The sequence below is a fragment of the Neorhizobium sp. T7_12 genome, from assembly GCF_002968535.1.
Lineage (GTDB): Bacteria > Pseudomonadota > Alphaproteobacteria > Rhizobiales > Rhizobiaceae > Neorhizobium > Neorhizobium tomejilense.
Map to the genome: position 1 here is coordinate 169139 of NZ_PVBK01000005.1, position 55667 is coordinate 224805.

The window sequence follows — 55667 nt, forward strand, 5'->3', positions numbered from 1 at the left end:
ACGACGTCGTCCATGTCGAGCAGGCCCTTGGAGACCATCTGGTGCAGGTTGCCTGAGGTGTAGCCTTGGGCCCAATCACCCTGAGCCGAACCGAAGGTGGTGCCGACGTCGAACTTCTTGTCGAGAATGCCGAGAACGAGGTTCTCATGGCCGCCGCCGAAGCCGGTTTCGGAGAAGTACTGCTTGACCGGCATGCCGATATCCTTCGGCAGGGCGACGTTCGGCACGAGGTAACCGGAGGTCGAGTCCGGATCGGCGAAGCCGATCTTCTTGCCCTTGGCGTCGGCGAGCGTCTTGATGCCCGAATCCTTGCGGGCAACCATGATCGAGTAGTAGCCGGTCGAACCGTCGGCCTGCTTGGTGGTCAGGACCGGGCTAACGGCGTTCGGGTCCTTGATGTAGATCGCTGCATAGGAAGCAGCGCCCATGACGGCGAGGTCGATCGTGCCGCCGAGCAGGCCCTGGATGACGCCGTTGTAGTTAGGCGACGGGAAGAGCTTGACGTCCGAAGCGCCGGTCGCGGCGATCAGGCCCGGCTTGACGCATTCGGTGCGGCGGATCTGGTCGGCTTCGTTTTCGCCGCCGTCGAGGCCGATACGCAGAACCGGTGCGCTCTGAGCGTGGGCCTGGCCGGCAACGGCGGCGACGGCGATCGTCGCCATCAGGATCTTGCGGAATGCAGACATGGAAGTCTCCTTTGGTGATTGGGTTGGTCAACCCGGAAAGGGCGTCAGTCTTCCGGCCGCGGGTCGCAGCCGGAAACGGGTCAGCGCATGGCGGCGGCGTCGGCCACCATGCCGGATGTATCGATCGCGACCGGAGCCTCGCCGCGGCGGGCGGGGGCCAGGCTGGTCGATGTCATCGTCTCGTCGATCCCGGCGCCATCCTTGTCGGAGCCGTAGATCTCGCGCACCGCATTGGCGTTGAGCTGCTGCGGCGGGCCGTCGAAGACGACGCGGCCGCCCGCCATGCCGATGATCCGCTCGCAATAGCTGCGGGCCGTATCCAGCGTGTGCAGATTGGTGATGACCGTGATGCCTTCGCGCTCGTTGATGTCGCGCAGCGCATCCATGACGATCTTGGCGTTGAGCGGATCGAGCGAGGCGATCGGCTCGTCGGCGAGCATCATTTTCGGTGCCTGCACCAGCGCCCGGGCGATCGCCACGCGCTGCTGCTGGCCGCCCGACAGCGTTCCGGCCGCCTGCAGTGCCGTCTGCTCGATGCCGAGCCGCTCCAGCGCCGCCATCGCCATGACGCGCTCGTCGCGGCTGAAGATCTTCAGGAGACTCATCGTCGTCGAACGGTGATTGAGACGGCCGAGCAGCACGTTGGTCATAACGTCGAGGCGCGGGACCAGGTTGAACTGCTGGAAGATCATCGCGCAGTCGCGTTGCCAGTTGCGCAGTGCCCGGCCCTTGAGGGAGGAGACTTCGGCGCCGTTAAAGTAGATGGAGCCGGAGCTCGGCTCCTGCAGGCGGTTGATCATGCGCAGCAGGGTAGACTTGCCGGCGCCGGAGCGGCCGATGATGCCGACCATCTGGCCCTGGGGAATCTCGACGTTCACGGCGCTCACCGCGATACGATCGCCGAAACGGCGGGTGATGTCCCTCAATTCGAACTTCATGCTCTCTCGCCAATTCAGCTTTTTTTCTGAGAGCTCGATAGCGATGGTTGATGAAGTCTGAATGTCGGATTTATGTCGGTTTTATTATATTCCGGAAGCGCCCGCCGCGCTTCCGCTACCTGGCATGACGGGACACAAATTCCTCTGCCGAAAGTGACCGGAAATCGTCCAGAGCAGCCCTCAGTTTCAGGTGGTCCCAGTCCCACCAGGCAAGCCGGTCCATCGCTTCGCCGACCGCTTTCGTGAAACGCTCGCGGATGAGTTTTGCCGGCACGCCGCCGACGATCGTATAGGGCGCGACGTCCTTCGATACGACCGCACCGGCACCGATCACGGCGCCGTTGCCGACGGTGACGCCCGGCAGCACGGTGGCGCCATGACCGATCCACACGTCATGGCCGATCGTGACGCGATGGTCGCGCCGCCATTCGAAGAAGCTCTTCTCGTCTTCGGCATCGTCCCAGTAGCTGGCGGCGCGATAGGTGAAGTGGTGCAGCGTCGCCCGCCACGTCGGATGGTTGGTGGCGTTGATGCGCACGGAAGCCGCCATGTTGACGAACTTGCCGATCGTCGCACACCAGATGGAGCCGTCCTGCATGATGTAGGAATAGGCGCCGATCTCGGCCTCGCTGATGCGGCAGCGCTCGGCAACTTCGGTATACGGGCCGAGCGTGGAATTGCTGACGTTTGCCGTCTCGTGGATCGCGGGCTCGAGCCCCACCTTGACGCTCATGCAGCGACTGCCTTTCGCGGAGAAAATTGGGAGACGTCGAGAACACGGTCGGCCACCGCCTCGCGCACTTCTTCGTCGTGGAAAATGCCGAGAAGGGCGACGCCCTCGCGTTTCTTGTCCGCAATCATGTCCACGACGACGCGCCGGTTGACCGCGTCGAGTGAAGCGGTCGGCTCGTCGAGGAGCAGGATGCGGTGGCTGGTGATGAAGCCGCGGGCGATGTTGACCCGCTGCTGCTCGCCGCCCGAAAATGTCGCGGGCGGCAGGGTCCAGAGTTCCTGCGGCAGGTTGAGCTTGGCCAGAAGCTCGGTCGCCCTGTCACGCGCTTCCGGGGCTGCGATGCCGCGGGCGACGAGCGGTTCGGCGACCACGTCGAGCGCGGAGACGCGCGGAACGGTGCGCAGGAACTGGCTGACATACCCGAGCGTATGGCGCCGCACGTCGAGTACCGTGCGCGGGTCGGCGCGGGCGATATCGACGATCCGGTCCTTGTGATCGACGAGGATCTGCCCGGCATCGACGGCGTAGTTGCCGTAGAGCATCTTCAGGATTGAGCTCTTGCCGATGCCTGACGGGCCGCCGAGCACGACGCATTCGCCGCTCGCAACGGAAAAGTTCACATCCTTGACGACCGGCAGCTTGATGCCGTCGCGCAGATGCATGGTGAAGCTCTTGAAGACTTCAGAAACGACGAGAGGGGTGGCCATCGGTATTCTCCTCAGACCTGAAGAATGGAAGAGACGAGAAGCTGGGTATAAGGCTCGCGGGGGTCGTCGAGCACCCGGTCGGTCAGCCCGTGTTCGATCACATGGCCGTCCTTCATTACCATCATCCGATGGGACAGGAGACGGGCGACCGCGAGATCGTGGGTGACGACGATCGCCGAAAGGCCGAGATCGTTGACGAGGCCGCGCACCAGGTCGAGCAGGCGGGCCTGGACCGAGACGTCTAGACCGCCGGTCGGCTCGTCCATGAACACCAGGCGCGGGCCGGTCACCAGGTTGCGGGCGATCTGCAGGCGCTGGCGCATGCCGCCGGAAAAGGCGCGCGGCTGGTCGTCGATACGGTCGGTGCCGATTTCGACACGGGTCAACCAGTCGCTCGCCGTCTCGCGGATCTTGCCGTAATGCCGGTCGCCGACGGCCATCAGCCGCTCGCCGACATTGGCGCCGGCCGAGACCGTCATGCGCAGGCCGTCGGCCGGGTTCTGGTGCACGAAGCCCCAGTCGGTGCGCATCAGGAAACGCCGTTCAGCCTCGCTCATGTGGTAGAGGTCGCGGAAATTGCCGTCGCGCATCCGGTATTCGACACTACCGGTCGTCGGCATCAGCCGGGTCGACAGGCAGTTGAGCAGCGTCGTCTTGCCGGAGCCCGACTCTCCGACGATGGCGAGCACTTCGCCCGGCCATAGGTCGAAGGAAACGTCCTTGCAGCCGATCCGGCTGCCGTAGAATTTCGAGACGCCGCTGACTTTGAGAAGAGGGGTGTCGGTCATTCCGCTGCCTCCTTGGCTGGCGCCAGCATGGCGCCGACATGGCCGTGTTCGCGGCGGTCCTCGCAATTGTCGGTGTCCGAACAGACGAACATGCGGCCGCCCTTGTCGTCCAGCACCACTTCGTCGAGATAGACGTTCTCGGCGCCGCAGAGCGCGCAGGGCTTGTCGAAGGTCTGGATTTCGAACGGATGATCCTCGAAGTCGAGACTGACGACATCCGTATAAGGCGGCACGGCATAGATGCGCTTCTCGCGGCCAGCGCCGAACAGCTGCAACGCCTCCGACCGGTGCATCTTCGGATTGTCGAACTTCGGCGTCGGCGACGGATCCATCACGTAGCGGCCCGCGACCTTGACCGGGTAGGCGTAGGTCTTCGAAATCCGGCCGTTATGGGCGATATCCTCGTAGAGCTTCACATGCATGAGCCCGTATTCTTCGAGCGCATGCATCTTGCGGGTCTCGGTCTCGCGCGGCTCGAGGAAGCGCAAGGGCTCCGGGATCGGCACCTGGTAGACCAGAATCTGACCCTCGGCGAGCTTGTGCTCGGGAATGCGGTGGCGCGTCTGGATGATCGTCGCGTCCTTGGTGTGGGTGGTAACGGCGACATTGGCGACCTTCTGGAAGAAGGCGCGGATCGAGACCGCATTGGTCGTGTCGTCGGCGCCCTGGTCGATCACCTTCAGCACGTCTTCGGGGCCGATGATCGCTGCCGTCACCTGCACGCCGCCGGTGCCCCAGCCGTAGGGCATCGGCATCTCGCGGGAGGCGAAGGGCACCTGGTAACCGGGGATGGCGATCGCTTTGAGGATCGCGCGGCGGATCATCCGCTTCGTCTGCTCGTCGAGATAGGCGAAGTTGTAAGTGGCGAGGTCCGTCATCTTGGAGTATCCTGTGACTGCGTGAACCAACTAGAAGGAAAGGCTGTCATGGACGCCATCACTTCGAACGGATTGCTGGGCGTGGCCGTCTTCGCGGCCTTCGTCGCCTGCGGGATCATCATTCCCTTTTATGTCATCAAGCCGCCGAAAAACCGCGGCAGGGCCAACGCGGGCAGCGAGGGCGGTGGGGTCGGCGCCTACGGGAGCGGCTGCGACGGCGCCAACGCGGGCAGCGCCTGCGATGGCGGCGGAGGTGGTGACGGTGGAGGCGGCGGAGGCGACTGATCCGCCCCTGAACTGCGGCCGAACCGGCATCATTCGGCGGCCTCCTGAAGGCCATTGCCGCTATTGCGCGCCGTCTCGATGTCCGATCGCATCTTGCGCACAAGCGCAAGCTCGGCCTGGAAGTCGACGTAGTGCGGCAGCTTCAGATGCTCGACGAAACCGGTCGCCTGCACGTTGTCCGAATGGGAGATCACGAATTCCTCGTCCTGCGCCGGCGCGGTGATGTCCTCACCGAGCTCTTCGGCACGCAGCGCCCGGTCGACCAGCGACATCGACATCGCCTTGCGCTCGCTCTGGCCGAACACCAGGCCGTAACCGCGGGTGAACTGCGGCGGCGCCTTCGACGAACCCTTGAACTGGTTGACCATCTGGCATTCGGTGATCCGGATGCGGCCGAGCGAGACGGCAAAACCGAGTTCTGCAACTTCGATCTCGACTTCCACTTCCCCGATGCGGACTTCGCCGACGAACGGATGGTTGCGGCCGTACCCCCGCTGGGTGGAGTAGCCGAGCGCCAGCAGGAAACCCTCGTCGCCGCGGGCGAGCGCCTGCAGGCGCAGATCCCGGCTCATCGGAAACTCCATCGGCTCGCGGGTGAGGTCGCCGGCCTGATGGTCCTCGGAAAACTCGCCATCCGCCTCGATCAGGCCTTCATGGGCGAGAATGTCGGAGACCCGCATGATGTGCTCCGCCGGCGTGTCGCGGCGTTCCGGCTCGTCGACCGGTTCGTCGGTGAGCAGAGAAGGATCGAGCAGCCGGTGGGTATAGTCGAACGTGGCCCCGAGAAGCTGGCCGCCCGGCAGGTCCTTGTAGGTCGCCGAAACGCGCCGCTCGACCTTCATGGCGGCCGTATCGACCGGAACGGACGAGCCGAAGCGCGGCAGCGTGGTGCGATAGGCCCGCAGCAAGAAGATCGCCTCGATCATGTCGCCGCGCGACTGGCGGATGGCAAGCGCTGCGAGCGCCCGGTCATAAAGCGAGGCCTCGGCCATCACCCGGTCGACGGCGAGGCCCAGCTGCTCGACGATCTGCTCGATGGTGACGGAAGGAAGCGAGCGATCGCCCCGACGCCGGTCGGCCAGCAGCCTGTGAGCATTGTTGATGGCGGCCTCGCCACCCTTGACGGCAACATACATGGTTCATTCTCCTGGCCATTACCGGCATCCCATCAAGATGCGGGAAGGTTTGGTCGTTTGGCCCCAAGCGGCGGCCCCAAGTTTAAAAAGTCGGTCGACCGTTCATTGGGTGGCGATGCGGACAGTCCGCGGCAGGCACAACAGGTTTTTGCCGGCCGTCAGGATGACATCGACGCCACGCGGGAAGAGCGCCCGGTTGTCGGCCCAAAGCCGCAGAAAAACTTCCGGAAGGCCCTTCACCATGACGGTGGTAGCGTGCGGAATGCCAGGACCCGTCAGCGTCAGCGGCAGGCCTTCGCCAAGTGCTGCGACCTCGATCACCAGCGTCGTTGAACGGTCGGGGTATTCCTGCGTGCCGGCCGAGAAGAGGCCGAACGAGGCAAGCGCTGCCCCGGCCTCCACGAAGGCAAAGCGGGCCTCGGCCTTCTCGCGGGTGATCGGCGCACCGGTGTGGAAGCCGATCCACTCGCCGACGGCCGATTTGAAAAGCCCGGCACTCAGCCACACGGGCGTTTCATGGTCGCAGAGCGTCACGGCAATCGCCCCGGCCGCTCCTCCAAGCGGTTCCGGCTGGCCGACATCCGGTCCGACGGTACGGATCGTTCCCGGACGGGCCATGCTGTCCATCAGCATGCGGAACACGTCCTGGGATTCGAAGACCGGTTCTCTAAATCCGCCGGAAAGCGCTTGCGTCTTGATGTTCATCAGTCGTCCCCCCGTACCATGGTGAAGAAATCGACGCGGGTCGCGGCCGTCTCTTCCGCCTTCTGTTTATCTTCCGTTGCGATGCGGGCCTCGATCGGACCGAGCAACGTGGCCTCCACAAAATCGCGCGTGGCGTCCTCCTGCCAGAGCGCGTCGAAAATGGCCGAAAGCCGGACATTCGCCTTCGCTGTGCCGAGCGCCTGCGCATGGCCGGCGGTGCCGGATGCCAGAAGCACGGTCGCACGCGTCACCGTCGCCTCGCCGAGATTGAAGGGTGCGCCGCCGCCGCCGATGCGACCGCGAACCATCACCAGTCCGGTCTCAGGCCCACGCACCGGCTTCACCTCCGGTTTGGCCGGAAGCTTTTCCCAGGCGGCATGCAGTTCGTTCGTCGTCGCGCGCGCAAGAAGCCCAGCGGCGCGGCGGCGCGCGGCGATTTCTGTATTCGGCTCGATTTGTTTCGCCAGGTCCATTACCAAGCTCCTAAATGTCTATTGATATAGACAACCATACAAGTTATATGTACTACTAACTTTCTGATATAACAAGCGTGTGACATGGATACCGGGCAGACAAACGTTCACCGACAAAACGGCGTAGCGCTATGGCGGCAGATCGCCGACCGCATTCGTGCCTCGATCGCCAATGGCGACTACGACGCGACCGGCAAGGTGCCGCCGGAATTCACGCTGGCCGCGCAGTTCGGCGTCAATCGCCATACGGTCAGGAGCGCGCTTGCCGCCCTCGCTCAGGAGGGCATCGTTCGTTCGGTACAGGGGCGCGGTACGCTGATCGAGCGCAAGGAACGGCTGAACTTCCCGATCACGCGGCGCACCCGGTTCAACGAGGGCATCGGCGATCAGGCGCGGGAAAAGGAAGGCCTGCTGCTGCATTCGGCCCAGGAACCGGCCTCAGTCGACCTGTCGGCCCGGCTGCGCATTCCTGAAGGTGCGCAGGTGATACGGCTGGAAACGCTGAGGAAAGCGGATCGCCGCCCGGTTTCCCGCTCGACGACCTGGTTTCCGGCCGACCGTTTCGGCGGCATCGGGGAGGCCTACAGCAAAAGCGGTTCGATCACGGTTGCATTCCGGATGCTCGGCCTCTCAGATTATCTGCGTGTCTCGACGGAAGTGACGGCTACTCATGCGGACGGCGCGGATCTCGTCGACCTGCAGCTGTCGCCGGGAGCCATCATCCTCGTGGCCCGCGCGCTCAACACCGATACGGAAGGCGTACCGATCCAATACGCCGTCAGCCGCTTCCCGGCCGACATGGTGCAATTCACGATCGAGAATTGAGCTGTAGTCAGACGTCAACAATCATGTGGAGCAAAATCCGAGATTTCTCGCTGGCACTCGTTTCAGTGGTACGATCCCAAAGCTCGAAACTGGTGATTCCCGATGTCGACCTCTGATTGGATGATTATCCTCGCAACGCTTGCAGGCCCGATTTTAGCAATACAGGTCCAAAAGTTTTTGGAGCGTGGCCGTGAAAATCGCAATCGGCGTCTTCAGATATTTCGGACGTTAATGGCCACTAGAGCGGCGTCCGTCTCTCCAGCCCATGTAGAAGCTCTTAATTCAATAGCTTTGGAATTTTACGGCAGAAAGAGATCTTCTAAAGCAGTAGTCGAGGCCTGGAAGCATTACCTTGATCACCTGTCTCAAGACAATGCTAATTTGGCAATCTGGAGCCAAAAGCGTGTTGATCTATTTATAGATCTTCTTCATAAAATGGCACCAACTGTAGGCTACGAGTTTTCAAAAGTTGAAATTAGTAGGGAAATATATTCTCCCAAAGCTCACGAAGAACTTGAGGCACACCAGCACATTATCCGCGAAGGAATTGTTCGCATACTCAGCGGAGGCGCCGCACTCCCCGTGGAAATCCACAATGGGCCGCAAGGAGGCGGTGAGATTTTACTGAGCCCACCCCATCCCTAGGAAGGGGTGGGCTCGGCAGAAGCAATTGCCTCAATGCGCGCCGGACATGTCGCCGAGAACGTCCTTGGAAGCGACGGTCGAGTCGGCTTTGAGTGTGTAGACCATCGGCACGCCGGTCGCGAGGTTGAGCTTGAGGATCTCTTCCTTGCTGAGCCGGTCGAGAACCATCACCAGCGAGCGAAGCGAATTGCCGTGGGCGGCGACGAGGACCTTTTCGCCGCGCAGCACCCGCGGCAGGATTTCCGTCATGTAATAGGGCCAGACGCGGGCGCCGGTATCGCGCAGGCTTTCGCCGCCGGGCGGCGGAATGTCGTAGGAACGGCGCCAGATATGCACCTGCTCCTCACCCCACTTGGCGCGCGCATCATCCTTGTTGAGGCCGGAAAGATCGCCGTAGTCGCGCTCGTTGAGCGCCTGGTCGCGGATCGTCTCGAGATCCGGCTGGCCGACCTTGTCGAGGACGATCTTCAACGTGTCCTGGGCGCGCTTCAGCACCGAGGTGAAGGCAATGTCGAACTTGATGCCCGTTGCCGCCAGCGCTTCGCCGCCGGCTTCGGCTTCCTGAATGCCGAGCGGCGTCAGATCCGGATCGCGCCAGCCTGTGAAAAGGTTCTTGAGATTCCAGTCGCTCTGGCCGTGGCGAACGAGGACGAGAGTTCCGCTCATGGGATGAATTCCTCCGGGAAGATTTTCAGGAAAGCCCGAGCACGTCGAGCATGGAATAGTGGCCGGGCTTCTTGTCGCGCGCCCAGAGCGCCGCGGCAACCGCGCCACGGGCGAAGATCGAGCGGTCGCGCGCGCTGTGCGACAGCGTCACCAGTTCGCCTTCGCCGGCAAGGACGACGGAATGGTCGCCCACGACCGAGCCGCCGCGCAGCGTCGCAAACCCGATCGTGCCGGTCGGGCGGGCGCCCGTATGGCCGTCGCGCACCTTGACGGATTGGCTTGCGAGATCGATGCCTCGGCCTTGCGCTGCCGCTTCGCCGAGCAGCAGTGCCGTGCCGGATGGCGCGTCGACCTTGTGCTTGTGATGCATTTCGACAATCTCGATATCCCACCCCGCGGCAGGCAAAGCCTTCGCCGCCTGCGCGACGAGCACACCGAGCAGGTTGACGCCGAGGCTCATATTGCCGGACTTGACCACGCGCGCGTGACGGCCGGCCGCCTTGAATTTTTCCTCGTCCTCGACCGAGCAGCCGGTCGTACCGATCACATGGACGATCCGTGCCTGCGCGGCGAGGACCGAGAAGGCGACGCTGGTCGCCGGCGTGGTGAAATCGAGCACACCGTCGGCATCGAGGAAAGCCTTCAAGGGATCGGAGGTTACGGGAACGTCAAGAGTTCCGACACCCGCAAGCTCGCCGGCGTCCTTGCCGATGAACGGCGAACCTTCGCGGCTAACGGCCGCGTGCAGCGTCACGCCTGCTGTTTCATGGATGACCCGGATCATGGCCTGGCCCATCCGGCCTGCAGCACCAACCACCACGAGTTTCATGTCATTTGCGGTCATGCGCGGCGCAATCCTTGCTTCGTCGGTCAGTCTTTTCGAGCGGTTACAGCTTGTCGGGGCGAGCGTAAAGGCCGCTTCCGCACTGCGCAAGCATCTCTTGCAGGTCGTATCCAGGAAACCGAGCCTCGCCCGCGACGATCATCTCGGGCCGTACCTAACGTTGCCAGCGGCGGCCATCCATGGAAAGGCCGTAGGCGGAAGGCGTGCGGGCAAAGCTTGCAAGGCCGGCCAGCGCCGCCTGCGGATGGGTCACCACGAAGGTCGGGATCGTGCCCATCAGCTCCGTATGCGGCGCTTTATCCTCGAAGGCGGCGCGGAACTCTGGACCTTTCAGCGCCGGAACGATCTTCTGCGAAATGCCGCCGGCGAGATAGACCCCGCCCCGCGCCATGAAGATCAGCGCCATATCGCCGGCGACCCGGCCGAGATAGGTGGCAAACAGCGAAAGCGTTTCGACGGCCTGGGAATTCGAGCGGTTCAGACCGTGGGCCGTGACATCCGCCGGATCGGAAAACGCCGGCTGCAGACCGTCGGCCGCACAGACGGCCTGGTAGATGTTGACGACGCCGCGCCCGCTCAGGATTTCTTCCGCGGAAACGCGACCCTCGATGCGCTTGAGGTGCGGAAAGATCTCGAAATCCCGTTCCGAGCGGGGGCCGACATCCACATGTCCGCCTTCGCCGGGAACCGGAAACCACATGTTCCGCGCATGGACGAGGCCTGCGACGCCGAGGCCGGTACCCGGGCCGAGCACCACGCGCGACGCCATATGCGGCTCGTTGTTGGGCCCAAGCGTCTCGCGGTATTCGTCGGGCATGGCCGCGACGGCAAGCGCCTGGGCTTCGAAATCGTTGACGACCAGCACGTCCTCGAAGCCGAGATCGGCAATCATGCCTTTCGGCCTCACCACCCAGTCGCAATTGGTCAGATCGATCTCGTCGCCATCGATCGGCCCCGCGATGGCAAGGATCGCCGAACGGGGCTTTACCGAACTCCTGTCGAGCACGATTTTCTGGATCGCGTCATCGATCGTCGCGTAGTCGGCGGTGCGCACGTTCGGGAATGGCTTAGGTTCCGCATCGGCGTCGAGGAGGATGGAGAAGCGGGCATTGGTGCCGCCGATATCGCCGATCAGGATCGGAAAGGGCAGCTTGTCGGTCTTCATGTTATCGGCCATCGGGAAGCTTAGTCCTTCTGAAAGTCGATGAGTTTTTCGGCGGTGGCGCGGTTGAGCGCCATCGGTATGTCATAGACCGTTGCAAGCCGTGTCAGCGCCTTGACGTCGACATCGTGGGGAAGCGCGCTCAAGGGGTCGATGAAGAAGATCAGCATGTGGACCTCGCCGGTGGCGATCATCGCGCCGATCTGCTGGTCGCCGCCGAGTGGGCCGCTCTTCAGTCGCGTCACTTCGAGGCCGGGGCAGGCATCCTGAACCCGGCCGCCCGTCGTGCCGGTAGCGACGATGCGGAACCGCGAAAGCGCCACCTGGTGATGGCGGGCAAAATCCGCCATGTCGTCCTTCTTCTGGTCGTGCGCGATCAGCGCGATGCAGGGCTTGGCCGACATGATTGGGTATCCTCACCAGAACGATATTCAATCGATTTGTGACGCGTTCTAGCGTGCCGCTTCGCTCTTGGAAAGGTGGCGTCGAGGACCGGCGTTTTCGATTGCCGGCCTCATCCGGAACTATTGCAGCGGACGTGGCGTCGGGATGGGCATGTCGTCGGAAGCAGCCGGCGGATCGTTGACGATCGCCTCGATGGTCTTTGCCGGTGCCGACACTGCAGGCTGAGCGGTGTAGGCTACGGCGCTGCCGCCGAAGGTGGCGTCGTCTTCGGAGCGCGCCGGAGCTGCAAGCACGGCTGCACAGGCTTTCGGCAGATCCGAGAGCATGACTTGGCGGGGCTTGACCGGCTTCTTGTTCGGGTCCGGCTTCGGCGGCGGCGCCCACGGCTCCTTGCTGAACCACCAGGCAAGGGAATTGTCGCAGCCGTCGCCCTTGGCGACCGGTGCCTGGCTCTGGCAGGCCGTAGCGCCGGCCGGGCAGTGGATGCGGATATGGAAATGTTCGTCATGGCCGTAGATCGGCCGGACCTTGCCGAGCAGGCTTCGATCGCCGGTCCAGGTTTCGCAAAGCTTCTTCTTGATGGCCGGGTTGACGAAGACCCGCTCCACCTGCGGATAGCTCGCCGCCTGCATGACGACCTTGGCGTGGGTGCTGGTCCAGCGGCTGGGATCGACGGTCAGGAACTTGCTCTTGTCGAGCATGGAGGTGAACGGCAGGCTTTCGCGTTGCTGTGGGCTCAGAGGCTGGGCGGGCTTCGGCGTGAACCAGATATCGGCGTCGAGGCCGATCTGGTGTGAGGCGTGGCCTGTGAGCATCGGACCGCCGCGCGGCTGGGAAATGTCGCCGACCAGAATGCCGGAACCCCAGCCGAGCCTTGCGGCATCGCCGGAGAACCGCTCGAGCAATGAAATCATTGCCGGATTGCCCCAGCGGCGGTTGCGCGAGAGGCGCATCGCCTGCCAGGTTGGTCCGTCGGTGGGCAGCGCCACGGCGCCGGACATGCAGCCCTTCGCATAGAAACCGAGCGGCTCCGCCTCCGCCATGCTCGGGAGCTTTACGGTGCCAAAAAGCTGTTTTGCCGGCGTGCCTTCCTGCGCTGCCACCGGCCCTGTGAAGGTGCCGCAAAGGAAAGCGGTCACCGTCAGCCGCAAAATAGTACCCGAAATCGATCTCATGCCCATCCGCCGCAAATCACCTGATCCCCTCGAATCTACCGTGAAACAGGATTTTGGTGAAATGGAGATGGTGGAAGCCTTGCCGATTTCCGGAAGATAAACGCCGGATAAAACGGATGTGAGCGCCGAACTCCTGTTTTTCGCCGCCTTTTGTCCTATGCTTCACCGCAACAGAGAAACTCGGAAGAGGTAACGAATGGTTCTGGCTCGGCTGAAGGTAGGTTTCGCGATCGTCCTGGCGACGGTTCTCGCAGCGTCGAACGTGCCGGCCCAGGAACCGAAATGGCGGCATGGCATGGCCGTTGTCGGTGACCTCAAGCTGCCGGAAGGCTTCAAGCAGCTCTCTTATGTCGATGTAAACGCGCCGAAGGCCGGCGAACTGCGCCTCGGTGACGAAGGCACGTTCGACAACCTCAACCTGGTGATCGACCGGGGTGCCGTGGCTTCAGGTGTCAGCCTGATCTACGATACGCTCATGAAGCGCTCGGAGGACGAGGTTTTCGGCACCTATGGCCTTCTGGCCGAGGCGGTGTCCTATCCGGACGACGTGTCTTCGGTGACGTTCCGGTTGAGGCCGGAGGCGAAATGGTCGGACGGGCAGCCGGTCACTCCGGAGGACGTGATCTTCAGCCTGGGGAAGCTGAAGGAGCACAGCGCCCTCTATTCCGGCTACTATCGGCACGTCACCGGTGCTGAAAAGACCGGCGATCGCGAAGTCACCTTCCGCTTCGACGAAAAGAACAACCGCGAACTGCCTTCGATCGTCGGCGACTTCCCGGTCCTGCCGAAGCACTGGTGGGAAGGCAAGGACGCACAGGGCAACCAGCGCGATATTTCCCGCACTACCCTGGAGCCGCCGATCGGGTCCGGCCCCTACAAGATCGGCGCCGTTCAGCCGGGCTCCACCATTCGCTACGAGCTGCGCGACGACTACTGGGGCAAAAATCTGCCGATCAATCTCGGCCAGTATAATTTCCGGACGATCAGCTATACCTATTTTTCGGATGCCGACGTGGAATTCGAGGCCTTCCGGGCCGGTACGATCGACTACCGCCAGGAAAACAGTTCGAGCCGCTGGGTCACCCGTTACGATTTCGATGCGGTGAAGGACGGGCGGGTCATCAAGGAAGCACTGACCAATCCCTTCAAGGCCGTCGGCGTCATGCAGGCTTTCGTGCCGAACATGCGGCGTGACATCTTCAAGGACGCACGGGTCCGCGAAGCGCTGAACTACGCCTACGACTTCGAGGATCTCAACAAAAACCTTGCCTATGGCGGCCTGAAGCGGGTCGATAGCTTCTTCTGGGGCACCGAACTTGCTTCATCCGGCCTGCCCCAGGGAAAGGAACTGGAGATCCTCAACGGGTTGAAGGACAAGGTTCCGGCGCGGGTATTCACAACCCCGTACACCAACCCCGTCGGTGGCGACCCCAACAAGGTGCGCGACAACCTGCGCACGGCCGTCAGCCTGCTGAAAGGGGCCGGCTGGGAGCTGAAGGGCAACCGGATGGTCAATGCCAAGACCGGACAGCCCTTGGGTTTCGAAATTCTCCTGAACAGCCAGTCGCAGGAGCGCACCGTGATGCCTTATGTGACAAGTCTCAAGAAAATCGGCATCGATGTCCGGCTCCGGATCGTCGACGCCTCGCAATATATCAATCGAATCCGCAGCTTCGACTACGACATGATGTACGGGGTTTGGGCTCAGACCATGAACCCCGGCAACGAACAGGCGGACTACTGGGGATCGGCGTCCGTCAGCCGGCCGGGATCGCGCAACTATGCAGGCATCGCCGATCCTGCTGTGGATCAGCTGATCAACATGATCACCTTTGCCGAGAAGCGGGAGGACCAGGTGGCCGCCGTGAAGGCGATGGACCGGGTGCTGCTCGCCAACCACTATGTGGTCCCGATGTTCTATTCCGGCGAAGCGAGGATCGCCTACTGGAACCGCATCACGCATCCGCAGAGACTGCCGGAATACAGCACAGGTTTCCCCGACACCTGGTCGGCCAGAAGCGCCGCGAAGTGAAGAACCGGGCGCGGACTTGCGCCGCCGTCCGGCACCTGTTCCAAATGAACCCGTATGATTCGCACCGGAAAAGAGGAAAGAGCCATTTGATCGGCATTGGGATATGCGGTGAGACAAGCCCTGTAGCCACGGGCAGGGAGCTCTGATGGGCGCCTATATTCTCCGCCGTCTTCTGCTGATGATACCGACGATCGTCGGCATCATGGCAATTTCCTTCCTCGTCGTGCAGTTCGCGCCGGGCGGCCCCGTTGAGCAGGTAATCGCCCAGATCCAGGGCCAGGATACCGGCGACCGGCTTTCCGGCGGCGGCGGCGACCTGCTCCAGCAACAGGGCGGAGGCGAGGAGAGCCGTTATCGCGGCGCCCAGGGCCTCGATCCGGAATTCATCGCCAAGCTCGAGAAGCAGTTCGGTTTCGACAAGCCGCCGGCGACGCGGTTCCTCGAAATGATGTGGAACTACATCCGCTTCGACTTCGGCGAGAGCTTCTTCCGCAATACCTCGGTGCTCGATCTGATCATCGACAAGATGCCGGTATCGATCTCGCTCGGCTTCTGGATCCTGATCGTCTCCTATCTGATCTCGATCCCGTTGGGCATCCGCAAGGCGGTCAAGGACGGCTCGACTTTTGACGTCTGGACCTCCGGCGTCATCATCATCGGATATGCGGTGCCGAGCTTCCTGTTCGGCATCCTGCTGATCGTGCTCTTTGCAGGCGGTTCCTTCTTCGACTGGTTCCCGCTGCGCGGCCTGGTTTCGGACAATTTTTCAGAACTTTCCTGGTGGGAAAAGGTCATCGACTATTTCTGGCACCTGACATTGCCGTTGATCGCCATGTCGCTTTCGGCCTTCGCCACCACCACCCTGCTGACCAAGAACTCGTTCATCGACGAGATCAAGAAACAGTATGTGACGACGGCGCGTGCCAAGGGCCTCAACGAGCGGCAGGTGCTCTACGGCCACGTCTTCCGCAACGCCATGCTGATCGTCATCGCAGGGTTTCCGGGCGCCTTCATCTCGGCCTTCTTCACCGGTTCGCTGCTGATCGAGAACATCTTCTCGCTGGATGGATTGGGGCGTCTCGGTTATCTCGCGATCGTCAACCGCGATTACCCGATCGTTTTCGGCACACTCTACATCTTCTCGCTGATGGGCCTGTTCGTCAGCCTGATTTCGGACCTGATCTATACCTGGATCGATCCGCGCATCGATTTCGAGCGGAGGGATGTCTGATGGAGGCGACCGCCGCAAAGACGACCGTGCAGACGGCACCGCCGCAAAAGCGGCCTTGGATCTCGCCGACCAACCGGCGGCGGCTCGCCAATTTCCGCGCCAACAAGCGGGGTTACTGGTCCTTCTGGCTGTTCATGGTCCTTTTCGTGCTCAGCCTGTTTGCGGAATTCATCGCCAATGACCGGCCGATCGTCGCCTCCTACAAGGGCGAGATCCTCTACCCGGTCCTGGTGGATTATCCGGAAGAGAAGTTCGGCGGCTTCCTGGCAACGACCGATTACCGCTCCGACTATATCCAGCAGGAAATCGAGACAAACGGCTGGATGGTCTGGCCACCGATCCGATATTCCTACCAGACGGTCAATTCCAACATCCCCCATTCGGCGCCGACAGAACCCTTCTGGCTGATGGAGAAGGCGGATCGCTGCGCCGCCTATCCGCAGAAGGATCAGGACTCGAACTGCATCCTCGGCAACCTGAACTGGCTCGGCACCGACGACCAGGCACGTGACGTGACCGCCCGCATGATCTACGGCTTTCGCATCTCCGTCCTGTTCGGCCTGGTGCTGACGATCTGCTCTGCAGTAATCGGCGTGACGGCCGGCGCGGTCCAGGGTTATTTCGGCGGCTGGACGGACCTGCTGATGCAGCGGTTCATCGAGATCTGGTCGTCCATGCCGGTTCTCTACATCCTGCTGATCATCGCCTCGATCCTGCCGCCGGGCTTCTTCGTCCTGCTCGGCATCCTCTTGCTTTTCTCCTGGGTCGGTTTCGTCGGCGTGGTGCGCGCCGAGTTTCTGCGGGCCCGCAATTTCGAATATGTCCGCGCCGCCCGCGCACTCGGCGTCGGCAACTGGACGATCATGTCCCGGCACCTGCTGCCGAACGCCATGGTCGCGACGCTGACCTTCCTGCCCTTCATCCTGTCGGGTTCGATCGCGACGCTGACCTCGCTCGATTTCCTGGGCTTCGGTCTGCCGGCAGGCTCTCCGTCCCTGGGCGAGATGATTTCGCAGGGAAAGAACAACCTTCAGGCGCCATGGCTCGGCTTCACCGCCTTCTTCACCATGTCCCTCATGCTTTCGCTGCTGATCTTCATCGGCGAGGCCGTGCGCGATGCCTTCGATCCCAGAAAGACGTTCGGGTGAGCCGATGACAGAGCCGCTTCTTTCCGTCCGCGATCTCTCCGTCGCCTTCCATCAGGGCAGCGATACCTCGATTGCCGTCGACGGGGTCTCGTTCGACATCATGCCCGGCGAGGTGATGGCGCTGGTCGGGGAATCCGGCTCCGGCAAGTCGGTGACGGCGAATTCCATCCTCAAGCTGCTGCCTTATCCTTCGGCAAGCCATCCGTCCGGGGAGATCCTGTTCGACGGCAAGGACATGTTGAAGGCGTCCGAGCCGGAACTGCGCCGCGTGCGCGGCAACGATGTCACGATGATCTTTCAGGAGCCGATGACCTCGCTCAATCCGCTTCATTCGATCGAGAAGCAGATCGGCGAGATCCTTGAGCTTCATCACGGAATTGCGGGTCAGGCAGTGCGTATCCGCACGCTCGAACTGCTGAACCAGGTCGGCATACGCGAGCCGGAAAAGCGGCTGAGAGCTTATCCGCACGAGCTGTCCGGCGGGCAGCGCCAGCGCGTCATGATCGCCATGGCGCTCGCCAACCGCCCGAAACTGCTGATCGCCGACGAGCCGACCACGGCGCTCGACGTCACCGTGCAGGCGCAGATCCTCGATCTTCTGCGCGGGCTGAAGGGCGAGCACGGCATGTCCATGCTGTTCATCACCCACGACCTCGGCATCGTCCGGAAATTCGCCGATCGCGTCTGCGTCATGACCAAGGGCAAGATCGTCGAGACCGGCACGGTGGAGGAGGTCTTCACCAATCCGCAACACGCCTATACGCGCCATCTGCTCGCCTCCGAGCCGCGCGGCGAGCCGCCACCGACCGATCCCTCGAAGCCGGTGGTGATGGAAGGCAAGGACATCCGTGTCTGGTTTCCGATCAAGGCGGGTTTCCTGCGCAAGGTGGTCGATCATGTGAAGGCGGTCGATGGCGTCGATCTCGAACTGCGGGCCGGCGAGACGCTCGGCGTCGTCGGCGAATCCGGTTCCGGCAAGACCACGCTCGGTCTGGCGCTCGCAAGGCTCATCTCATCCAAAGGCTGCATCGCCTTCGTCGGAACGGATATCGACAAGTTCTCCTTCAAGGAAATGCGTCCGTTCCGCGACCGTCTTCAGGTCGTCTTCCAGGATCCCTATGGGTCGCTGAGCCCCCGCATGTCGGTCGGCGATATCGTTGCCGAGGGGCTGAAGGTGCATGAACGGTCGCTTTCCGCAGATGGCCGTGACGAGCGTGTCGCCTGGGCCCTGAACGAAGTCGGCCTCGATCCGGCGACCCGCTGGCGTTATCCGCACGAATTTTCCGGTGGCCAGCGGCAGCGCATCGCAATCGCCCGCGCCATGGTGCTGAAACCGCGTTTCGTGATGCTCGACGAGCCGACATCGGCGCTCGACATGACCGTGCAGGCGCAGGTCGTCGATCTCCTGCGCGACCTGCAGAAGAAGCACGATCTCGCCTATCTCTTCATCAGCCACGATCTGAAGGTGGTGAAGGCGCTCGCCAACCACGTTATCGTCATGCGGCTCGGCAAGGTGGTGGAAGAAGGTCCGGCGGACCAGATTTTCCAGGCGCCGAGAGAAGATTATACCCGCGCCCTGATGGCCGCCGCCTTCAATCTGGAAGCCGTCGAAATTGAAGCCATCAACCAGTAATCACAGCAATCAAGGTCAATCAGTCCATGCCTGCCAAACATCCGGTTGTCGTCGATCTTAAATTCGAGCGCCGCGAGATCGATGCCGCACTCGCCAGCGCCTTCACCGGCCGCACCGTGCTGCACGCCTCCGATCCTGGAGTGGACATGTCCGAGGCGCGCTATGCGGTGATCTGGAAGCCGGACCCGGACCTATTCCAGCGGGCACCGAAGCTGGAGGTGCTGTTTTCCGGCGGCGCCGGGGTTGACTATATCCTCACCATGCCCGGCCTGCCGGATATCCCGATCGTTCGTTTCGTGGACGAAAGCCTGACGACGCGGATGAGCGAATGGGTCGTGCTGCAGGCCTTGAGCCACCTGCGGCAGGTGCCGGCCTATCTCGGGCAGCAGCGCGAACGCCAGTGGCGCGAACTCTCCCAGCCGGAAGCGAAGGATCTGACCGTCGGCGTGATGGGCCTTGGCGTGCTCGGCCAGGACGCGGTCCGCAAACTGAAGATCATGGGTTTTGACGTGATCGGCTGGTCGCGCGGCAAAAAGGCCATCGAAGGCGTCGAGACCTTCGACGGGGGCGAACTCGATGCTTTCCTTGCCCGCACCGACATTCTGGTCGGCCTCCTGCCGCTGACGCCCGAGACGCGCGGTATCTTCAATGCTTCGCTGTTTGCAAAGCTTCGCCAGGGCGGCGCCTTGGGCAAACCGGTCTTCATCAATGCCGGACGCGGCGGCAGCCAGGTGGAGAGCGATCTTGTTGCCGCGCTCGGCAACGGCATTCTCGGCGGCGCATCGCTGGATGTCTTCGAGAAGGAGCCGCTCGGTGCGGATAGCCCGCTCTGGACGAAGGACAACGTCATTATTACCCCCCACGCGGCTTCCGCGTCCGATGTAAGGGCGCTGTTTCGCAATGCGGAGACCCAGATGGAACGCTACGAGGCGGGCGACCCCTTGCAGCACGTCGTGGATCGCCGGGCGGGCTACTGAGCCCTCCTGCCGGAACATTCGTTTCCGCCGACCGTTTCTTGTGCATGAGCCGGGCATTCCGGCCGAACAAGGAGCGAAATCATGAACACTCGTTTCGATCCCCAGGAAGCCGAGCCCCGTCATCCGAACCCGATCGGTTCGCCGCCGGTTGTTGAGACCGCTACGGAAGCGCGGCAGGGAAGCTGGGGTGCACCGGTCCTGAAGGTGCTGATTGCCGGCCTAATTCTGGCAATGGTCGCCTGGGCCGGCGCCGAGTGGTACGGTCGGAGCACTGCACCGCCGGACGAACAGACCGCGACGCCGCCAGCCGGAAGCACGACGCCCGCAAACCCGAATGCGCCGCCGACCGCCAATCCTTCTGCGCCGCCGGCCGCCGCGCCACCGGCAACCAACTCGCAATCCGGCAACTGACTGCATCATTTCTGATTTTTTCGGCCGTGACCCCTCGCGGCCGAATTGCGTCTGGACTTGTTCTGCATTTTTTTCGATAAAAATGCCCGGAGGTTGATCAGCCGCTGCCTCCATACGCATCGAAATCGGCGGAGCCGGCCCGGAAGGGCCGGGGCAGGGGCAGGCATGACCAAGACCGATATCGCGAGCAGGGTTTATAACCACACCTGGAAGCTCGACCCGATCATCCGCAGTCTGATCGATACGGATTTCTACAAGCTCCTGATGCTGCAGATGATCTGGAAGCTCTATCCGGACGTGGACGCCACGTTCTCGCTGATCAACCGTACGACCAGCGTCAAGCTGGCGGAGGAGATCGATGAGGGCGCGCTGCGCGAGCAGCTCGACCATGCCCGCACGGTCGGCCTGTCCAAGAAGGAGATGATCTGGCTCGCGGGTAACACGTTTTATGGTCGAAAGCAGATATTCGAGCCGGAATTTTTGAACTGGCTGTCCACCTACAAGCTGCCGGAATACGAACTCTCGAAGCGCGACGGCCAGTACGAACTGACCTTTCACGGCAAGTGGATGGAAACGACGCTGTGGGAAATTCCCGCACTCGCGATCATCAACGAGTTGCGCTCGCGTTCCGCGATGCGCTCGCTCGGTTTCTTCACGCTCGACGTTCTCTACGCGCGAGCCAAGGCCAAGATGTGGGAAAAGGTCGAGCGGCTGCAGGCATTGCCGGGCCTGCGCATCTCCGATTTCGGTACGCGCCGCCGTCACAGCTTCCTGTGGCAGCGCTGGTGCGTCGAGGCGCTCAAGGAAGGCATCGGCCCGGCGTTTACCGGCACCAGCAACGTCCTGCTTGCGATGGACTCCGATCTCGAAGCCGTGGGGACCAATGCGCACGAGCTGCCCATGGTGGCTGCGGCACTCGCAGAGACCGACGAACAGCTGCGCGCCTCCCCTTACCAGGTCCTGAAGGACTGGAACCGGCTTTATGGCGGCAACTTGCTGATCGTGTTGCCGGATTCCTTCGGCACGGCGGCGTTCCTGCGCGATGCGCCGGACTGGGTGGCCGACTGGACCGGGTTCCGCCCCGACAGCGCTCCGCCGATCGAGGGCGGCGAAAAGATCATTGCCTGGTGGAAGAAGATGGGCCGCAACCCTAAGGAAAAGCTGCTGATCTTCTCCGACGGGCTGGACGTCGATGCGATCATCGACACCTACCGGCATTTCGAAGGCCGCGTGCGCATGAGCTTCGGCTGGGGCACCAACCTGACCAACGATTTCGCCGGCTGCGCACCCCACGAGATTGCCGGCTTGATGCCGATCTCCATCGTCTGCAAGGTAAGCGAGGCGAACGGCCGTCCGGCGGTGAAACTTTCCGACAATCCGCGCAAGGCGACCGGAGATCCGGCCGAGGTGGAACGTTATCTGAAGTTCTTCGGCCAGGAAGATCGCGTCGATCAGGTCGTCCTGGTCTAGCCGACTGCTCGAACGGGAACAGGCCCCGCCGGAAGTGGCGGAGCCTGTCTGGGTTGGCTGGCTTAAGGGGAATTGGGAGCCTTGCTTACCGGATGACCTGCACGACGGTGTGGGTCTGCGGATCGACGATCACGCGCTGATTGTTGACCACCGTATAGGCATATCTCGGATTGCTGGGCACCGGTGTGACCACGACACTCTGCGGGAGCGGCTTACCGACAACGATAGGCTGCTCGACGACTACGGAAGCGGTCGGGGCGGGCTGTTCCTCGACGTAGGTAACGACTTCGCGCGGCGGCGGATCGATCGCGGTACCGGCTACGGCGCCGACGACCCCACCCACTGCGGCGCCGACTGGACCGCCGACGATGGCGCCGGTAACCGCTCCGCCAGCTGCACCATTGACGGTGCCCTGCTGGGCTCCGGCCTGTGTGGCGAAGGAAGCGGCGAGAATGGCGCAGGACGCGAGAATGATCTTCTTCATGGGTCTTCTCCTTTTCTTCTAACTTCCGAAGGGCTAACCCACCAGTTTTTGAGTGGTTCCTGTCTGCCGGTCACCTTTCGTAAGTGTCTGAAATCTTGAGCGAGGAGGTATTCGGGAGGTGTAGCCATGTTCCGCTCGCCAAAGCTGAGTCGGCAACGTAGCCCTCATAACCTCCGGGGCAAATCTATTGGCCTAGCGGCCGGCGCTGCGGCTTGATCCCAGGGATCTAGATCAAAAAATCGATATCGGGCCCTGCTCCTATTGCCAAGCGACGATCGGAGTCTATTTGCCTCCTTCAGTCCGGGAGGATCTGCCGTTGGAATATCGTTTCCTGATCGTCGAAGACAGTTTGCTGGTCGCGATGGATATCGAAGACGCCGTCCATCGAAGCGGCCATGACGTCGTCGGAATAGCACCCGACATGACGGTGGCGCTGAACTATACCCGTGACACGGATATAGCCTTCGTGGACGTGCGCCTTGCCGACGGCGAGACCGGACCGGAGATCGCCAAGGCGCTGGCGGAATACGGCATCGTGGTAATCATGATCACCGGCAATCCGGGCCTTGTGGCGGCGGGCGTCTCCGGGGTCCTCGGCGTGATGGCAAAACCGCTGACCGACCAGGCTTCGATGGACCTCATCCAGTTCGCCGTCGATCGCAAGAATGGCCGGCCCGGCGTGCCGCCGGCGCGGCTGCGGCTCTTTCACTGAAAGCGGCCTGATTGTCCGGCGGTTCAAATAACTTCTGTCCCTGAGATGACAGGGCCGGATATCCGCGCTATGGGATCGCCCCAGAGCGACAGCGGGTCATACATGCGTTACTTCATCACCGGGACGGCAGGCTTCATTGGTTTCCACTTGGCGCGACGCCTGCTGGAGGATGGCCACGAGGTTCTAGGCTTCGACGGGATGACGCCCTATTACAGCCTGCGCCTCAAGGAAGCTCGCAATGCCGGGCTCGCACAATTCCCTGCCTTCCGCCCGGTCATCGGCATGCTGGAAGACAAGTCGCTGATCGACAAGTCCGTCGAGGATTTCAAGCCGGATGTGATGATCCATCTCGCCGCCCAGGCCGGCGTGCGCTACAGCCTTGAAAACCCCAAGGCCTATCTCGATTCCAATCTCATCGGCTCCTGGAATATCCTGGAGATTGCCCGAAACTACGGCGTCGGCCATCTGATGCTCGCTTCGACCTCGTCGGTCTACGGTGCCAACCCGGATATTCCCTTCCGCGAAAGCGACCGCGCCGACGAACCCCTGACCTTTTATGCAGCGACCAAGAGGGCCACGGAGCTGATGGCGCACAGCTACGCCCATCTCTACAAGGTGCCGATTACCGCCTTCCGCTTCTTCACGGTCTACGGGCCCTGGGGCCGGCCGGACATGGCGCTCTTCAAGTTCGTCAAGGCGATCATCGAGAATCGCGAGATCGAGATCTACGGCGAAGGCAAGATGAGCCGGGACTTCACCTATATCGACGACCTGGTGAATTCGATCATCGACCTATCCAAGGTCTATCCCGGTGAAGACAATCGTGTCGCGGACATCGATACGCTCTCCCGTCAGGCACCGTTCCGCGTCGTCAATATCGGCGGCGGCCAGCCCTCGGGCCTCATCGACTTCGTCGAAACCATCGAACGGATCATGGGAAAGCCGGCCAAGCGCAAGATGCTGCCGATGCAGAAGGGCGACGTGCCGAGAACCTTCGCCAGCCCCGATCTTCTCGTGGCGCTGACCGGCCGCAAGCCGGAGATCGGCCTGGAGGAAGGGGTCAAGGCCTTCGTGCAATGGTATCTCGACCATCGCCACGAGATCGACTGAGCCGATATTCGCCCAGGCGCCTCAGCCGCGTCCGAACTCGTCGACGATGCGGATGATGTCGTCCTCGCCGAGATAAGATCCGGTCTGCACCTCGATCATCTCGAGCATGATCTTGCCGGGATTCGCGAGTCGATGCACCTCGCCCTGCGGGATATAGACGGACTCGTTTTCCCTGACGGTCCGGGTTTCCTCGCCGATCGTCACTTCCGCGGTTCCCTTGACGCAGATCCAGTGCTCCGAGCGGTGGTGATGTTTCTGCAGCGATAGCTTCTTGCCGGGTGTCACGAACAGCCGCTTCACCTGGAAACGATCGCCGTTGAGAACCGACGTATAGCCGCCCCAGGGACGATAGGAGGTCGGGTGGGTTTCGGTCAGCGCCGCGGTCGCCTTGGCCGCGGCGAGCTGCTTGACGATCTTGCCGACGTCCTGGCTGTCTTCCAGTCGGCCGATATAGACGGCGTCCTCGCTGGCGATGACCGCGACGCCATCCAGTCCCTGGACCGCGAGATGGCTGGTGCGCGACATCACCAGCGAATTCCGGGTGTTGATCAGCGTCGTCTTGCCGGAGGTGACGTTACCGGCCTCGTCGCGGGCGCCGAGCTTCCAGACGGCGTCCCAGCTTCCGAGATCGGACCAGGTGAACGACGAGGGCACGACCGCCGCGTTGGAGGTCTTCTCCATCAGGGCGTAGTCGACGGAGATATCCGGGCTTGCAGCAAATTCCTGCGCGTCGAGGCGGGTGAAATCGAGGTCGCTCGAAGCCTTGGCAAGTGCGGTGCGGGCGGCGGCCTCGACCTCGGGCGCGAAGGTGGAAAGTTCGCTCAGCACCTGACCGGCCTTGAACATGAAGATGCCGGAGTTCCAGATAAAACCGCCGGTCGACAGCATCTTCTCGGCCTCGGCCAGCACCGGCTTCTCGACGAAGCGTTTGACCTTGCAGGCGCCGGCCGGCAGCGCCTCGCCGATCTCGATGTAACCATACCCGGTGGCGGGCTCCGTCGGAGCAATGCCGAAGGTGACGAGCTTGCCGGCAAGGGCCGTCTGCCTGGCAATGCCGATCGCGTCGAAATAGCCGGCATCCGCGGTGATCTCGTGGTCCGAGGCAAGCACCTGCAGGATCGCATCCTCGCCGAAGCGGCCTTCGACAAAGGCGGCAGCGGCGGCGACTGCCGGGGCGGTGTTGCGGGCGACGGGCTCGAGCAGGATGCCGGAAAGCTTGATACCGAGCTCGCGGGCCTGTTCTGCCACCAGGAACCGGAAATCCTCGTTGGTAATGACGACCGGCGCCTCATAGAGCTTCGGGTCCGAAACGCGCGACAGCGTCGCCTGGAATAGCGTCTTGTCGCCGATGAACTGGATGAACTGTTTTGGCGCGCTTGCGCGAGACAGCGGCCAGAGCCGCGTTCCCTTGCCGCCTGCCATGATGACGGGGATGATCTTGCTATTCATTCCAATATCTCCGGCAGTTATCGTCCGATTATCGCTCAAATTTTTGCAGCCCAGGCGCGGATGAGGTTCAGCCCCTCGTGCAACAGGGCGCTCGCCTCGCCTACCGTCCCGGCTTCCACATAACAGCGCATTTCCGGTGCGTTGCCCGATGGCCGCAAATGCACGATCCGGCCATCCTCAAGCGTCACCCGCAGGCCATCGATATCGCTTTTGGCAGCGACTGTCGAAATCGGCGCGAGGAACGCCGCAAGATTGTCGTCGGATTGCCTGAGATGCGCCATCAGCGCGGCGCTCGTTTCCACGGGAAAATTCTCCAGCCGGTCGGCCGCCGCAAACGGCAGGCGGAAACCGGCGGCGATTTGGGACAGGGGCTTCTTCTCGCGCGCAGCGAGCACAAGCGTCGCCAACACCGGCAGAAAACTGTCTCGGGTGGGAAGTGGTGAGAGCGTGCCGGTACCGGTTTCGAAAGGCGAGGCGGTCAGAAGCCCGCCATTCGCCTCGAAACCCATGACGCCCGTCTTGCCGGCTTCGAGTGCTGCGAGCATGCCGGAGATGACGAACGGCGATCCGACCTTGGTGCGGACGGTCTCGAAATCCCCGGCCACCTCGATGCCCGAATTGGAGGTGACCGGCGTTACGACGACCTGCGCCTTCAGGAACTTTGCCGCGATCAGGCCCAGAAGGTCGCCGCGCAGCGGTTCTCCCGTCTCGTCGGAAACCAGCGGCCGGTCGCCGTCGCCGTCGGCCGAGATGATCGCGTCGAGCCCATGTTCGCGCGCCCAGCCCTTGAGGAGGCCGATCGTCTCGACGGAGACCGCTTCCGTATCGACCGGAATGAATTCTTCGGACCGGCCGAGCGGCACGGCGTCTGCGCCGTAGCCTTCAAGGACCCGCACCATGAGATCTCGGGCGACCGTCGAATGCTGATAGACCCCGACCTTGAGGCCGGCGAGCGCACCCGCGGGTAACATTGCCATATTGCGGGCGAAGAACAGCGCCTCGGCTTCGGCCGAATGATCCGGCGCTTCGCCGGGCGTCTTGTCGATTTCGCTTCTGTCCAGTTCGGCAGCGATCGCGGTGATCCGCATCTCGTCCTGTTTGTCGATCTCCCCATCCGGCCGGTAGAACTTGATGCCGTTGCGGTCCGCGGGGATATGCGAGCCGGTGATCATCAGCGATGCGGCCTTGAGCTGAAGCCCGTAGAGCGCGAGCGCAGGCGTCGGCACCGCGCCGCAATCGATCGGCGAAAGTCCGGCGCGCTTCAGCGCCCCGATGCAGGTGGCGGCAATGTCGGGGCTAGACGGGCGGAAATCGCGGCCGACCAGCACGGCATCACCAGGTTTTGCCGCGCCCGTTTCCAGGAGATGCCGGGCGAAGGCCTGGGTGTAGAGCGATGAAGCCCGCCCCTCCAGGTCAGTCACAAGGCCCCGAAGACCGCTCGTTCCGAATTTCATGCGCTACCCATCAAAGGAGACTCCAAGGATGACCGTCCTAGTTCATTTCCTATGAAGATAAAGTTGAAATTGGCAATACCCCAAATCGGCGGTGTGCCGCCATAAGCTCTTTCCGCAAAGCTTGGCGAGCCAGTCCAAATGATGTTATCCTTTACGGCATGATCAGGCCTTGTTCCGGATATTTAGGCCCTGTTCGTGAGTTCGGCTGCTTCGGGTTCGAAGCTTGGGAGAGCCGTGATGCAAGCGAATATCGCAAAAAGCGTTGCCTTCGTGGTGCCGATTGCCGGCCTCGCGTTTCTCATGGCCGTGGGCGAGCCGGCCGACGAGGCGTGCCCGGGAAACCTCGCGTTTGAGAAATCCCGCCAGCTCGTTGAACAACGCCCCGATATCATCGATGTCGCCTGGGGCAATCTTCGCTGGATCGCCAATTGCCGGTTCTCCATTGGCGGCCATGCCGACATCAACACCGACAAGGGCCTGGACCGTAGGGATTTCGAGCTCGTGATCGCTTTCGATCCGCAGCTGCGCCGTTGGCAGCAGGTCAGCTTTTCGATCTCCCAATAATGCAGAGCGCGCCGCAAACCAGCCGACCCCGCAAGCCATGTCGGGGTCTAGCGGGTCGGGATCGATTTATCTGCCTCGACAGACGCGTGTGGTCTTGGTGACCCACCGCCCATGATGGCGGTACTCGACGCTCCGGACCCTGCAGTGCGGTCGGTAATGGTGCCTGGAATACTGCCGGTAGTAGGGGCGATGGTAGCGATGGTACGGCCGATAGTGGTGTCCGGGCCGATATCCTCGATCGCCAATCGTTATGCTGAAGCTATCGGCGAGGGTCGGGGCTGCGGTCGTGGTGAGACATCCAAGCCCGATGATGCAGGCGGCAATGAACTTTTTCATTCTCTCCTCCTTCGGATTGGCCGCTGGATTGGCGGTTTCCGTGAAGGTAGGCCGCGGAAAATGAACGAAGGCTGACGGCTGTGTTCATGTTCCGTGAGAGTTGCCAGCCGCAGCAGAGCTTTCCGATGAAAACTCCGCCCGTATCGACAGCGAAACGCCCTGCGGCGGCGCCTGTCTCAGGCAGCCCGGCCCGATCTGGTGCGGGATTGCCCCCGATTGTCGATGCGGAACAGATTGACGATCTCGGCCAGGGCCTCCATTTCCCGGCTTGTCCTTTCGGTGGAGGCCGAAAGATCACCGACGAGCCGGTTGCTATGGGCATTGAGCTCGTCGAGATCTTTCATCGCGCTCGACAATTGCCGAAGATTGGCACTTTGGTTGTTGCTCTCGCTGGTTATCTGGCTGGAAAGCGAAGAGACGAATGCGATGGACGAGACGATCTGGGAAAACTGCTCGCTCGCCTGGCGGACCAGTTCGGCACCTGCCTTCACCTCCGCCTGACTTTTCTGAATGAGCGCTTTGACTTCGTTGGAAGCATTGGCAGTCGACTGGGCGAGGGAGCGCACCTCGGTTGCGACGACCGCGAACCCTCTCCCGCTTTCGCCTGCACGCGCGGCTTCGACCCCTGCGTTGAGCGCCAGCAGGTTCGTTTGGAATGCGACATCCTCGATGACGCCGATGATTTCGGAAATCTTGCCGGAGGAGACGGTGATCTGGGCCATGGCGCTTTCCGCGCCGTTCATGACATGGCTGCCGTTTTCAGCCATCTGGCTGGTATCCGAAATCACGCTGGTGGCCTCGCCAGCCCGCTTGGAGTTCTGGCCGACGGTTTCGGCAACAGCGTTCGTTGTCACAGCCGTTGTCTGAAGCATCGACGACTGGCGCGTAGACCGCCCGTTCAATTCCGTGGTTCCGCGCAGAATCTCGTCGCTGGATGCCGAGACGGACGCGCAAGCATCGGCCAGTCGTGACACGACCGCCGAGAGGCGGCTCGTTACAGCGTTCGCATTGTCCTGAAGCTCGGCAAATGCGCCTTTGTGGACACCTTCGAACCGGATCGTCAGGTCGGCATTGGCAAGTGCATCCAGGACGCGGCTGGTTTCGTTGAGCCCGCCTTCGAAGCTCGATATCAGCATATTGAGGCTCTGAGCCAGCTCGTGATGTTCGGGACGGTCGAACGGGCCGTTGACCCGACCGGAGAAATCGCCCTCGGTGGCCTTGTTGACGACGCCGCGCACCTGGCTCTGCAGCAGCCGGGCTTCCGCCGAGACATTTGCGAGGCTGGCGGTCTGGGATTGCGCTTCCTTCTCCAACGTATCACGCATCTGGGCATTTTCCCGGAACACGGCCAGGGCATCGATCATGGCGCGAATTTCCTTGGCACCCCGCCGTTTTGGCACGACGACCTCGATGTTGCCGCCCGCAAGCAGCTTCATCGACGCGGTGATCCGCACGATCGGACCGGCAATCCGCTGGGCGACGAACAGCAGGATGACGACGCCCACCACCGCGAGAGCGGCGGCGGTCGTCAGTTCGTTGCGTATCTCGGTCTCAAGCGTGTCGCCGGCTGACACAACCCTGTCGGACGCCGCCTTGTCCACTATCGTGTTGATGTCGAGAATCCTTGCCAATATGGCCGTGCGCGAGCGGGTAAGCTGCTCGGTCGTCGGAATAGCGTTCGCCCGATCGAGCCCGAGCATGATGCGCACATTGCTGCGCCATGCAGCATGCAGTTCGGTGAGATTTTTGACGTCGTCGGAAACGGCGGGCGATAGCGAATTACGGCTGAACTCGGCAAGCGTCGTCTCCAAAGCGCCATTCGTGGTGTCAAACCGCTTCTTGACCTCTTCGACCGAAACAAACGTCGTCATCGCCAGGAGATTTGCGACCACGCCCGACACGTTCTCGAACTGTGCTCCGGTCCTTGCAGCCAGCGTCTTGGCGGCAATCGCGTCTTGCACGACGCGTTCCACATGCGCCTGGCCGTCGATCGCCTGCGATCCGACGAGAGCGGCAGCTCCCAGGCCCGCGAGAATGGAGAGAATGAGGGGAAGAAGGATCTGGAATCGGACTGAAAGTGCCATGGCGTGCTACTCAGTTTGGTAATGTCGGCAGGAGCAAATCCTGCTGCTCGGGAGTGAGGGTCTTCAGGAAAGCGATCAGGTCTTCCCGCTCGTGATCGGTCACGAAAAATGGAGATATGTGATCCGAGCGTGACGGGCTTTCGGTACCGCCGCTTTCGTAGTGAGCAATCACGTCCTCCATGGTCGCCAGGCTGCCGTTATGCATATACGGGCCTCGATAGAGGGTGTTGCGAAGGCTGGGAGTCTTGAAAGCATACAAGGCTTTGGGATTGTTCGGCTCCACCTTGGCCCGCCCTATGTCGCCTGTGGGCAGCCCGGTATTGTGAAACTTGTGGTCGGTGAAATTCCAACCCGTGTGACAGACGGAGCAATTTGCCTTTCCGGTAAACAGTTCAAACCCCCGCTTGGCACTGTCTGGGACTGCGGCCTGGTCGCCGTCCACCCAGCGATCGAACGGCGACCACGCGGAAACAACGGTTCGTTCATAGGTCGCGAGCGCCGCCAACAGCGTCTCCTGGGTCGCACCCTTGTCCGGGAATACCTGCTTGAACCAGCTGTCGTAGTCGGAAATGGAGCGCAGATCGGCCACGATCTGGTCGAGCTTGCCGTTCATCTCCGCCGGTGCCGTGATCGGTCCTGCGGCTTGCGCCTCGAGCGTCGGCGAACGACCATCCCAGAACAGGGAAGTGGTCCACGCAACGTTCAGAATTGTCGGTGCCTGCCGGGACAGATGCGTGTTGGCTGCACCCACCGGCGTCTTGACCGGCACTTCGAAGCCGAACGACGGATTGTGACAGCTGGCGCAGTTCATGTTTTTCGCGCCCGACAGCCGCGGATCGAAAAACAACATCTTTCCGAGCGTCGCCAACTGCAACGAATAGGGCGTCACCTTGTCGAAGGGGATAGCGAGAGGCCGCTTGAAATCGGCAAGATTTCCAGCTGTCGCGCCTTGGAATGACACGGCTGAGAAAAGGGCTATGCAGAGAACCGAACGGCGCATGGCTGAATTATCCAGAAGGTGAACTTAGCGCTCGATGACCGGATTAGCCTGGTTGGAGCCATCTGGTTGTCGTCTGAAAGGAAAGTAACCAAAAAGAGTAAAATCTTTGCATAACGAATTTCTAACTCAACCTATTATTGAAAAATTGGCAATTGATAAGAAACGGCTTCAACCCGGCGTTCGTATCGGGCGGGGCGTATATCCAGTTGAAGGGCCTGACATGCCTCGGTTCGACAGCACGCGTGATGCGCATCCTTGCGTCTTTTGTCTTCCATCCCCGCATCTCAATACGGCTGCAGGCACACAACCGATGCCGGCCGAATCGAAAACTCTTTGAATGACGGCTCGAATAATTCTTGGAGATCTCGCGATGGTTCCGCGGAATAAGCCAGTGGCGGGCTCGAACACTATCCGAGCGGGACGCGAGGCGATCGAGGGCATCAGCGCCCGGCCAGCAGGTACGCAGAAGAAAAAGTTATTTAGAAAGCCAATGGCGGACAAGGTGGGATTCGAACCCACGGTACGCTTTCACGCACACACGCGTTCCAGGCGTGCGCCTTAAACCACTCGGCCACCTGTCCTTGGTTGCTTTGCGTCGTCTGAGAAGCAAAACGTTGGAACGGCCGCGATATATACCGATCAATTCCCCGGGATCAACCCGAATCTGAACGTTTTTTGACAGTGGGCGGGAAAACCTTCCTGGCCGCGTTGCCAAGCCTCGGCGCGCGGACTATTTCTTCTGCCATAAATGCCGTCGTGCTGCAGGCGGCGCGACCGTGATCAACGACGCGGGCTTGTTCGGAATGGCAGTCATACGGTTCGTCTTCCATCTGCTCAGCGGGCTTGCGCTGGCTGCCGCGATCGTTGCCGGCACGCTGGATTCGATCCAGTCCGTCTCATCCTCCTCGGTGGTGCTGACCAGCCTTGGCAACGCGTGGCTCAATCTCGATCCGGAAAGCCTGACGCTCGCGGAATTCGTCGTGAGCACATATCTCAGTCAGGATATCTGGCGGCCCTTTGTGACGCCGGTGCTGGCGCAGCCGGCATTCGTCGTGTTCCTGGCAATCGCCCTGATCTTCTGGATGGCCGGATACAGCAGGCCGCATTTCGCAGGGCGGTTTTCCGCCTGAAGGGCTGGCCGTGCCAGCTCCCTTGGCGTCACGGCTAAAGCCGCGTGTTTGTGCAGTTTTTCCACAGCATTGTCGAAGTTTTCAGCAGGTTCGTTGTTTTTTACCAGTTGAAAAAAATCTCGTGAATTTTTCCGAAACCCGTGCAAGAGTGACCGAAGCCAGACCCTTGAAGAAAAAGGGCCGGTGGCCGCAGACATGCCCGGAGAACGGGATTGCGGGGGGACCTAACAGCTAAAAAACAGGGCTGCACGATGAAGAAAACCCTTTTGAGCCTCATTGCCATGGCTGCCATGTCGGCAACCGCGCTTGCCGCGGATATCAAGCCGGCGCTGGTCTACGGCACGGGCGGCAAGTTCGATAAATCCTTCAATGAAGCCGCTTCGGTCGGCGCCGAAAGGTTCAAGAAGGAAACGGGGATCGACTTCCGGGATTTCGAACCGACCAGCGACACCCAGGGCGAGCAGGCTATCCGTAACTTCGCAAGCCGCGGCTTCAACCCGGTGGTCGCCGTATCGTTCGCCTGGACCTCGGCCATGGAAAAGGTAGCGGCCGAGTTCCCGGACACCAAGTTCGCGATTGTCGACTCGGTCGTCAACCTGAAGAACGTCCGCTCTATCCTCTATAAGGAGGAAGAAGGTTCCTACCTCGTTGGCCTTCTCGCCGGCATGGCGTCGAAGACCGGGAAGGTCGGTTTCGTCGGCGGCATGGATATCCCGCTGATCCGCAAGTTCGGCTGCGGTTATGTCCAGGGCGTCAAGGCGGCCAAGCCCGATGCGCAGGTCTTCCAGAACATGACCGGCACGACCGGTGCTGCTTGGAACGACCCGGTCCGGGGCGGCGAGCTCACCAAGAACCAGATCGATCAGGGCGCCGACGTCGTTTACGCGGCTGCCGGCGCAACTGGCCTCGGCGTGCTGCAGACCGCTGCCGACAACAAGAAGCTGTCGATCGGCGTCGACTCCAACCAGAACCACCTGCATCCGGGTTCGGTTCTGACTTCGATGGTCAAGCGCGTCGATCTCGCCGTCTACAATGCCTTCAAGGACACCAAGGAAGACAAGTTCACGGCCGGCATCCAGGCTCTCGGCGTCAAGGAAGACGGCGTTGCCTACGCGCTCGACGACAACAACAAGGCACTGATCACGCCTGAAATGAAGACCGCTGTTGAAAAGGCCAAGGCCGACATCATTGCCGGCACCATCAAGGTGCACGACTACATGTCGAACAAAGCCTGCAACAAGTAAGGTCGGGTTTCGAGGGGCGCAGGGCGATGATGATCGCCATGCGCCCTTTTTGCATATCAGGCGGAAGGGCGAACCATTGAGCCTCGATTCTCCTAAGGAGCACGCGATCGAGCTTGTCGGCATCGACAAGAAATTCGGTACGGTACACGCGAACAAGAACATCAATCTGACGGTCGCCAAAGGCTCGATCCACGGTATCATCGGGGAGAACGGCGCCGGCAAATCGACCCTGATGTCGATCCTCTACGGCTTCTACCAGGCCGACCATGGGGAGATACGCATTTCCGGAAAGCCGGTGACGATCCGGGATAGCCAGGCAGCGATCGCGGCGGGCATCGGCATGGTGCATCAGCACTTCATGCTGGTCGAGAATTTCACCGTGCTGGAAAACGTCATGCTCGGCGCCGAAGGTGGCCAGCTCCTCGCCAAGGGCGTCGCGAGCGCCCGCAAGGAACTGAAGCGGCTGGAGGACGACTACGGCCTCGAGGTCGATCCGGATGCGGTCATCGAGGAACTGCCGGTCGGCAGCCAGCAGCGCGTCGAAATTTTGAAGGCGCTCTATCGCGGCGCCGACATCCTCATTCTTGACGAGCCGACCGGGGTGCTGACCCCGCCGGAGGCAGACCACCTTTTCAAGGTCCTGCGCGTGCTGCGCGATCAGGGCAAGACGATCATCCTCATCACCCACAAGCTGCGCGAGATCATGGCGATCACCGACACGGTGTCCGTCATGCGCCGCGGCGAAATGGTCGCGACCCGCAAGACCGCCGAAACGACCGTCGAAGAGCTCGCCGAACTGATGGTCGGCCGCCGCGTCCTGCTGCGCGTCGAAAAGGGAGCCGCCCATCCGGGTGGGGTCCTGATGTCGGTCAGGAACCTGACGGTCAAGGACAGCCGCGGCGTCACCATGGTCGACGACGTCTCCTTCGACGTGCGGGCCGGCGAAATCGTCGGCATCGCCGGCGTCGCCGGCAACGGCCAGTCCGAGCTCCTCGAAGCGATCGCCGGCATCCGTAAGCCGTCGTCCGGCGAGATCTTCATCGATGGCAAGCCCGTCGCCGGGGTCGATCCGGCGGGCCTGCGCGATCTCGGGCTTGCGCATATCCCGGAAGACCGCCACCACATGGGCCTGGTCCTGAAGTTCGAGGAATACGAAAACTCGATCCTCGGTTATCACCGCGATCCCAGATACGGCCGCGGGCCGCTCCTGGACCTTGAGGCGATGCGGAAGGATGCCGAGGAGAAGATCGGCAAATACGACATCCGCCCGCCGAACCCGCGGCTGCGGACCGCCAATTTTTCCGGCGGCAACCAACAGAAGATCGTCGTGGCGCGCGAGATCGAGCGCGACCCCAAAATGCTGATCATCGGTCAGCCGACCCGCGGTGTCGATATCGGCGCCATCGAATTCATCCACAAGCGGATCATCGAGATGCGCGATGCCGGCAAGGCGGTGCTGCTGGTCTCGGTGGAGCTGGACGAGATCCGCTCGCTCTCCGACCGTATCCTGGTGATGTTCGCGGGCAAGATCGTCGGCGAAAAGTCGGGCGAGGCAGGCGAACAGACGCTGGGCCTGATGATGGCCGGGATCGCCGCATGATGTCCGGAGTAATGACGCTTTCAGCAATGACCTATCCGGAGCATGGAATGATTGGACTTTCGGCGGCAGCACCGCGGACGAGGGCAGGGGCATGACCACCGCATCCGTTCCGCTTCCCGCCTGGATCAATTACGGCCTCATTCCGCTGCTCAATCTCGTCCTGGCCTTCTTCTTTTCCGGTCTGGTCGTCTGGGCGATCGGCGAAAGCCCGTTCGAGGCGCTGCAACTGCTGTTGGTCGGGGCGCTCGGCCGTGGCGAGGGCATCGGTTTCACGCTGTTCTACACGACGAGCTTCATCTTCACCGGCCTTTCGGTGGCGGTCGCGATCCATGCCGGCCTGTTCAACATCGGTTCGGAAGGCCAGGCCTATCTCGGCGGCCTTGGTGCGGCGCTCGTGGCGCTCGCCATGGACCGCTATGTACCCTGGTATGTCACCATGCCTTTCGCGGTGATCGGCGCTGCGCTGTTCGGGGCGGCCTGCGCCGCCATTCCCGCCTGGCTGCAGGCCAAGCGCGGCAGCCATATCGTCATCACCACCATCATGTTCAATTTCATCGTCTCGTCGCTGATGAACTACATGCTGGTGCGCGTGCTGATCGTGCCTGGCAAGATGGCGCCGGAAACCCGCACCTTCCTGCCCGGCGGCCAGCTTCCCAAGCTCGACTGGCTGATCGCCATGTTTGGCGGCAAGATCGGCGCGGCACCGCTCAACTTCTCGTTCCTGATCGCGCTGATCATGTGCTTCCTGGTCTGGGTACTGATCTGGCGCACCAAGCTCGGTTACGAAATGCGCACGCTCGGCATCAGCCCGACGGCTGCGAGTTACGCCGGCATCCGCTATTCCAAGATCGTCATGATCACCATGCTGATCTCCGGCGGCCTTGCCGGCATGATGGCGCTGAACCCGGTGATGGGCGCTTCCGCCCGCCTGCAGATCGAATTCGTCGGGGGCGCCGGCTTCGTCGGCATCGCCGTCTCGCTGATGGGCCGCAATCATCCGGCAGGCATCATCCTGGCGGCACTGCTCTTCGGCATTCTCTATCAGGGCGGGGCCGAACTCTCCTTCGACATGCCGGGCATCACGCGTGACATGATCGTCGTCATCCAGGGCATGGTGATCCTGTTCGCCGGTGCGCTGGAATACATGCTGCGCCCGTCCATCGTCCGGCTCTACCAGCAGCTCACCGGGAAGTAGGCTCATGGATTATTTCGATATTTTCATCAGCATTCTCGGCTCGGCAGTTCGCCTCTCGATCCCGCTTCTGTTCACGGCACTTGCCGGCCTCTTTTCGGAACGCGCCGGCATTTTCGACATTGGCCTGGAAGGCAAGATGCTGGCATCCGCCTTCGCGGCGGCCTGTGTCGCCTACTGGACCGGCAATGCCTGGTTCGGCCTGCTCGGCGGCATCAGCGTGTCGATCGTGTTTTCGTTCGTGCACGGCTTTGCCTCGATCACCAATCGCGGTAACCAGATCGTCTCCGGCGTGGCGCTGAATTTCGTAGCTGCCGGTCTGACGATCGTGCTTGGACAGGCCTGGTTCAGGCAGGGCGGGCGCACCGGCCAGGTTCCACCTGAAGGCCGCTTCTCGTCCATCGTCCTGCCGGGCGCCGACATGATGCGCGACGTGCCGATCATCGGCCCGCTTTATGCCAACGTGATCTCAGGCAACAACGTCCTCACCTATATCGCCTTCCTGATGGTGCCGATCTCCTGGTGGGTTCTCTATCGCACCCGCTTCGGGCTGCGCCTGCGTGCCGTCGGTGAAAATCCGGGTGCGGTGGATACCGCCGGCATTTCGGTTGCCTGGATGCGTTATCGCTCGCTGATCGTCGCAGGATTCCTCTGCGGTTTCGCAGGCACCTATCTGTCGATCGCCCAATCGGCCGCCTTCATCAACAACATGTCGGCCGGCAAGGGTTATATCGCGCTCGCGGCGCTGATCTTCGCCAAGTGGAAACCGGTGCCGGTCATGCTCGCCTGCCTGCTCTTCGGTTTCCTCGATGCGTTCGCCAATTTCATGCAGGGCAAATCGATGCCGCTGATCGGCGAAGTGCCGGTACAGATCTTCCAGGCGCTGCCCTATATCCTCACCTGCGTATTGCTCGCCGGTTTCATCGGCACCGCTCGTCCGCCCAAGGCCGGCGGCGTGCCCTATACCAAGGAGCGTTGATCAGATGTCTCACGACCTTTTCGAAGCCGCCCGCGACGCGATGGCCAAGGCTCATGCCCCCTATTCGAAATTCCCGGTGGGCGTGGCGATCCGCGCCGATGATGGCAAGGTCTATCTTGGCGCCAATATCGAGAACATCTCCTTCCCCCAGGGCTGGTGCGCCGAGCCGACGGCGATCGGCGCGATGATCATGGGCGGCGGAAAGAAGATCGTCGAACTGGCGGTGATCGCCGAAAAGCTGGCGCTCTGCTCGCCCTGTGGTGGCTGCCGGCAGAAGATCGCCGAGTTTGCCTCCGCCGGTACGCGCATCTATCTCTGCGACGATCTCGGCGTGCAGAAGACCGTCACCATGGCGGAGCTTCTCCCTTATGCTTTCGAGACGGACGCGATCGGCTGAGGCGGTGGACATGAGGCAAGTCATCGATCTGCTCGTTGATCGCCTGGATGGCCTGGTGCCGCGCCACGCGGTCGTGCTCGGTTCAGGCCTCGGTTCGCTTGTGAACGAGGTGACGGAGGCCGTCCGCATCCCCTATGGCGCGCTCGACGGTTTCCCGGCGAGCGGCGTCACCGGGCATGCGGGTGAGATCGTCGCCGGTTATCTCGGAGCCGAGCCGGTTATCATGCTTTCCGGACGCGCTCACTATTACGAGCGCGGCGATGCCAAGGTGATGCGTTTTCCGATCGAGGTGATGAAGGGCCTCGGAGTCCAGTCGCTGATCCTGACCAACTCGGCGGGATCACTTAAGGAGGATATGCCACCAGGCTCGGTGATGCAGATTTCCGACCACATCAACTATTCCGGTATGAACCCACTGATCGGCGAGGAAGGCGACGGGCGTTTTGTGGGCATGACCACCGCTTATGATGCCGACCTCGCGCTCGACATGCGCAATGCGGCGATCCGTTGCGGCGTCCCGTTGTTTTCCGGGGTCTACATGTGGTTCTCCGGACCGAGCTTCGAGACGCCGGCGGAAATCCGCATGGCGCGCACGCTTGGCGCCGACGCGGTCGGCATGTCGACAGTACCGGAAGTCATCCTCGCACGCTATTTCGGGCTCAAGGTTGCGGCCGCGTCGGTCATCACGAATTTCGGCGCAGGCATGACCGGTGCAGAGCTCAGCCACGCGGAAACCAAGGACATGGCCCCCATCGGTGGGCAGCGACTGGCGGCTATTCTGAAAGAAATGTTGGCCTGATTACACGATGTATTTCAATCGGATACGTCCCGTGCGGCCATGCGTTCCGCCGGTGTGGCTTGCATCTAATCGTTTGAACGGTAAATATGACCAGGCGCATGACCCAGAAGTCGAACAGACTTTGGTCGGACCTGCGTCGCCTTTGAATTTACTGGGTCCCTGATGCGGCCAACGGTCGCGCGGCGCAGTAACCAAGCCGGGGAGGCACTCGACATGGAACTCCTGAGCCCGCGCGAGGCGGCAGCCTTCGCGCTATCGCTTCTCGACCTGACGAACCTGCGCGACGATTGCGACAATGCAGCGATCGAGAAACTGTGCCTGCGCGCCCAGACGTCTTATGGCAACACGGCGGCGATCTGCATCTGGCCGCGTTTCGTCGCCCATGCGCGCCAGATCTTGGGCCCCGAACATCCGGTCCGCATCGCGACCGTCGTGAATTTTCCGTCGGGCGATCTGGCTGTCGCGACCGTGATCGAAGAGACGCGGCAGGCGATCGAGCACGGCGCCGACGAGATCGACATGGTCATTCCCTATCGCAAGCTGCTCGCGGGAGACGAGGCCGCGGTGACCGAAATGGTCGAGGCCGTCCGCGCTGCCTGCCCCGATGCGTGCCTGAAGGTGATCCTCGAGACGGGCGAACTCAGGGACAGCGCGCTGATCCGCCGCGGTTCCGAACTGGCGATTGCCGCCGGCGCCGATTTCATCAAGACGTCGACCGGCAAGGTCGCCGTCAACGCGACGCTCGAAGCTGCCGATATCATGCTGCAGGCGATCCGGGATTCGAAAAAGCGGGTCGGCTTCAAGCCTGCCGGCGGGATATCGACTGTTGCCGACGCCGATCTCTACTTCCGGCTTGCCGAAACGATCATGGCTCCGAACTGGATCATGCCATCCACCTTCCGGTTCGGCGCATCCAGCCTGCTTGACGATATTCTCGGCGTGCTGAGCGGCGGCACCACTGTCCGCGCATCAAGCGGCTACTGACAGGATGATCCCGCAGGAGATCATCCGTCGCAAACGCGACGGAAAAGTCCTCGCCGGCGAGGAGATCGCAGCCTTCATCGCGGCCCTGACAAAAGAGGAAATCTCCGAGGGCCAGGCGGCTGCCTTCGCCATGGCTGTCTTCTTTCGGGGCATGTCCCGCGATGAGACGGTAGCGTTGACGCTTGCCATGCGTGATTCCGGGACTGTCCTGAATTGGGATGGCCTTGGCCGCCCGGTAGCGGACAAGCACTCCACCGGCGGCGTCGGCGACAATGTCTCGCTGATGCTCGCGCCGATCGTTGCCGCCTGTGGTCTTGCCGTCCCGATGATTTCCGGCCGCGGGCTCGGGCATACCGGCGGCACCCTCGACAAGCTGCAGTCGATTCCAGGTTACAACGTGATGCCGGACGAGACACTGTTCCGGAAGGTCGTCGACGAGGTTGGCTGTGCCATTATCGGACAGACGAGCGACCTCGCCCCCGCCGACCGCCGGCTCTACGGTATCCGCGACGTGACGGCCACCGTCGAATCCATACCATTGATTACAGCCTCCATCCTCTCCAAGAAACTCGCGGCCGGGCTCGGCAGCCTCGTGCTTGACGTGAAGGTCGGCAACGGCGCCTTCATGGAAAGCCTAGGTGAGGCGGAAACGCTTGCCCGCTCGCTGGTCGAGGTGGCAAACGGAGCGGGCGTCAAGACCGCAGCGTTGCTGACCGACATGAACCAGCCGCTCGCCGATGCGGCCGGAAATGCGCTCGAAATCGTCAACTGTCTCGATTTTCTCGCCGGACTGAAAGCCGGTACGCGGCTTGAAGCAGTCGTTCTGGCGCAGGCCGCGGAAATGCTGGTTCAGGCAGGTGTGGCGCGTGACCTGTCGGCAGCCGAGGAGAATGCGCGACTGGCCCTGAGTTCCGGCGAAGCGATGGAGCGTTTTGCCCGCATGGTCCATGCGCTCGGCGGACCAGTGGATTTCTGCGAGCGGCCGGATGTCTATCTGCAGCGCGCGCCGGTGCAGTTGCGCGTGCCGGCGCCGCGTGATGGATACCTTGTCGCCTGCGAGACCCGCGCCCTCGGCCTGGCCGTGGTCGAACTCGGCGGAGGCCGCAAGCGGGCCGCAGATCCGATCGATCATCGTGTCGGCTTCAGCGCATTGTTGCCGCTCGGTAGTCCCGTGTCGGAAGGCGAGCCGATCGCCATGGTACATGCCAGAACTGAAGAGGATGCCAGGCGGATCGCCGAGGATGTCGCGCGTTTCTACACGATCGCTGATGCTCCGGTCGCAGCCGCGCCGGTCATCTTGAAGCGCATCGGCTGATCACTGGATCAGCTTCAGGTTCCCGCCTTCCACCTGGAAGGATTTCAGCTTCTTCAAGAAACTCATGCCGACCAGGGTGCCGGTCAGCGCCTTGTCGCGCAGCACGAAGGCATCGACGTCCTTGACGCGCACGCCGCCGATCTCGATCCGGTCGAGGACCACATGCGCCGCCTCGGTGCCGCCATTGGCGGTATTGACGGTGTAGCGGAAATCCAGGCCGTTGGCGCTGTAGCCCAGCTTGCGGGCCGTGCTCTCGTTGATCGCCACCAGGGACGCCCCTGTATCGACGAGGCCATCGACGGACTTGCCGTTCATCCGGAACGTGCCGTTGAAATGTCCGCGCCCATCCGCTTCCAGCGTCACGCTCCCGGATGTCACGGAGACAGGGGTTGCCTTTGCGGGCGCTTCGACGGCGGCCATCGCCTCCGTCGGATGATCGGCACGCTGGATCATCGCTGGGATCTGTGTCGCCAGCAGCGCCGCAACGGCGGCAAAAATGACGGTGCGCAGGAGCATGAACAATCCTCTCGGCATAAACCGGATATCCGCTTCCTGCATAACCGGAAAACCATAAGAAAACGGCCCGCGAAATCTTCGCAGGCCGTTCATTTCAAAGCTTGGTAAGCGAATTCTAAATTAATTACTTTGTACCGTACATGCGGTCTCCGGCGTCACCGAGACCGGGCACGATATAGCCATTTTCGTCGAGATGGCTGTCGATCGAGGCCGTGTAGATCTTCACGTCCGGATGCGCCGCGCGGAAGTTGGCGATGCCCTCGGGGGCTGCAAGCAGGCAGAGGAAGCGGATGTTGTGCGCTCCGCGTTCCTTCAGCTTGTCGACTGCGGCGATCGAGGAGTTGCCGGTCGCCAGCATCGGATCGACAACGATGATCAGCCGCTCTGCGATATCGTCCGGCGCCTTGAAGTAATATTCGACCGGCTGCAGCGTCTCGTGGTCGCGGTAGACGCCGATATGCGAGACTCGGGCCGAGGGCACCAGTTCCAGCATGCCTTCCAGAAGCCCGTTGCCGGCACGCAGGATCGAAGCGAAGACCAGCTTCTTGCCCTCGACGACCGGCGCCTGCATTTGCGTGAGCGGCGTCTCGATGGTTTCCATGGTCAGCTCGAGGTCGCGGGTTACCTCGTAGCAGAGCAGCATAGAGATTTCCCGGAGCAGCCGCCGGAAACCCGCCGTCGAGGTTTCCTTCTTGCGCATGATCGTCAGCTTGTGCTGCACCAGCGGATGATCAATGACAGTGACGCCGTTCATGAGCTTCCCCTTATTGTTTGCCTGTCTCTTCATTCAGGAAAAAGGCCGGTTCCGCAACCCATCAGGCGCGTATGGCCGCCTCATCCCCAGCCTCTGACCCAGCCTGTGCGTCGAACCGGGCGATCAGCTTTGCCCTTGTCTCTTCGTCCACGAAGGCAGCTTCGATCGCCGTGCGCGTCATCTCATCGATCTCGTCATCCGGCATTCCCATGATCGCCGAAGCGATCTCGTATTCGCGGGCGAGCGAGGTGTGGAAGAAGGGAGGGTCATCGGAATTGATGCAGACCCGCACGCCGGCGGCCTTGAGACGTTTCAGCGGGTGGCTATCGAAATCCGGAAACACGTTCAGCGCGATGTTCGAGCCCGGGCAGACCTCCAGCACGGTGCCGAGCTCGACAAGCCGTTCCACGAGTGCCGGATCCTCGATCGCCCGGACGCCATGGCCGATCCGGGAAGGCTTCACCAGATCGAGCGCATCGGAAACGCTGAAGGCACCGCAGACCTCGCCGGCGTGGATGGTCAGGCCCAGTCCGGCATCGCGGGCGATATCGAAGGCGCGGGCATAGTCGGCGACGCGGCCCATGCGTTCCTCGCCGGCCATGTTGAAGCCGGTCACCAGCGGGTTTTTCGCCCGTGCCGCATATTCCGCGGCCGAGATCACCCGGTCCGGGCCGAAATGCCGTTCGCCCGTGACGATGATCCGCGCCTCGATCCCGGTCTTTTCACGCGCCGCATGGATGCCGTCGCAGATGCCGGCAAGATAGGCATCGGCGCCGAGCCCGATCCGGTCTCCGTGATCGGGCGAGACGATGATTTCGCTGTAGATCGTGTTGGCGGCGGCGAGTTCCAGAAGATAGGTCTCGGTCAGCAGCGCGTAGTCGTCAGCCGTTCTGAACAGGCTGGCAACCGCATCGTAGCAGACGAGAAATTCGGAAAAGTCCGACCAGGCATAGGCACCGTCACGCAACACCTTGCTCGCATCGACGCCATATTTCCTGGCTTGGCTTGCCGCCAGTGCCGGCGGCGTGGCGCCTTCGATATGGCAGTGAATCTCGGCCTTGAGGAGGTGTTTGGTCAAAGGAAGCTCCATCCGTTGGGCCCGAGCGGGATCGAGAGATGCGTGGCTATGGTTTCGGCAATGTCCGAATAGCTTGCCCTGATCCCGATCGAGCGGGAGCGGATGCCCGGCCCGAACGCCATGACCGGCACCCGCTCGCGGGTGTGGTCGGTGCCGCGCCAGGTCGGGTCGCAGCCATGATCGGCAGTGAGGATGACGAGGTCGCCCGGCTTCAGCCGCCGATGGACGTCCGGCAGGGCGCGGTCGAAGGCTTCGAGCGCCGCGGCATAACCCGGCACGTCCCGGCGATGACCGTAGAGCATGTCGAAATCGACGAAATTGGTGAAAACCAGATCGCCCAGCGCCGCCTCGTCCATGGCGGCAAGGGTCGCGTCCATCAGCGCCGCATTGCCGTTCGCCTTGATGACGCGCGAAACGCCCTGGTGGGCGAAGATGTCGCCGATCTTGCCTATGGCATGCACCGAACGACCGCCCCGGATCAGCCGGTCGAGCAATGTCGGCTCCGGCGGCGGCACGGAGAAGTCACGGCGATTGCCGGTGCGCTCGAACGTCTCTGCCGTCTCGCCGAGGAAAGGCCGCGCGATCACACGGCCGATATTCATCGGATCGAGCAGCACTCGGACGGTTTCGCAGAGCCGGAGCAGCCGCTCGAGGCCGAAATGGGTTTCGTGGGCGGCAATCTGGAAAACGGAGTCTGTCGACGTGTAGCAGATAGGCTTGCCGGTACGGATATGCTCTTCCCCGAGCCGGGCGATGATTTCGGTGCCGGATGCGTGGCAATTGCCCAGAATGCCCGCAATGTCGCCCTCACGGCAGATGGCATCCACCAGTTCGGGAGAGAAGGCCTCGCCTTCGGTCGGGAAATAACCCCAATCGAACATCACGGGCGTCCCGGCGATTTCCCAATGGCCGGATGGCGTATCCTTGCCGCGGGAAATTTCGTTGGCCGCGCCGTGCAGGCCGAAGATCCGCTCCGGCATCGGCATGCCGGCGGGATAGTCGCCGCTGGCAAGCTTGGCGATTTCCAGAAGCCCGAGCGACGACATGTTCGGCAGATGCAGCGGACCTTCCCTGAGGCCCGCCCGGTCGCCGACGCCGGCCGCGCAGAACTCCGCGATATGCCCGAGCGTGTTGGAGCCCAGATCGCCATACTCGTCCGCATCCGGGGCGCCGCCCACGCCGAATGAATCAAGAACGAACAGGAAGGCACGCGCCATCGGTCACCCGGAAGTTTGAATATCGCCAGCCGACGGTTCTGCTGGCCGGCTCGAATCGGGATTCATATAGCCGCGTGCGCGTGTTGGCAAAGGGGTTAACGTCCGATGCGCTTCAGCAATTGGTGCAGTTGACGCTGTCTCCGAGGCGCTGGCGGTAGAAATACTCCCGCGCAATGGTGAGGTCCTGAACCTCGCTCGGCAGGAGACCGGGCATGAACATCAGGAGTTCATGATGAACTGAGACCTCCGCCCGGACAAGGAAGGAATTGGCTAGGTGCATATCGGCCGGCACCTGGACCGCGGAGCCGATCGCATAGGGCCTGCCATCTTTTTCGTCCCATGACCAGGCAACGGTCGGATTGCCAGTTGCATCGAGTGTCACCCCCGTGACTTTGATGCTGAGCGTGTTGGGCGTATAGGGCGCAAACAGACTTGCGGTCACGTCCTTCATCGTCATGAGGATCGTCTTATCGACGCTCGTTTCCCGGGTCACCAGATCGGCGATGGTGCTGGCGCTACGCGTCACCCGCTTGGAGACGCTGAGGCCGATGGTGATCTCGAAGGAGGTGATATAAAGGCTGAGAAGCAGCGGCGCGATCAGGGCGAACTCCACGGCGCCGACGCCGCGCCTGTCAGCCACCAGCTGTTTGAGGCGGACCAAAATGCCACGATATCGCTTATCCGGCTGGGATTTTTGCTCTTCCATCACGGGTAGTCCTCGGCTCGGAAGGCGGATGTTTCGACGATCAGGAAATAGTTCGGACGCCCGCCGCCCTCAGGTCGCACATTGGTGATGTAGGGCCGGATCAGATCGGTGATGACGTCCCAGCGGTAATAAGCCCGCAGCATGTTGATGCTTTTCGCGGGGCCTGGCGCATAGGCGAAGGAAGACGTATCGAGTTCGCCGAAAGCGCTGCCGGAGGTCGAACGCGGAATTGTCGTCGGAATCAGTGCAAAACTGGCGAACGAGCGGACATCGAGCAGAAGTTTATCCGGCGTCGTGATCTCCTCCTCGCTGCACTTGATTAGGATCGATATTTCGTCGCAAAAGGCGCGGCGGAAATCCGTTTCGTTTTTGTAGGTAGTGCGGCCGAGCTGGTAGGTGATGTTGCCGGTCCTGAGCTTGCGCGCCATCGTGTCGACGGCATTGGCGACAAGCTGTTCTCCCGTATAGGCGATGAAGGTTTCGACGATCGCGAAGACGATCAGGAAATAGGGGATGGCCAGCAACGCGAATTCGATTGCGGCCGCTCCGTCCTTTGAGCGGGCAATCCGCCGCCACGCGCCCTTGCCTCTCACCGGCATTGGCGCCTTGCTTCTGGTATCGTCATAATCCTGGCACATGGTTCCCGTCCGACAAGCCCGGCTTGAGCGTGCCGATCGTATGGCGGGATTATTGAGATTCCGTTGCAGCGATCGTCCGCAGTTTAACCACCTGTCCCCGATCAGGGCGTAGCGGTGTTCTTGAACTCGGCGTGCTGCTCGCAATTGGGTGTGCAGGAAAGGATGGAACGTTCGGTTTGCCGGAAGACGCGCACCGTGTTTCCTTCATCAATCGAAACGAGGACGCGTTCGTCAGCAATCGCATTACCCTCGGCGTCCAGCAGCACGAGATTGGTCGTGCCGAAGCTGCGGCCGGTAAGGACGATCGTGGTGGAGTCCGCAACGGTGGCATCGGCCACGTTCGAGTTGCCGACGATGACCTTGCTGACCGGCCTGTCGAGTTTCAGCACGCGCGCGTGGTTCATGAATACGCGCAGAAGGTCCCCCTGATCCTGCGCCGCCGATGGTCCTGCGCCCGCGAAGACGACACCGCAAATGGCGAGGAGTCGGACCATGACGCTACGGAACAGCATTGGAGGGGCCTTCAGGTGAGATTGTTATCTGCGCAAGGATGGCTGCGATTGGTGAATGAAGGGTTAAGTGGCACAGAAGCCGGTTCTCGGTCTTGTCTTAACCACTGGCGATTGACCGGGATTGCAACCCATGGAAGCGAATTTCAGACTTCCTGCATGCAAATTAAGGTTCTGTAAAAAAATGCACATTAGCAAATTATGAGCAGAAGCGGGCATTCGCTCGAATGCAGGTTTTGTTCTTTCCTCTTCGTTTACCACGCAACCGGCAATCCTCCGTTAACCGGAAGGTAACGATATTCCTTAAGCCGATGGCAATCGTCCCTCTATAGGTTGCAGTCATCCGAACAACGGAAAACAGTTGTCGGGAAGTGCTGAACAACAAATGTGGAGTAGGAGAGTTCCATGACCAAGATTTTCGCTCGTTTTATGAAAGATGAATCTGGTGCGACTGCCATCGAGTATGGTCTTATCGCAGCACTCATCTCCGTTGCCCTGATCGCCGGTGCATCGACCCTCGGCAATGCGCTGGACAACCAGTTCACCAACATCGCGGCGAAGCTTAACTGCAGCGACAGCACTACCACGTGCTGATATTGCGGTGGCTGCAGCTCGATCATATCGCCTCAGCCCATGAGTTATGCGAGAGTCGCCAATTGGCGACTCTCGCAATTGGCTAAGTACACTGGCTACGAGATCGGGTGAACCATGGCTGATATGGCTATCGCCATACTAATTCTAACGGCGCTTCCACTCGCGCTGGCCATTGCCGGGGTCAACGATCTGTTCACGATGACCATTCCCAACCACATTTCCGCGATTGCGGTCCTCGCCTTTCTGGTCCTAGCCCCGCTCACGGGGCTACCCTGGCCGGAAATCGGCATGAATCTGGTCGCCGGTCTCGCCGTGTTCGGCGCGTGTTTCGCGCTGTTTGCCTTCAATGTCATGGGCGGCGGCGACGCCAAGCTACTGACCGCGACAGCCGTCTGGTTCGGCTTCAATCATTCGCTTCTCGTTTTCCTCGTCACCGTCGGTTATGTCGGCGGCGCGGTGACGCTTGTTTTCCTGCTCCTGCGCTCGCAGGCGGAGTCGGTCATGGCCATGGGTATCCCGCTCCCCTCATCCCTCGTCAACGCCAAGAAGATTCCTTACGGTATCGCCATCGCGATCGCCGGCTTCCTGACCTTCGAGCTTGCGCCGATTCATCTCCTGGCCGTGAAAGCGTTTCAATAAAGGTTTCAGCGATGGAAAGATCGCGTTAACCAGAATTGTAAGTGTCTCATTAACTATAATTACACCATTGGAGGCCATTCTCCGGGAAGTTAGTGTTCCCCCAAGGAATGGCCATGAAGCCCACCCGTATCATTATTCTAGCGGTTGCCGTGGTGGCGGCGGGCCTCGCCGGCATACTCGCCATGCGCCTTTCCGGTACGAAGGCACCCGAACTGGTGGAAACCGTCATCCAGAAGGAGCCGACGGTCAAGGTGCTCGTGACGGCTCAGAACCTGCCCGTCGGCAGCCGGCTGAACGAAAAGTCGATGGCATGGGCGTCCTGGCCCTCAAGCGGCATCGTCGACGGATTCATCACCGATTCCACGCGCCCGAATGCCATGACCGAGCTTCAGGGCGTCGTCGTCCGCATGCCGATGTTCAAGGGCGAGCCGATGCGCGCCGAGAAGATCGCCGACTCATCCAGCCGGATCATGTCCTCGCTGCTGCCATCCGGAAAACGGGCAGTAGCAACCGAGATCTCGGTTGCTACTGGCGCCGGCGGCTTCGTGCTGCCGAATGACCGGGTCGACGTCATCATGGTGCGCGAGAACAAGGATAACGGCAATTACATTACCGAAAACATCCTGAGCAACGTTCGTGTCCTTGCGATCGACCAGCAGGTCCAGGAAAGCGAGGACGGCAAGAAATCCGTCGTCGGCACGACGGCGACGCTGGAACTGACGCCGGACCAGACAAAGGTCATCGCCGTCGCCCAGCAGATGGCTCAGCGGCTGACGCTCGCGCTGCGCTCGGTCGCGGATTCGCAGGAGACCGACACGGTAGCCCCGGACTATTTGCTGCATGGGGGTGATGGCAAGGCGGATATCCAGGTCATCAAGTCGGGGGCAATCGTCAAGAGCACGGCGACGGCGGAGCAGGCGAAATGAACGGAGCGTTCAAGTGAACAGTCTGAAACTCAAGATTCGTAGCTCGGCAGCGGCAGGCATGGCTTTTTGCCTCGCCTTTTCCGGCGTTTCGCTGAATATCACCCCGATCAGCCTTCAGCCGGCGCAAGCCCTTGCGGCCGAAAACAGCGTCGTCCGCATCACCGAAGGCGGCCCTGGCATACGCAAACGGCTTCAGCTCGGTCTCAACAAGGCACTGGTTGTCGATCTGCCGTCCGATGCCCACGACATTCTGGTCGCCGACCCGAGCATGGCCGACGCGGTGACGCGCACCTCCCGCCGTATCTATCTGTTCGGCAAGACCGTCGGCCAGACCAACATCTTCGTCTTCGGACCCAACGGCGAGGAAATCGTCAGCCTGGACGTGGCAATCGAACGCGATATTTCCGGTCTCGAGCAGAACCTTCGCCGGTTCCTGCCTGAATCGGACATCAAGGTCGAGATCATCTCGGACAACATCGTTCTGTCCGGCAGCGTTCGGACGCCGCAGGACTCGGCACAAGCGGAAAAGCTCACCACCGCCTTCCTCAAGGGCGGTGAGGCGACCACCCGGAATATCACGGCTCAAGGCAATAACGGCGACGCGGACATCTTCGCCGAAACCCGACAGCAGTCCCAGATCGTCAACCTGCTGACGATCGAGGGTGAGGACCAGGTCACGCTGAAGGTGACAGTTGCGGAAGTCAGCCGGCAGGTGCTGAAGCAGCTCGGTTTCAATGGCTCTGTGGCCGGACCTAAAGGCTCGATTTCCTTTGCCAACCCCGCCAATCTCGGAAATGCCGTCGGCCTGGCTGCTCAAGGCGTTCTGTCCGGCAACATAGGCAATGTCGGCCTTTCGACTTATATGAACGCCATGGAACAGGCGGGCGTCATGCGCACGCTTGCCGAACCCAGCCTGACTGCCATTTCCGGCCAGCAGGCGAAATTTTATGTCGGCGGTGAATACCGCCTGCCTGGCCAGCAGGAAGTCGATGGCCAGGCGGGTACTGTCACGCAGACGGTCGACACCGTCGATTATGGTATTGAACTGAACTTCAAGCCTGTCGTTCTGTCCCCCGGGCGCATCAGCCTGGTGATTGAAACCAACGTGTCGGAGCCGACCTACGAAGGTTCTGCCGCGACAGGTAACGGTGCTTCGCTGCGGATCCCCGGCAATACCTACATGTCGATCCGCAAGCGCGAGGCTTCGACCACGGTCGAATTGCCATCCGGCGGCTCCATCGTCATCGCCGGCCTGGTGCAGGACAATGTCCGACAGGCAATGTCCGGCCTGCCGGGTATTTCCAAGGTTCCGGTGTTCGGGACGCTTTTCCGCAGCAAGGACTTTATCCGTAACGAAACCGAACTCGTGATCATCGCGACGCCTTATCTGGTCCGTCCCGTTGCGCGCAACGAGATCGCCCGGCCGGACGACAACTTCAATCCGGAAAACGATGCCGCGACCTTCTTCCTGAACCGCGTCAACAAGATCTACGGCCGTAAGGAACCCGTCGCGGCGGGCCAATATCACGGCGCCGTAGGCTTTATCTACAAGTGAGCGGTCATGGACATTGAAACCCAGAAAATATCGGCCGAAGGACAGGATGCCATGACCAAGGGTAGAACCAGGTCCCGTCGCAGCGGGGTCGCCGCAGCTTTGGCGCTTGCCGTATCCGGCCTGCTCCTGTCGGCCTGCGGCAACAGCCAGCTCACCACCGGTTCCATCCCCGACGATTATCGCACCCGCCATCCGATCGTGTTGGCGGAAGGCCAGTCGACCCTCGATATTCCGATCGCCTCGGGCGATGTGCGGCTGACGACGGGGATGAGGGATACGGTGAAGGGATTTGCGCAAAACTTCATGGCGTCGCCGGCCGGCGTGATGCAGATCCAGGTGCCATCCGGCTCGTACAATTCCGGTGCAGCCCAGCATCTGGCGGGCGATATCCGCCGCGAGCTGACGCGTTCCGGCATCAAGCCGCAGCGGGTCCTGATGAGCAGCTACGCTGCCTCGCCGAATGGCGATGCCGCGCCCATCCGGCTTTCCTATGCGACGACCAAGGCGATGACCGGCCAGTGTGGCGAATGGCCGGCAGACCTGTCGGACAACACGTTCGGCAACAAGAACTGGTACAATTTCGGCTGTGCCAGCCAGAACAATCTTGCAGCCCAGGTCGCCAATCCAACGGATCTCATCGCCCCGCGCGCCATAACGCCGATCGACGCCACCCAGCGCGCCAAGGTCATCAGCGACTACCGCACTGGCGGCACCGCCACGACGACGCCGTAAGCCAGTGAACCGGAGAACACGATGAGCGCGATCAACTACGAAATCCGCACTCCCGGCCAGGGTGAAGGGTTTGCCGAGGACGCCGATCGTCCGGGCGATTTCGATGCGCTGCGCCCGCTGCCGCGCATCTCTATCCATTCCTTCTGCGAAAGCGACGGGATGCAGCGCATGATGGACCGCATGGCCCGCGATCGCCGCATGGCCAAGGTCAACCTGCGAGTGACGATCGGCGGCACCAGTGCTGCCGCCAACATGTTTTCGTCCACCCCGACCCCGAACCTCATCATCCTGGAAACCGACGCCGAGCCGAAGAACCTGCTCCATGAGCTCACGCCGCTTGCGGAAGTGTGCGACCCCTCGACCAGGGTCATCGTCGTCGGCCGCTACAATGACATTTCGCTCTATCGCGAGCTGATCCGTAACGGCATTTCCGAATACCTCGTCGGCCCAGTGCCGATGCCTGACATGCTGGCTTCGATCTCGGCGATCTTCGTGGATCCCGAAGCCGAGCCGCTCGGCAAATCGGTCGCCTTCATTGGCGCCAAGGGCGGCGTCGGTGCCTCGACCATCGCGCATAACTGCGCCTTTGGTATTTCGAACCTGTTCTCGACCGAAACCATCCTGGCCGATCTCGATCTTCCCTTCGGCACCGCCAATATCGATTTCGATCAGGATCCGGCCCAGGGCATTGCAGAAGCCGTCTTCGCGCCGGAACGCCTGGACGAAGTCTTCCTCGATCGCCTTCTGACCAAGTGCTCCGAGCATCTCTCGCTGCTGGCGGCTCCTTCGCTGCTCGATCGCGCCTATGATTTCGATCGCAACGCCTTCACGCCGATCATCGAGCTCCTGCAGCGCAGCGCGCCGATGGCCGTTCTGGATGTCCCGCACGGGTGGACGGAATGGACGAGGGCGGTTCTCTCGGAGGTCGACGAGGTGGTGATCTGCGCGGTTCCCGATCTTGCCAACCTGCGCAACACCAAGAACATGCTCGATGCGCTGAAGAAGCTTCGCCCGAACGACCGTGCGCCGCATCTGATCCTCAACCAGGTCGGCATGCCGAAGCGTCCGGAGATCGCTCCGAACGATTTCATCGAACCATTGGAGATCGAGCCGATCGCCATCCTGCCGTTCGACGTGCTGTTGTTCGGCAATGCTGCCAATAGCGGCCGCATGATCTCCGAAATCGACGCGAAGTCGCCTGTCGCCGAAACCTTCTCCCAGATCGCCCACATCGTCACGGGTCGCATCGCCATGAAGAAGGTGAAGAAGGGTGGCCTCGGCAAGATGCTAGGCATGCTCGGGCGCAAGAAGGCATAACACCAGGAAACCGGTATGTTTGGAAAACGCGGCAACGAGGGATTTGGGAAGAGCGGCAGCGTAGCGCCGCCGCTGCCGGCTGCACCTGCACCTGCGCCTGCCGCGGCGCGGCCCGCCGCTCCGGAAATCCTTGCCGAGCCGGTGCGCGATCCGGTTACCCAGCGGCAGCAGATCTCTTCGCCGCCGCCGCTCGCGCCGCAATCCACGGCCCGCAAGCGCCCGGCGCGCACGGAACTCTATTACGACACCAAAAGCCAGGTCTTCTCGGCGCTGATCGATACGATCGACCTTTCCCAGCTTGCCAAGCTCGATGCGGAAAGCGCGCGTGAGGAAATCCGCGATATCGTCAACGATATCATCACCATCAAGAACTTCGCGATGTCGATCTCCGAGCAGGAGGAACTGCTCGAGGACATCTGCAACGACGTTCTGGGTTACGGTCCGCTGGAGCCGCTGCTCGCCCGCGACGACATCTCCGACATCATGGTCAACGGCGCCGGGCAGACCTTCATCGAAGTCGCCGGCAAGACGATCGAATCCGAAATCCGCTTCCGCGACAATTCCCAGCTCCTGTCGATCTGCCAGCGCATCGTCAGTCAGGTCGGCCGCCGCGTCGACGAATCCTCGCCGATCTGCGACGCGCGCCTACCGGATGGTTCGCGTGTCAACGTCATCGCGCCGCCACTCGCCATTGACGGACCGGCGCTCACCATTCGTAAGTTCAAGAAGGACAAGCTGAACCTCGACCAGCTCGTCAAGTTCGGCGCGATCACCCCGGAAGGCGCCGTGCTTCTGCAGGTCATCGGCCGCGTCCGCTGCAACATCGTCATTTCCGGTGGTACCGGTTCGGGCAAGACGACGCTCCTGAACTGCCTGACCAACTATATCGACAAGGAAGAGCGGGTCATCACCTGCGAGGACACCGCCGAACTGCAGCTGCAGCAGCCGCATGTGGTCCGGCTCGAAACCCGCCCGCCGAACATCGAAGGCGAGGGCGAGATTACCATGCGCGACCTCGTCAAGAACTGCCTGCGCATGCGGCCTGAGCGCATCATCGTCGGCGAAGTGCGCGGACCCGAAGTCTTCGACCTGCTGCAGGCGATGAACACCGGCCACGACGGCTCGATGGGTACGATCCACGCCAACACGCCGCGCGAATGCCTGAGCCGAATGGAATCGATGATTGCCATGGGCGGTTATTCGCTGCCGGCGAAGACCGTGCGCGAGATCATCAGCGGTTCGATCGACGTCATCATCCAGGCGGCCCGCCTGCGCGACGGTTCGCGCCGCATCACCCAGATCACCGAGGTGATGGGCATGGAAGGCGACGTGATCATCACCCAGGACCTGATGCGTTACGAGATCGACGGCGAGGACGCCAACGGCCGCCTGATTGGCAAGCATATGTCGACCGGTATCGTTAAGCCGCATTTCTGGGACCGCGCCCGTTATTACAACGAGGAAAAGCGCCTTTCTGCCGCGCTTGACGCGATGGAAAAAACCAAGAGCTGAGGAGCAGGGTTCCATGTTCGGGCTGGATATCAATGTCGTGGCGATCATCGCCCTCGTGGCGGTCGCCGCGGCGGCGGTCTGTTACGCGCTGTTGTTCTCTCGCATGGAAGTGGAAAAGAAGGCCGACAGCCGGCTCAACCGGGTGAAATCGGCGGAAACCGATCTCAACAAGGTCAAGGCCGCGCGCGACCGCGTGCAGGAGCTTTCCAAGCGCCGCAAGTCCATGCAGGATTCGATCAAGGACCTGGAGAAGAAGCAGGAAGAGAAGAACAAGAAGATGGCCGACGGCAGCTTGAAGGCCAAGCTGCCCCAGACCGGCCTGTCCCTGACGATGGGCCGCTTCTATATGTTCAGCGTCCTTTTCGGTGTCTTCGTTTTCCTCGTGGCCCTGATCGCCGGCCTGCCGCTGCTCGGCGCCGTCGGTGCCGCCTTCGTCAGTTCGGTCGGGCTGCCGCGCTGGATCATCGGTTTCCTGGTCAAGCGTCGCCAGAAGAAGTTTCTCGATGAATTTCCGAATGCGCTCGACGTCATGGTGCGATCGATCAAATCCGGCCTGCCGCTCAACGATTCAATGCGGCTGATCGCTTCCGACGGCCAGGAACCGGTGAAGACGGAATTCCGCCGTGTGATCGAATCCCAGCAAGTGGGCTTGAGCATTCCGGAAGCCTGCACGCGCATGATGATGACCATGCCGCTGCCGGAAGTGAATTTCTTCGCGATCGTCATCACCATCCAGGGCCAGGCCGGCGGCAATCTTTCCGAAGCGATAGGCAATCTTTCCAAGGTGCTGCGCGAGCGCAGGAAGATGAAGGCCAAGGTGCAGGCGTTGTCGATGGAAGCCAAGGCTTCGGCGGTGATCATCGGCGCTTTGCCCTTCATCGTCTCGCTGCTCGTCTATCTCACCTCGCCTCAGTACATATCGATCATCTTCACCGATCCGCGCGGGCACCTGATCCTTTTGTTTTCCGGCGTCTGGATGTCGATCGGCATTTTCGTCATGCGCAACATGATCAACTTCGACATCTGAGGGGATTGAGCGATGGGACTGGCAACGACGCTCACCGACCCGACCACACTGCTCGCCATCCTGGTGGCCGTGGCGGTTTTCGCGACCCTCTACACGCTGGCGAGCCCGTTCCTCGAAAAAGGAGACCTCGACAAGCGCATGAAGGCGGTCTCCACCGAGCGCGAACAGATCCGCGCCCGCGAACGCGCCCGCATGAATTCCGAACAGTCGAAGACGTCGCTGCGCGCACAGAACAATCAGTCGGTCCGGCAGATCGTCGAGCGCTTTAACCTGCGCAAGGCGCTGGTGGACGACAACACCGTCAACAGGCTTCGTGCCGCCGGCCTGAGGTCGCAGAACGCCCTCAACATGTTCCTGCTGGCCCGTTTCCTGCTGCCCTTCGTTTTCCTCGCAGGCGCCATTGTCTGGATTTTCGTGCTCGGCAACCTCGCCACCCGGCCGTTCCCGATCCGGATGCTGGCGGCGATCGTCGTCGCCTATATCGGTTTTTATGCACCGAACATCTACATTTCCAACCGGGTGAAGAAACGCCAGCTTTCCATCAAGCGGGCCTGGCCCGATGCGCTCGACCTGATGCTGATCTGCGTCGAATCGGGGATTTCCATGGAGGCGGCGATGCGCCGCGTGGCCGAGGAGATGGCGCAGGCGTCGCCGCCTCTGGCCGAGGAAATGGTGCTGACGACGGCCGAGCTCTCCTTCCTGCAGGACCGCCGCACCGCGCTCGAAAATCTCGGCATCCGCACCCAGCTCGATATCGTCAAGGCGGTTACACAGGCGCTGATCCAGGCGGAACGCTACGGTACGCCGATTGCCTCGGCGCTGCGTGTGCTTGCCCAGGAAGGCCGCGACGAGCGGATGAACGAGGCGGAAAAGAAGGCCGCCGCCCTGCCGCCGAAGCTGACCGTGCCGATGATCCTGTTCTTTCTGCCGGTGCTGATCGCCGTCATCCTCGGCCCCGCCGGCATCCAGGTCGCCGACAAGTTTTGATGAAGCCGGCAGCAAGCGCCGAGGCGACGGTGAACGGCACCTGAATTCCAGCTTCAGACCGCATTCAGCGGCGATCGGCCAATATCCCCTCATCGAGCAAAAATTCCGCCCGTTACGAACACGGATCGGAGCGCTCAGGTGATTTTGGAGGACATCCGATGCTGGCAAGACTTT

At 61.7% G+C, this 55667-nt stretch carries 57 protein-coding genes and 1 tRNA gene (1 of these 58 cut by a window edge); 31 read left to right on the forward strand and 27 right to left on the reverse strand.

Annotated elements, in window-relative coordinates:
* From phnD to C5J26_RS14215, 6 genes are all read right to left on the reverse strand, one after another.
* Positions 1–686, reverse strand: the 5' portion of a protein-coding gene (gene phnD / locus C5J26_RS14190; RefSeq protein ID WP_105402332.1) for a phosphonate ABC transporter substrate-binding protein. The gene continues 226 nt to the left of window position 1, outside the view; 686 of the gene's 912 nt are visible here — the first part of the coding sequence; the start codon lies at positions 684–686; its stop codon lies off the left edge, out of view.
* An 80-nt stretch (positions 687–766) separates the two neighbouring features.
* On the reverse strand, positions 767–1624 hold the full coding sequence (gene phnC / locus C5J26_RS14195) for a phosphonate ABC transporter ATP-binding protein (protein ID WP_046667225.1): 858 nt from the start codon (positions 1622–1624) through the stop codon (positions 767–769).
* A gap of 115 nt (positions 1625–1739) precedes the next feature.
* Positions 1740–2357: a DapH/DapD/GlmU-related protein gene (locus C5J26_RS14200; protein WP_105402333.1), complete on the reverse strand. Its 618-nt coding sequence runs from the start codon at positions 2355–2357 to the stop codon at positions 1740–1742.
* Complete coding sequence (gene phnL, locus C5J26_RS14205) at positions 2354–3064, reverse strand: phosphonate C-P lyase system protein PhnL (RefSeq protein WP_105402334.1); 711 nt, start codon at positions 3062–3064, stop codon at positions 2354–2356. Before phnL ends, C5J26_RS14200 begins: the two co-directional genes overlap by 4 nt.
* Before the next feature lie 11 nt (positions 3065–3075).
* Positions 3076–3852: a phosphonate C-P lyase system protein PhnK gene (gene phnK, locus C5J26_RS14210; protein ID WP_038592229.1), complete on the reverse strand. Its 777-nt coding sequence runs from the start codon at positions 3850–3852 to the stop codon at positions 3076–3078.
* Positions 3849–4730, reverse strand: coding sequence for an alpha-D-ribose 1-methylphosphonate 5-phosphate C-P-lyase PhnJ (locus tag C5J26_RS14215; protein WP_046625455.1), 882 nt, complete (start codon positions 4728–4730; stop codon positions 3849–3851). Before C5J26_RS14215 ends, phnK begins: the two co-directional genes overlap by 4 nt.
* A gap of 48 nt (positions 4731–4778) precedes the next feature.
* Here C5J26_RS14215 and C5J26_RS14220 point away from each other — a divergent pair, with 48 nt between their 5' ends.
* Positions 4779–5015 (forward strand): hypothetical protein, encoded by a 237-nt coding sequence (locus C5J26_RS14220; RefSeq protein WP_105402335.1) that lies wholly within the window; start codon positions 4779–4781, stop codon positions 5013–5015.
* A gap of 29 nt (positions 5016–5044) precedes the next feature.
* On the opposite strand, the gene C5J26_RS14225 is transcribed toward C5J26_RS14220, so the two are convergent.
* The 3 genes from C5J26_RS14225 to phnG form a co-directional block, all read right to left on the reverse strand.
* Positions 5045–6151: a carbon-phosphorus lyase complex subunit PhnI gene (locus C5J26_RS14225; RefSeq protein WP_105402336.1), complete on the reverse strand. Its 1107-nt coding sequence runs from the start codon at positions 6149–6151 to the stop codon at positions 5045–5047.
* A 102-nt stretch (positions 6152–6253) separates the two neighbouring features.
* Positions 6254–6856, reverse strand: coding sequence for a phosphonate C-P lyase system protein PhnH (phnH, locus tag C5J26_RS14230; RefSeq protein ID WP_046638080.1), 603 nt, complete (start codon positions 6854–6856; stop codon positions 6254–6256).
* A complete protein-coding gene (gene phnG / locus C5J26_RS14235; RefSeq protein ID WP_105402337.1) occupies positions 6856–7329 on the reverse strand; it encodes a phosphonate C-P lyase system protein PhnG in 474 nt (157 codons plus the stop codon). The genes phnH and phnG overlap by 1 nt, the downstream gene beginning before the upstream one ends.
* Positions 7330–7413: 84 nt before the next feature.
* Here phnG and phnF point away from each other — a divergent pair, with 84 nt between their 5' ends.
* On the forward strand, positions 7414–8154 hold the full coding sequence (gene phnF, locus C5J26_RS14240; protein WP_105402338.1) for a phosphonate metabolism transcriptional regulator PhnF: 741 nt from the start codon (positions 7414–7416) through the stop codon (positions 8152–8154).
* A 102-nt stretch (positions 8155–8256) separates the two neighbouring features.
* A complete protein-coding gene (locus tag C5J26_RS32715; protein WP_172745860.1) occupies positions 8257–8799 on the forward strand; it encodes a DUF6680 family protein in 543 nt (180 codons plus the stop codon).
* A gap of 30 nt (positions 8800–8829) precedes the next feature.
* On the opposite strand, the gene C5J26_RS14245 is transcribed toward C5J26_RS32715, so the two are convergent.
* The 5 genes from C5J26_RS14245 to mepA all read right to left on the reverse strand — a co-directional run bounded on the left by C5J26_RS14245 (position 8830) and on the right by mepA (position 13051).
* Positions 8830–9465 carry a 2,3-bisphosphoglycerate-dependent phosphoglycerate mutase gene (locus tag C5J26_RS14245; protein WP_038592256.1) on the reverse strand — a complete coding sequence of 212 codons (636 nt, stop codon included), beginning with the start codon at positions 9463–9465 and terminating at the stop codon, positions 8830–8832.
* A gap of 25 nt (positions 9466–9490) precedes the next feature.
* Positions 9491–10309, reverse strand: coding sequence for a 4-hydroxy-tetrahydrodipicolinate reductase (dapB, locus tag C5J26_RS14250; RefSeq protein WP_105402481.1), 819 nt, complete (start codon positions 10307–10309; stop codon positions 9491–9493).
* A 154-nt stretch (positions 10310–10463) separates the two neighbouring features.
* Positions 10464–11486 carry a glucokinase gene (locus tag C5J26_RS14255; protein WP_105402339.1) on the reverse strand — a complete coding sequence of 341 codons (1023 nt, stop codon included), beginning with the start codon at positions 11484–11486 and terminating at the stop codon, positions 10464–10466.
* An 8-nt stretch (positions 11487–11494) separates the two neighbouring features.
* Positions 11495–11875, reverse strand: a complete 381-nt coding sequence (locus C5J26_RS14260; RefSeq protein ID WP_105402340.1) for a methylglyoxal synthase — start codon at positions 11873–11875, stop codon at positions 11495–11497.
* 120 nt (positions 11876–11995) lie between these two features.
* On the reverse strand, positions 11996–13051 hold the full coding sequence (gene mepA / locus C5J26_RS14265; RefSeq protein ID WP_105402341.1) for a penicillin-insensitive murein endopeptidase: 1056 nt from the start codon (positions 13049–13051) through the stop codon (positions 11996–11998).
* 196 nt (positions 13052–13247) lie between these two features.
* Here mepA and C5J26_RS14270 point away from each other — a divergent pair, with 196 nt between their 5' ends.
* From C5J26_RS14270 to pncB, 7 genes are all read left to right on the forward strand, one after another.
* A complete protein-coding gene (locus tag C5J26_RS14270; RefSeq protein WP_105402342.1) occupies positions 13248–15083 on the forward strand; it encodes an extracellular solute-binding protein in 1836 nt (611 codons plus the stop codon).
* Positions 15084–15228: 145 nt separating this feature from the next.
* Positions 15229–16314 carry a microcin C ABC transporter permease YejB gene (locus tag C5J26_RS14275; protein WP_046667238.1) on the forward strand — a complete coding sequence of 362 codons (1086 nt, stop codon included), beginning with the start codon at positions 15229–15231 and terminating at the stop codon, positions 16312–16314.
* On the forward strand, positions 16314–17462 hold the full coding sequence (locus C5J26_RS14280) for an ABC transporter permease (protein ID WP_105402343.1): 1149 nt from the start codon (positions 16314–16316) through the stop codon (positions 17460–17462). Before C5J26_RS14275 ends, C5J26_RS14280 begins: the two co-directional genes overlap by 1 nt.
* A 4-nt stretch (positions 17463–17466) precedes the next feature.
* A complete protein-coding gene (locus tag C5J26_RS14285) occupies positions 17467–19095 on the forward strand; it encodes an ABC transporter ATP-binding protein (protein WP_105402344.1) in 1629 nt (542 codons plus the stop codon).
* A gap of 26 nt (positions 19096–19121) precedes the next feature.
* Complete coding sequence (locus C5J26_RS14290) at positions 19122–20072, forward strand: glyoxylate/hydroxypyruvate reductase A (protein ID WP_105402345.1); 951 nt, start codon at positions 19122–19124, stop codon at positions 20070–20072.
* Positions 20073–20153: 81 nt separating this feature from the next.
* Complete coding sequence (locus tag C5J26_RS14295) at positions 20154–20483, forward strand: hypothetical protein (RefSeq protein WP_105402346.1); 330 nt, start codon at positions 20154–20156, stop codon at positions 20481–20483.
* Between the two features lie 165 nt (positions 20484–20648).
* On the forward strand, positions 20649–21953 hold the full coding sequence (gene pncB, locus C5J26_RS14300) for a nicotinate phosphoribosyltransferase (protein ID WP_105402347.1): 1305 nt from the start codon (positions 20649–20651) through the stop codon (positions 21951–21953).
* Between the two features lie 85 nt (positions 21954–22038).
* On the opposite strand, the gene C5J26_RS14305 is transcribed toward pncB, so the two are convergent.
* A complete protein-coding gene (locus C5J26_RS14305; RefSeq protein WP_105402348.1) occupies positions 22039–22437 on the reverse strand; it encodes a DUF1236 domain-containing protein in 399 nt (132 codons plus the stop codon).
* Positions 22438–22753: 316 nt separating this feature from the next.
* Between C5J26_RS14305 and C5J26_RS14310 the strand changes: the two genes are divergently transcribed.
* Together C5J26_RS14310 and C5J26_RS14315 are read left to right on the forward strand one after the other, a co-directional pair.
* Positions 22754–23149: a response regulator gene (locus C5J26_RS14310; RefSeq protein ID WP_046667243.1), complete on the forward strand. Its 396-nt coding sequence runs from the start codon at positions 22754–22756 to the stop codon at positions 23147–23149.
* Positions 23150–23251: 102 nt separating this feature from the next.
* Positions 23252–24259 carry an NAD-dependent epimerase/dehydratase family protein gene (locus C5J26_RS14315; RefSeq protein WP_105402483.1) on the forward strand — a complete coding sequence of 336 codons (1008 nt, stop codon included), beginning with the start codon at positions 23252–23254 and terminating at the stop codon, positions 24257–24259.
* A gap of 21 nt (positions 24260–24280) precedes the next feature.
* Here C5J26_RS14315 and C5J26_RS14320 read toward each other — a convergent pair whose 3' ends face one another.
* Together C5J26_RS14320 and C5J26_RS14325 are read right to left on the reverse strand one after the other, a co-directional pair.
* The gene (locus C5J26_RS14320) at positions 24281–25708 is read right to left on the reverse strand and encodes a mannose-1-phosphate guanylyltransferase/mannose-6-phosphate isomerase (RefSeq protein ID WP_105402349.1); all 1428 of its coding nucleotides are present in this window, start codon (positions 25706–25708) and stop codon (positions 24281–24283) included.
* 35 nt (positions 25709–25743) lie between these two features.
* Positions 25744–27162, reverse strand: a complete 1419-nt coding sequence (locus tag C5J26_RS14325; protein WP_105402350.1) for a phosphomannomutase — start codon at positions 27160–27162, stop codon at positions 25744–25746.
* Between the two features lie 237 nt (positions 27163–27399).
* On the opposite strand from C5J26_RS14325, the gene C5J26_RS14330 reads away from it, so the two are divergent.
* On the forward strand, positions 27400–27726 hold the full coding sequence (locus C5J26_RS14330) for a hypothetical protein (protein ID WP_105402351.1): 327 nt from the start codon (positions 27400–27402) through the stop codon (positions 27724–27726).
* 512 nt (positions 27727–28238) lie between these two features.
* On the opposite strand, the gene C5J26_RS14335 is transcribed toward C5J26_RS14330, so the two are convergent.
* From C5J26_RS14335 to C5J26_RS14345, 3 genes are all read right to left on the reverse strand, one after another.
* Complete coding sequence (locus tag C5J26_RS14335) at positions 28239–30146, reverse strand: methyl-accepting chemotaxis protein (RefSeq protein ID WP_105402352.1); 1908 nt, start codon at positions 30144–30146, stop codon at positions 28239–28241.
* Positions 30147–30156: 10 nt separating this feature from the next.
* A complete protein-coding gene (locus C5J26_RS14340) occupies positions 30157–31146 on the reverse strand; it encodes a cytochrome-c peroxidase (protein ID WP_105402353.1) in 990 nt (329 codons plus the stop codon).
* 491 nt (positions 31147–31637) lie between these two features.
* Positions 31638–31727: transfer RNA gene (locus C5J26_RS14345), tRNA-Ser, on the reverse strand.
* Between the two features lie 222 nt (positions 31728–31949).
* Here C5J26_RS14345 and C5J26_RS14350 point away from each other — a divergent pair.
* From C5J26_RS14350 to deoA, 9 genes are all read left to right on the forward strand, one after another.
* Positions 31950–32276 (forward strand): hypothetical protein, encoded by a 327-nt coding sequence (locus C5J26_RS14350; protein WP_105402484.1) that lies wholly within the window; start codon positions 31950–31952, stop codon positions 32274–32276.
* Positions 32277–32527: 251 nt separating this feature from the next.
* Positions 32528–33520 (forward strand): BMP family protein, encoded by a 993-nt coding sequence (locus C5J26_RS14355; protein WP_046602960.1) that lies wholly within the window; start codon positions 32528–32530, stop codon positions 33518–33520.
* 76 nt (positions 33521–33596) lie between these two features.
* Positions 33597–35120, forward strand: a complete 1524-nt coding sequence (locus C5J26_RS14360; protein WP_105402354.1) for an ABC transporter ATP-binding protein — start codon at positions 33597–33599, stop codon at positions 35118–35120.
* Between the two features lie 91 nt (positions 35121–35211).
* Positions 35212–36315 (forward strand): ABC transporter permease, encoded by a 1104-nt coding sequence (locus tag C5J26_RS14365; RefSeq protein ID WP_105402355.1) that lies wholly within the window; start codon positions 35212–35214, stop codon positions 36313–36315.
* Positions 36316–36319: 4 nt separating this feature from the next.
* Positions 36320–37291 (forward strand): ABC transporter permease, encoded by a 972-nt coding sequence (locus tag C5J26_RS14370; RefSeq protein ID WP_105402356.1) that lies wholly within the window; start codon positions 36320–36322, stop codon positions 37289–37291.
* Between the two features lie 4 nt (positions 37292–37295).
* On the forward strand, positions 37296–37688 hold the full coding sequence (locus tag C5J26_RS14375) for a cytidine deaminase (RefSeq protein ID WP_105402357.1): 393 nt from the start codon (positions 37296–37298) through the stop codon (positions 37686–37688).
* A 10-nt stretch (positions 37689–37698) separates the two neighbouring features.
* Positions 37699–38487: a purine-nucleoside phosphorylase gene (locus C5J26_RS14380; protein WP_105402358.1), complete on the forward strand. Its 789-nt coding sequence runs from the start codon at positions 37699–37701 to the stop codon at positions 38485–38487.
* 213 nt (positions 38488–38700) lie between these two features.
* Entirely contained in the window at positions 38701–39471 is a 771-nt protein-coding gene (deoC, locus tag C5J26_RS14385) for a deoxyribose-phosphate aldolase (RefSeq protein WP_105402359.1), read from the forward strand.
* Positions 39472–39475: 4 nt separating this feature from the next.
* Entirely contained in the window at positions 39476–40786 is a 1311-nt protein-coding gene (gene deoA, locus C5J26_RS14390) for a thymidine phosphorylase (RefSeq protein ID WP_105402360.1), read from the forward strand.
* Here the strand turns inward: deoA and C5J26_RS14395 are convergent, their stop codons facing one another.
* The 7 genes from C5J26_RS14395 to C5J26_RS14425 all read right to left on the reverse strand — a co-directional run bounded on the left by C5J26_RS14395 (position 40787) and on the right by C5J26_RS14425 (position 46207).
* Positions 40787–41302 carry a TIGR02281 family clan AA aspartic protease gene (locus tag C5J26_RS14395; RefSeq protein WP_105402485.1) on the reverse strand — a complete coding sequence of 172 codons (516 nt, stop codon included), beginning with the start codon at positions 41300–41302 and terminating at the stop codon, positions 40787–40789.
* Positions 41303–41426: 124 nt separating this feature from the next.
* The gene (gene upp, locus C5J26_RS14400; RefSeq protein ID WP_046667258.1) at positions 41427–42056 is read right to left on the reverse strand and encodes a uracil phosphoribosyltransferase; all 630 of its coding nucleotides are present in this window, start codon (positions 42054–42056) and stop codon (positions 41427–41429) included.
* A gap of 61 nt (positions 42057–42117) precedes the next feature.
* Positions 42118–43134, reverse strand: a complete 1017-nt coding sequence (locus tag C5J26_RS14405; RefSeq protein ID WP_105402361.1) for an adenosine deaminase — start codon at positions 43132–43134, stop codon at positions 42118–42120.
* On the reverse strand, positions 43131–44351 hold the full coding sequence (locus C5J26_RS14410) for a phosphopentomutase (RefSeq protein ID WP_105402362.1): 1221 nt from the start codon (positions 44349–44351) through the stop codon (positions 43131–43133). Before C5J26_RS14410 ends, C5J26_RS14405 begins: the two co-directional genes overlap by 4 nt.
* 112 nt (positions 44352–44463) lie before the next feature.
* On the reverse strand, positions 44464–45057 hold the full coding sequence (locus tag C5J26_RS14415) for a TadE/TadG family type IV pilus assembly protein (RefSeq protein WP_105402363.1): 594 nt from the start codon (positions 45055–45057) through the stop codon (positions 44464–44466).
* Positions 45057–45656: a TadE/TadG family type IV pilus assembly protein gene (locus tag C5J26_RS14420; RefSeq protein WP_245441177.1), complete on the reverse strand. Its 600-nt coding sequence runs from the start codon at positions 45654–45656 to the stop codon at positions 45057–45059. The genes C5J26_RS14415 and C5J26_RS14420 overlap by 1 nt, the downstream gene beginning before the upstream one ends.
* Positions 45657–45796: 140 nt before the next feature.
* Complete coding sequence (locus C5J26_RS14425) at positions 45797–46207, reverse strand: pilus assembly protein N-terminal domain-containing protein (protein WP_245441167.1); 411 nt, start codon at positions 46205–46207, stop codon at positions 45797–45799.
* 402 nt (positions 46208–46609) lie between these two features.
* On the opposite strand from C5J26_RS14425, the gene C5J26_RS14430 reads away from it, so the two are divergent.
* The 9 genes from C5J26_RS14430 to C5J26_RS14470 all read left to right on the forward strand — a co-directional run bounded on the left by C5J26_RS14430 (position 46610) and on the right by C5J26_RS14470 (position 55493).
* Positions 46610–46798, forward strand: a complete 189-nt coding sequence (locus C5J26_RS14430) for a Flp family type IVb pilin (protein ID WP_105402365.1) — start codon at positions 46610–46612, stop codon at positions 46796–46798.
* 123 nt (positions 46799–46921) lie between these two features.
* On the forward strand, positions 46922–47437 hold the full coding sequence (locus C5J26_RS14435; protein WP_105402487.1) for a prepilin peptidase: 516 nt from the start codon (positions 46922–46924) through the stop codon (positions 47435–47437).
* 113 nt (positions 47438–47550) lie between these two features.
* Positions 47551–48363: a Flp pilus assembly protein CpaB gene (gene cpaB / locus C5J26_RS14440; RefSeq protein WP_105402488.1), complete on the forward strand. Its 813-nt coding sequence runs from the start codon at positions 47551–47553 to the stop codon at positions 48361–48363.
* 13 nt (positions 48364–48376) lie between these two features.
* The gene (locus C5J26_RS14445) at positions 48377–49918 is read left to right on the forward strand and encodes a type II and III secretion system protein family protein (protein ID WP_105402366.1); all 1542 of its coding nucleotides are present in this window, start codon (positions 48377–48379) and stop codon (positions 49916–49918) included.
* Positions 49919–49969: 51 nt separating this feature from the next.
* Positions 49970–50650 (forward strand): CpaD family pilus assembly protein, encoded by a 681-nt coding sequence (locus C5J26_RS14450; protein WP_105402489.1) that lies wholly within the window; start codon positions 49970–49972, stop codon positions 50648–50650.
* Positions 50651–50671: 21 nt separating this feature from the next.
* Complete coding sequence (locus tag C5J26_RS14455) at positions 50672–51967, forward strand: CpaE family protein (protein ID WP_105402367.1); 1296 nt, start codon at positions 50672–50674, stop codon at positions 51965–51967.
* Between the two features lie 15 nt (positions 51968–51982).
* Positions 51983–53479, forward strand: a complete 1497-nt coding sequence (locus C5J26_RS14460; protein WP_105402368.1) for a CpaF family protein — start codon at positions 51983–51985, stop codon at positions 53477–53479.
* Between the two features lie 13 nt (positions 53480–53492).
* Positions 53493–54506, forward strand: coding sequence for a type II secretion system F family protein (locus C5J26_RS14465; protein ID WP_105402369.1), 1014 nt, complete (start codon positions 53493–53495; stop codon positions 54504–54506).
* Positions 54507–54518: 12 nt separating this feature from the next.
* Positions 54519–55493 (forward strand): type II secretion system F family protein, encoded by a 975-nt coding sequence (locus tag C5J26_RS14470; protein WP_105402370.1) that lies wholly within the window; start codon positions 54519–54521, stop codon positions 55491–55493.
* Positions 55494–55667 lie beyond the last annotated feature (174 nt).

What these genes read in the sequence shown, in the direction of transcription:
- phnC (WP_046667225.1), bottom strand. Translation starts at nt 1,624, where the DNA reads ATGAAGTTCGAATTGAGGGACATCACCCGCCGTTTCGGCGATCGTATC.
- C5J26_RS14200 (WP_105402333.1), bottom strand. Translation starts at nt 2,357, where the DNA reads ATGAGCGTCAAGGTGGGGCTCGAGCCCGCGATCCACGAGACGGCAAAC.
- phnL (WP_105402334.1), bottom strand. Translation starts at nt 3,064, where the DNA reads ATGGCCACCCCTCTCGTCGTTTCTGAAGTCTTCAAGAGCTTCACCATG.
- phnK (WP_038592229.1), bottom strand. Translation starts at nt 3,852, where the DNA reads ATGACCGACACCCCTCTTCTCAAAGTCAGCGGCGTCTCGAAATTCTAC.
- C5J26_RS14215 (WP_046625455.1), bottom strand. Translation starts at nt 4,730, where the DNA reads ATGACGGACCTCGCCACTTACAACTTCGCCTATCTCGACGAGCAGACG.
- C5J26_RS14220 (WP_105402335.1), top strand. Translation starts at nt 4,779, where the DNA reads ATGGACGCCATCACTTCGAACGGATTGCTGGGCGTGGCCGTCTTCGCG.
- C5J26_RS14225 (WP_105402336.1), bottom strand. Translation starts at nt 6,151, where the DNA reads ATGTATGTTGCCGTCAAGGGTGGCGAGGCCGCCATCAACAATGCTCAC.
- phnH (WP_046638080.1), bottom strand. Translation starts at nt 6,856, where the DNA reads ATGAACATCAAGACGCAAGCGCTTTCCGGCGGATTTAGAGAACCGGTC.
- phnG (WP_105402337.1), bottom strand. Translation starts at nt 7,329, where the DNA reads ATGGACCTGGCGAAACAAATCGAGCCGAATACAGAAATCGCCGCGCGC.
- phnF (WP_105402338.1), top strand. Translation starts at nt 7,414, where the DNA reads ATGGATACCGGGCAGACAAACGTTCACCGACAAAACGGCGTAGCGCTA.
- C5J26_RS32715 (WP_172745860.1), top strand. Translation starts at nt 8,257, where the DNA reads ATGTCGACCTCTGATTGGATGATTATCCTCGCAACGCTTGCAGGCCCG.
- C5J26_RS14245 (WP_038592256.1), bottom strand. Translation starts at nt 9,465, where the DNA reads ATGAGCGGAACTCTCGTCCTCGTTCGCCACGGCCAGAGCGACTGGAAT.
- dapB (WP_105402481.1), bottom strand. Translation starts at nt 10,309, where the DNA reads ATGACCGCAAATGACATGAAACTCGTGGTGGTTGGTGCTGCAGGCCGG.
- C5J26_RS14255 (WP_105402339.1), bottom strand. Translation starts at nt 11,486, where the DNA reads ATGGCCGATAACATGAAGACCGACAAGCTGCCCTTTCCGATCCTGATC.
- C5J26_RS14260 (WP_105402340.1), bottom strand. Translation starts at nt 11,875, where the DNA reads ATGTCGGCCAAGCCCTGCATCGCGCTGATCGCGCACGACCAGAAGAAG.
- mepA (WP_105402341.1), bottom strand. Translation starts at nt 13,051, where the DNA reads ATGAGATCGATTTCGGGTACTATTTTGCGGCTGACGGTGACCGCTTTC.
- C5J26_RS14270 (WP_105402342.1), top strand. Translation starts at nt 13,248, where the DNA reads ATGGTTCTGGCTCGGCTGAAGGTAGGTTTCGCGATCGTCCTGGCGACG.
- C5J26_RS14275 (WP_046667238.1), top strand. Translation starts at nt 15,229, where the DNA reads ATGGGCGCCTATATTCTCCGCCGTCTTCTGCTGATGATACCGACGATC.
- C5J26_RS14280 (WP_105402343.1), top strand. Translation starts at nt 16,314, where the DNA reads ATGGAGGCGACCGCCGCAAAGACGACCGTGCAGACGGCACCGCCGCAA.
- C5J26_RS14285 (WP_105402344.1), top strand. Translation starts at nt 17,467, where the DNA reads ATGACAGAGCCGCTTCTTTCCGTCCGCGATCTCTCCGTCGCCTTCCAT.
- C5J26_RS14290 (WP_105402345.1), top strand. Translation starts at nt 19,122, where the DNA reads ATGCCTGCCAAACATCCGGTTGTCGTCGATCTTAAATTCGAGCGCCGC.
- C5J26_RS14295 (WP_105402346.1), top strand. Translation starts at nt 20,154, where the DNA reads ATGAACACTCGTTTCGATCCCCAGGAAGCCGAGCCCCGTCATCCGAAC.
- pncB (WP_105402347.1), top strand. Translation starts at nt 20,649, where the DNA reads ATGACCAAGACCGATATCGCGAGCAGGGTTTATAACCACACCTGGAAG.
- C5J26_RS14305 (WP_105402348.1), bottom strand. Translation starts at nt 22,437, where the DNA reads ATGAAGAAGATCATTCTCGCGTCCTGCGCCATTCTCGCCGCTTCCTTC.
- C5J26_RS14315 (WP_105402483.1), top strand. Translation starts at nt 23,252, where the DNA reads ATGCGTTACTTCATCACCGGGACGGCAGGCTTCATTGGTTTCCACTTG.
- C5J26_RS14320 (WP_105402349.1), bottom strand. Translation starts at nt 25,708, where the DNA reads ATGAATAGCAAGATCATCCCCGTCATCATGGCAGGCGGCAAGGGAACG.
- C5J26_RS14325 (WP_105402350.1), bottom strand. Translation starts at nt 27,162, where the DNA reads ATGAAATTCGGAACGAGCGGTCTTCGGGGCCTTGTGACTGACCTGGAG.
- C5J26_RS14330 (WP_105402351.1), top strand. Translation starts at nt 27,400, where the DNA reads ATGCAAGCGAATATCGCAAAAAGCGTTGCCTTCGTGGTGCCGATTGCC.
- C5J26_RS14335 (WP_105402352.1), bottom strand. Translation starts at nt 30,146, where the DNA reads ATGGCACTTTCAGTCCGATTCCAGATCCTTCTTCCCCTCATTCTCTCC.
- C5J26_RS14340 (WP_105402353.1), bottom strand. Translation starts at nt 31,146, where the DNA reads ATGCGCCGTTCGGTTCTCTGCATAGCCCTTTTCTCAGCCGTGTCATTC.
- C5J26_RS14350 (WP_105402484.1), top strand. Translation starts at nt 31,950, where the DNA reads ATGGCAGTCATACGGTTCGTCTTCCATCTGCTCAGCGGGCTTGCGCTG.
- C5J26_RS14355 (WP_046602960.1), top strand. Translation starts at nt 32,528, where the DNA reads ATGAAGAAAACCCTTTTGAGCCTCATTGCCATGGCTGCCATGTCGGCA.
- C5J26_RS14365 (WP_105402355.1), top strand. Translation starts at nt 35,212, where the DNA reads ATGACCACCGCATCCGTTCCGCTTCCCGCCTGGATCAATTACGGCCTC.
- C5J26_RS14370 (WP_105402356.1), top strand. Translation starts at nt 36,320, where the DNA reads ATGGATTATTTCGATATTTTCATCAGCATTCTCGGCTCGGCAGTTCGC.
- C5J26_RS14375 (WP_105402357.1), top strand. Translation starts at nt 37,296, where the DNA reads ATGTCTCACGACCTTTTCGAAGCCGCCCGCGACGCGATGGCCAAGGCT.
- C5J26_RS14380 (WP_105402358.1), top strand. Translation starts at nt 37,699, where the DNA reads ATGAGGCAAGTCATCGATCTGCTCGTTGATCGCCTGGATGGCCTGGTG.
- deoC (WP_105402359.1), top strand. Translation starts at nt 38,701, where the DNA reads ATGGAACTCCTGAGCCCGCGCGAGGCGGCAGCCTTCGCGCTATCGCTT.
- deoA (WP_105402360.1), top strand. Translation starts at nt 39,476, where the DNA reads ATGATCCCGCAGGAGATCATCCGTCGCAAACGCGACGGAAAAGTCCTC.
- C5J26_RS14395 (WP_105402485.1), bottom strand. Translation starts at nt 41,302, where the DNA reads ATGCTCCTGCGCACCGTCATTTTTGCCGCCGTTGCGGCGCTGCTGGCG.
- upp (WP_046667258.1), bottom strand. Translation starts at nt 42,056, where the DNA reads ATGAACGGCGTCACTGTCATTGATCATCCGCTGGTGCAGCACAAGCTG.
- C5J26_RS14410 (WP_105402362.1), bottom strand. Translation starts at nt 44,351, where the DNA reads ATGGCGCGTGCCTTCCTGTTCGTTCTTGATTCATTCGGCGTGGGCGGC.
- C5J26_RS14415 (WP_105402363.1), bottom strand. Translation starts at nt 45,057, where the DNA reads ATGGAAGAGCAAAAATCCCAGCCGGATAAGCGATATCGTGGCATTTTG.
- C5J26_RS14420 (WP_245441177.1), bottom strand. Translation starts at nt 45,656, where the DNA reads ATGCCGGTGAGAGGCAAGGGCGCGTGGCGGCGGATTGCCCGCTCAAAG.
- C5J26_RS14425 (WP_245441167.1), bottom strand. Translation starts at nt 46,207, where the DNA reads ATGCTGTTCCGTAGCGTCATGGTCCGACTCCTCGCCATTTGCGGTGTC.
- C5J26_RS14430 (WP_105402365.1), top strand. Translation starts at nt 46,610, where the DNA reads ATGACCAAGATTTTCGCTCGTTTTATGAAAGATGAATCTGGTGCGACT.
- C5J26_RS14435 (WP_105402487.1), top strand. Translation starts at nt 46,922, where the DNA reads ATGGCTATCGCCATACTAATTCTAACGGCGCTTCCACTCGCGCTGGCC.
- cpaB (WP_105402488.1), top strand. Translation starts at nt 47,551, where the DNA reads ATGAAGCCCACCCGTATCATTATTCTAGCGGTTGCCGTGGTGGCGGCG.
- C5J26_RS14450 (WP_105402489.1), top strand. Translation starts at nt 49,970, where the DNA reads ATGACCAAGGGTAGAACCAGGTCCCGTCGCAGCGGGGTCGCCGCAGCT.
- C5J26_RS14455 (WP_105402367.1), top strand. Translation starts at nt 50,672, where the DNA reads ATGAGCGCGATCAACTACGAAATCCGCACTCCCGGCCAGGGTGAAGGG.
- C5J26_RS14460 (WP_105402368.1), top strand. Translation starts at nt 51,983, where the DNA reads ATGTTTGGAAAACGCGGCAACGAGGGATTTGGGAAGAGCGGCAGCGTA.
- C5J26_RS14465 (WP_105402369.1), top strand. Translation starts at nt 53,493, where the DNA reads ATGTTCGGGCTGGATATCAATGTCGTGGCGATCATCGCCCTCGTGGCG.
- C5J26_RS14470 (WP_105402370.1), top strand. Translation starts at nt 54,519, where the DNA reads ATGGGACTGGCAACGACGCTCACCGACCCGACCACACTGCTCGCCATC.